The 57671-nt window shown below is 42.9% G+C and carries 44 protein-coding genes and 1 pseudogene (1 of these 45 only partly in view); 22 read left to right on the forward strand and 23 right to left on the reverse strand.

The genetic code is table 11. The features are described 5' to 3' along the window. The 4 genes from B2863_RS05605 to B2863_RS05620 all read right to left on the reverse strand — a co-directional run. Positions 1–781, reverse strand: partial view of an imelysin family protein gene (locus tag B2863_RS05605; protein WP_296208112.1) — the 5' portion only. 371 nt of this gene lie to the left of the window's left edge; only the first 781 of its 1152 coding nucleotides appear in the window; it begins with the start codon at positions 779–781; its stop codon lies off the left edge, out of view. A 69-nt stretch (positions 782–850) separates the two neighbouring features. Then, a complete protein-coding gene (locus tag B2863_RS05610; RefSeq protein ID WP_414706892.1) occupies positions 851–2527 on the reverse strand; it encodes a di-heme oxidoredictase family protein in 1677 nt (558 codons plus the stop codon). Between the two features lie 285 nt (positions 2528–2812). After that, positions 2813–4273, reverse strand: coding sequence for an imelysin family protein (locus tag B2863_RS05615; protein ID WP_296208113.1), 1461 nt, complete (start codon positions 4271–4273; stop codon positions 2813–2815). A 355-nt stretch (positions 4274–4628) separates the two neighbouring features. Then, complete coding sequence (locus B2863_RS05620) at positions 4629–5285, reverse strand: OmpA family protein (RefSeq protein WP_057761553.1); 657 nt, start codon at positions 5283–5285, stop codon at positions 4629–4631. A 375-nt stretch (positions 5286–5660) separates the two neighbouring features. On the opposite strand from B2863_RS05620, the gene B2863_RS05625 reads away from it, so the two are divergent. The 5 genes from B2863_RS05625 (at position 5661) to minE (ending at position 10363) form a co-directional block, all read left to right on the forward strand. Next, complete coding sequence (locus B2863_RS05625) at positions 5661–6623, forward strand: acyltransferase (protein WP_296208116.1); 963 nt, start codon at positions 5661–5663, stop codon at positions 6621–6623. Between the two features lie 351 nt (positions 6624–6974). After that, entirely contained in the window at positions 6975–8072 is a 1098-nt protein-coding gene (locus tag B2863_RS05630) for a hypothetical protein (RefSeq protein WP_296208118.1), read from the forward strand. A 71-nt stretch (positions 8073–8143) separates the two neighbouring features. Continuing rightward, on the forward strand, positions 8144–8968 hold the full coding sequence (gene minC, locus B2863_RS05635; protein ID WP_296208120.1) for a septum site-determining protein MinC: 825 nt from the start codon (positions 8144–8146) through the stop codon (positions 8966–8968). A 289-nt stretch (positions 8969–9257) separates the two neighbouring features. After that, on the forward strand, positions 9258–10070 hold the full coding sequence (gene minD, locus B2863_RS05640) for a septum site-determining protein MinD (RefSeq protein WP_057761560.1): 813 nt from the start codon (positions 9258–9260) through the stop codon (positions 10068–10070). Positions 10071–10072: 2 nt separating this feature from the next. After that, positions 10073–10363: a cell division topological specificity factor MinE gene (gene minE / locus B2863_RS05645; protein ID WP_057762631.1), complete on the forward strand. Its 291-nt coding sequence runs from the start codon at positions 10073–10075 to the stop codon at positions 10361–10363. A gap of 85 nt (positions 10364–10448) precedes the next feature. Here minE and B2863_RS05650 read toward each other — a convergent pair whose 3' ends face one another. From B2863_RS05650 to pilG, 9 genes and pseudogenes are all read right to left on the reverse strand, one after another. Then, the gene (locus B2863_RS05650) at positions 10449–10976 is read right to left on the reverse strand and encodes a cytochrome b (RefSeq protein WP_296208121.1); all 528 of its coding nucleotides are present in this window, start codon (positions 10974–10976) and stop codon (positions 10449–10451) included. Positions 10977–11115: 139 nt separating this feature from the next. Continuing rightward, the gene (locus B2863_RS05655) at positions 11116–11613 is read right to left on the reverse strand and encodes a hypothetical protein (protein WP_296208123.1); all 498 of its coding nucleotides are present in this window, start codon (positions 11611–11613) and stop codon (positions 11116–11118) included. 17 nt (positions 11614–11630) lie between these two features. Then, entirely contained in the window at positions 11631–12626 is a 996-nt protein-coding gene (locus B2863_RS05660; protein ID WP_296208124.1) for a chemotaxis protein CheB, read from the reverse strand. Continuing rightward, entirely contained in the window at positions 12616–19479 is a 6864-nt protein-coding gene (locus tag B2863_RS05665; protein WP_296208126.1) for an Hpt domain-containing protein, read from the reverse strand. Before B2863_RS05665 ends, B2863_RS05660 begins: the two co-directional genes overlap by 11 nt. Positions 19480–19509: 30 nt before the next feature. Continuing rightward, on the reverse strand, positions 19510–20445 hold the full coding sequence (locus tag B2863_RS05670) for a CheR family methyltransferase (protein WP_296208128.1): 936 nt from the start codon (positions 20443–20445) through the stop codon (positions 19510–19512). 70 nt (positions 20446–20515) lie between these two features. Then, positions 20516–21790: pseudogene (locus B2863_RS05675) on the reverse strand (methyl-accepting chemotaxis protein); the annotation flags it as partial. A 315-nt stretch (positions 21791–22105) separates the two neighbouring features. Next, positions 22106–22636: a chemotaxis protein CheW gene (locus tag B2863_RS05680; RefSeq protein WP_296208131.1), complete on the reverse strand. Its 531-nt coding sequence runs from the start codon at positions 22634–22636 to the stop codon at positions 22106–22108. 3 nt (positions 22637–22639) lie between these two features. Next, positions 22640–23002 (reverse strand): response regulator, encoded by a 363-nt coding sequence (locus tag B2863_RS05685; RefSeq protein WP_296208133.1) that lies wholly within the window; start codon positions 23000–23002, stop codon positions 22640–22642. 170 nt (positions 23003–23172) lie between these two features. Then, positions 23173–23550, reverse strand: a complete 378-nt coding sequence (pilG, locus tag B2863_RS05690; protein ID WP_114701589.1) for a twitching motility response regulator PilG — start codon at positions 23548–23550, stop codon at positions 23173–23175. A 678-nt stretch (positions 23551–24228) separates the two neighbouring features. Here pilG and B2863_RS05695 point away from each other — a divergent pair. The 7 genes from B2863_RS05695 to B2863_RS05725 all read left to right on the forward strand — a co-directional run bounded on the left by B2863_RS05695 (position 24229) and on the right by B2863_RS05725 (position 32705). After that, a complete protein-coding gene (locus B2863_RS05695; protein WP_296208136.1) occupies positions 24229–25452 on the forward strand; it encodes an efflux RND transporter periplasmic adaptor subunit in 1224 nt (407 codons plus the stop codon). Positions 25453–25710: 258 nt separating this feature from the next. Further along, on the forward strand, positions 25711–26433 hold the full coding sequence (locus B2863_RS05700) for a response regulator transcription factor (RefSeq protein WP_057761578.1): 723 nt from the start codon (positions 25711–25713) through the stop codon (positions 26431–26433). A gap of 85 nt (positions 26434–26518) precedes the next feature. Then, the gene (locus B2863_RS05705; RefSeq protein WP_296208137.1) at positions 26519–28648 is read left to right on the forward strand and encodes a sensor histidine kinase; all 2130 of its coding nucleotides are present in this window, start codon (positions 26519–26521) and stop codon (positions 28646–28648) included. 256 nt (positions 28649–28904) lie between these two features. After that, positions 28905–29675 carry a methionine ABC transporter ATP-binding protein gene (locus B2863_RS05710; protein WP_057761581.1) on the forward strand — a complete coding sequence of 257 codons (771 nt, stop codon included), beginning with the start codon at positions 28905–28907 and terminating at the stop codon, positions 29673–29675. Between the two features lie 49 nt (positions 29676–29724). Continuing rightward, positions 29725–30381: a methionine ABC transporter permease gene (locus B2863_RS05715; protein WP_413786650.1), complete on the forward strand. Its 657-nt coding sequence runs from the start codon at positions 29725–29727 to the stop codon at positions 30379–30381. A gap of 170 nt (positions 30382–30551) precedes the next feature. Next, positions 30552–31529: a MetQ/NlpA family ABC transporter substrate-binding protein gene (locus tag B2863_RS05720; protein ID WP_201568699.1), complete on the forward strand. Its 978-nt coding sequence runs from the start codon at positions 30552–30554 to the stop codon at positions 31527–31529. A 327-nt stretch (positions 31530–31856) separates the two neighbouring features. Continuing rightward, positions 31857–32705 (forward strand): aldo/keto reductase, encoded by an 849-nt coding sequence (locus B2863_RS05725; RefSeq protein WP_296208142.1) that lies wholly within the window; start codon positions 31857–31859, stop codon positions 32703–32705. A gap of 100 nt (positions 32706–32805) precedes the next feature. Here the strand turns inward: B2863_RS05725 and ccmE are convergent, their stop codons facing one another. The 5 genes from ccmE to ccmA form a co-directional block, all read right to left on the reverse strand. Beyond that, positions 32806–33306 carry a cytochrome c maturation protein CcmE gene (ccmE, locus tag B2863_RS05730; protein WP_201579143.1) on the reverse strand — a complete coding sequence of 167 codons (501 nt, stop codon included), beginning with the start codon at positions 33304–33306 and terminating at the stop codon, positions 32806–32808. A 243-nt stretch (positions 33307–33549) separates the two neighbouring features. Next, the gene (ccmD, locus tag B2863_RS05735; protein ID WP_057761592.1) at positions 33550–33771 is read right to left on the reverse strand and encodes a heme exporter protein CcmD; all 222 of its coding nucleotides are present in this window, start codon (positions 33769–33771) and stop codon (positions 33550–33552) included. A 16-nt stretch (positions 33772–33787) separates the two neighbouring features. Continuing rightward, complete coding sequence (gene ccmC / locus B2863_RS05740; protein WP_057761594.1) at positions 33788–34576, reverse strand: heme ABC transporter permease CcmC; 789 nt, start codon at positions 34574–34576, stop codon at positions 33788–33790. 286 nt (positions 34577–34862) lie between these two features. Then, on the reverse strand, positions 34863–35519 hold the full coding sequence (locus B2863_RS05745) for a heme exporter protein CcmB (RefSeq protein ID WP_179799371.1): 657 nt from the start codon (positions 35517–35519) through the stop codon (positions 34863–34865). Positions 35520–35654: 135 nt separating this feature from the next. Next, positions 35655–36284, reverse strand: coding sequence for a heme ABC exporter ATP-binding protein CcmA (ccmA, locus tag B2863_RS05750; RefSeq protein WP_296208147.1), 630 nt, complete (start codon positions 36282–36284; stop codon positions 35655–35657). Between the two features lie 162 nt (positions 36285–36446). On the opposite strand from ccmA, the gene B2863_RS05755 reads away from it, so the two are divergent. From B2863_RS05755 to B2863_RS05765, 3 genes are all read left to right on the forward strand, one after another. Next, positions 36447–37550 carry a hypothetical protein gene (locus B2863_RS05755; RefSeq protein WP_296208148.1) on the forward strand — a complete coding sequence of 368 codons (1104 nt, stop codon included), beginning with the start codon at positions 36447–36449 and terminating at the stop codon, positions 37548–37550. A gap of 30 nt (positions 37551–37580) precedes the next feature. Beyond that, positions 37581–38402: a YbjN domain-containing protein gene (locus B2863_RS05760; protein ID WP_296208149.1), complete on the forward strand. Its 822-nt coding sequence runs from the start codon at positions 37581–37583 to the stop codon at positions 38400–38402. Between the two features lie 145 nt (positions 38403–38547). Continuing rightward, positions 38548–39462 carry a histone deacetylase family protein gene (locus tag B2863_RS05765; protein ID WP_296208150.1) on the forward strand — a complete coding sequence of 305 codons (915 nt, stop codon included), beginning with the start codon at positions 38548–38550 and terminating at the stop codon, positions 39460–39462. Between the two features lie 58 nt (positions 39463–39520). On the opposite strand, the gene B2863_RS05770 is transcribed toward B2863_RS05765, so the two are convergent. Together B2863_RS05770 and coaBC are read right to left on the reverse strand one after the other, a co-directional pair. After that, complete coding sequence (locus tag B2863_RS05770; protein ID WP_290175930.1) at positions 39521–40303, reverse strand: sulfite exporter TauE/SafE family protein; 783 nt, start codon at positions 40301–40303, stop codon at positions 39521–39523. A 63-nt stretch (positions 40304–40366) separates the two neighbouring features. Further along, positions 40367–41770, reverse strand: a complete 1404-nt coding sequence (gene coaBC, locus B2863_RS05775; RefSeq protein ID WP_296208151.1) for a bifunctional phosphopantothenoylcysteine decarboxylase/phosphopantothenate--cysteine ligase CoaBC — start codon at positions 41768–41770, stop codon at positions 40367–40369. A gap of 128 nt (positions 41771–41898) precedes the next feature. Between coaBC and radC the strand changes: the two genes are divergently transcribed. The 3 genes from radC to B2863_RS05790 all read left to right on the forward strand — a co-directional run bounded on the left by radC (position 41899) and on the right by B2863_RS05790 (position 47753). Beyond that, positions 41899–42582, forward strand: a complete 684-nt coding sequence (gene radC, locus B2863_RS05780) for a RadC family protein (protein ID WP_296208154.1) — start codon at positions 41899–41901, stop codon at positions 42580–42582. 349 nt (positions 42583–42931) lie between these two features. Continuing rightward, positions 42932–45862 (forward strand): acyl-CoA dehydrogenase, encoded by a 2931-nt coding sequence (locus tag B2863_RS05785; protein ID WP_296208156.1) that lies wholly within the window; start codon positions 42932–42934, stop codon positions 45860–45862. 514 nt (positions 45863–46376) lie between these two features. Beyond that, the gene (locus B2863_RS05790) at positions 46377–47753 is read left to right on the forward strand and encodes a dicarboxylate/amino acid:cation symporter (protein WP_296208158.1); all 1377 of its coding nucleotides are present in this window, start codon (positions 46377–46379) and stop codon (positions 47751–47753) included. Between the two features lie 118 nt (positions 47754–47871). Here B2863_RS05790 and B2863_RS05795 read toward each other — a convergent pair whose 3' ends face one another. Next, complete coding sequence (locus tag B2863_RS05795; protein WP_296208159.1) at positions 47872–48627, reverse strand: TSUP family transporter; 756 nt, start codon at positions 48625–48627, stop codon at positions 47872–47874. 464 nt (positions 48628–49091) lie between these two features. Here B2863_RS05795 and nhaA point away from each other — a divergent pair, with 464 nt between their 5' ends. The 3 genes from nhaA (at position 49092) to B2863_RS05810 (ending at position 52562) form a co-directional block, all read left to right on the forward strand. Beyond that, positions 49092–50294 carry a Na+/H+ antiporter NhaA gene (gene nhaA / locus B2863_RS05800; protein ID WP_102091810.1) on the forward strand — a complete coding sequence of 401 codons (1203 nt, stop codon included), beginning with the start codon at positions 49092–49094 and terminating at the stop codon, positions 50292–50294. A gap of 199 nt (positions 50295–50493) precedes the next feature. Further along, complete coding sequence (locus B2863_RS05805) at positions 50494–51096, forward strand: DUF2799 domain-containing protein (RefSeq protein ID WP_296208162.1); 603 nt, start codon at positions 50494–50496, stop codon at positions 51094–51096. A 77-nt stretch (positions 51097–51173) separates the two neighbouring features. Next, positions 51174–52562: an oxygenase MpaB family protein gene (locus B2863_RS05810; protein WP_296208164.1), complete on the forward strand. Its 1389-nt coding sequence runs from the start codon at positions 51174–51176 to the stop codon at positions 52560–52562. Positions 52563–52572: 10 nt separating this feature from the next. On the opposite strand, the gene B2863_RS05815 is transcribed toward B2863_RS05810, so the two are convergent. After that, positions 52573–53307, reverse strand: coding sequence for an NUDIX hydrolase (locus B2863_RS05815; RefSeq protein ID WP_201579132.1), 735 nt, complete (start codon positions 53305–53307; stop codon positions 52573–52575). 543 nt (positions 53308–53850) lie between these two features. Between B2863_RS05815 and B2863_RS05820 the strand changes: the two genes are divergently transcribed. Then, the gene (locus B2863_RS05820) at positions 53851–54414 is read left to right on the forward strand and encodes an NUDIX hydrolase (protein ID WP_296208167.1); all 564 of its coding nucleotides are present in this window, start codon (positions 53851–53853) and stop codon (positions 54412–54414) included. 82 nt (positions 54415–54496) lie between these two features. Here the strand turns inward: B2863_RS05820 and B2863_RS05825 are convergent, their stop codons facing one another. After that, positions 54497–57562 (reverse strand): insulinase family protein, encoded by a 3066-nt coding sequence (locus B2863_RS05825; protein ID WP_296208169.1) that lies wholly within the window; start codon positions 57560–57562, stop codon positions 54497–54499. Positions 57563–57671 lie beyond the last annotated feature (109 nt).

A 57671-nucleotide genomic window follows, 5' to 3' on the forward strand; every position in this document is an offset into this window, starting at 1 on the left:
TCATGGTCTCAATCAATGACAGTAGAGAGTTAATCCACTGATTTAGGCCTCTATCGCTCTCTGCTGTTTTGTCTATCGCCAATAAATCAGTCGCGTTTTGCTGCCAGTTTTTCTCGATGTCTTTTAGACGCGTGCTCAACGCACTACTAGCGCTAATCACGTAAGCACACTGACCAGCGTCTAAACTATCATTGGCGAACAAAGCCTCTTCTAATCCAGGAACGCCCTGTACGATCGCGCTCTCGCCAGCAAGCTGCTCTGGCGTTAGTTTTGGATTGGCAGCGATTAAATCAGCCACGCCACTATGTACGAGTCCGCGCTCGTCAGGATAATAGTTAATGTATAGATTGCTCATGCTAGCAGTCGCAGGACCGAAGTTGACCATCTCAGCACTCGACCATGCTTGTGCCAACACTAGCCACTGTGCACGTAATGCTTGTAGCTCATCGCCACTTACTGGAGCTTGGGTACAATGCTTCTGCGCCAATTCGTTCAACAGATCGCTTTGCTTGGCCGCATCAGCATACGCAGGAATCACGATATCGTCTGCCACATGCGTCAAATACGTTTTTGCAGTCTCAGGGCTGATATCTACTGCAACGATTTGCTCAGTACTTGCTTTGCTGTTCTCTACTGAGCTGTCAGTAGCTGCACTGTCTTGCACAACTTTTTGGCTGTCTACATTTGCAGTTTTGTTGTCATCGGCAGGTTTGACACAACTGATCAACAGTCCAGCACTTAATGCAGATAGCGCCATTGCCAAAGCGTGGTTTATTTTCATAGGTTTCTCGGTAATGTTATAGGTAGTAATTTATAGCGTTTTTATACTAATTTTATAATAGCAACTTTATTACAGCGACTTTAGGAACGCATTAAGCTCTGCGCGACCTTGTTTGTCTAACTTCAATACTTGTTGCTTTTGCTTTTCGGCTTCTCCGCCATGCCATAAAACAGCTTCCATCAACGTACGGGCACGGCCATCATGCAAAAACGTCGCTTGAGGATCAACTGTCTGCGCAAGCCCTACGCCCCAAAGTGCTGGCGTACGCCATTCATAAGAGTTGGCTAAAAATTCAACTTGGGCATCTTTTGGTGGTAGTTTGCCAGCAATCGTACGATCAGCGAGATCATCGCCCATATCGTGCAATAGCAAATCTGTGTAAGGATAAATCACTTGTCCATGCTGCTCAAGGTGATCATCGTCGGTTTTTGGCAACTGATATCTTGGCGTATGACAGCTTTGACAACCCATGTCATAAAAACGCTTTTTGCCAGCCAGCACAAGCTTATCATCTGCATTACGGCGATGCGGTACTGCTAGATTGCGAGTATAAAATTCTACAAACTTAGCGACCTCATCGTTTACTTCCACAGGTGATTTACCATTGCCCTGCTCATCAGCACCTGTCGCTGCATTTAGGCAAGCGGTCTGCGTTGGCATACATGACTCGTTAGGACGGATGTTCGACGTCAGACCCATGTCTTCGTTAAAGGCACTTTGGTTCTGAGTAATAAGTTTGGTTTGACCCGCTTTCCAGCCAAATCGTCCAAGCGCACGCTTGCCGGTTTGTGGATCCATGACCCAGTTAAATTTACCACTGATATCACCATTACTACTGTCGCTGGCTTGTTTTTTAATGTCATCGTCAGGTATTTGCTCTAGTAGCCCAAGCCCAATCATCGGTAGCGCCACACGCGGTGATACCATCATGTCATCGTCAAAAGCACCGTAACCAGGTTTGGTCAAATTAAACATTGGCGCACGCAGCGTCTCGACATATCCGTCAGCAAAGGTAACTGGTTTGTCCGTCCACTGCACTGCGATTCTCGCTTCAGCAGGCACGCCCTGAATACCGCGATCTTGTAGCTGGCCACCATACATAGGATGAGCTACCTTTTCAATCAGCGAATCCTGTAGCTGTTGGCGCTGCTCATCAGTCGTCGCTGGCATAGACAGACGAATCAATAAACTATCAGCATCGTCATCGGCAGTCATCGGCGCATGGCCTCGCCCATCTTTGACATGACAAGACTGACAAGCTGCCACATTGAATAATGCGCCCAGCCCATCGCGACTATCAGTACTAGCAGGTGCAACGACCCATGGCTGCTTGAAAAATGCATTACCAATAAAGAACGATCCTTTTCGAGAAGCTGCTAGGTTTGATGAGGGCTTCGAGTAGCTCTCAGCACTGCTAATGCTAATACCAGAGTCACCGCCCTGCTTGATCTCTTGAGGGTCAAAGCTCACCAGTTGCTGCATCGGCACGCCTGCCAGTGTTTCTATATTTTTGACGTGTTCGGACGACAGCGATTGGCTTTTTTCACTGCTGCTTTCATTACTTGAGGCCTGCTCTGAAGTAACATCAGAAACATCGTCAGAAGTGTCGTCAGAAACGCTATCAGATGGTTGACACGCACTGATAGCCATTGCACTGGCGATAATTAGCGCAATCTTAGAGGGTATATGTCGTAGGATTTGAGTAGCAAGAGGAGAATCAGAGGGGTTAACATAATTGGCGTTCATAGAAATTAATTGCCTTAGCGCTAGAGTAGAACCATGAAAATTTTGTCATACCATTTCATTATATGTCGTCACAATCATTGCTTATCGACATATAATGAGACGGTACACCAGCCAATTGGCTCATTTAATGCTCGTAAAAATGCGTTGCCAACGGTGGCTGACAACGCACGTATTATATCTAATCTAAGTATCTAATAAACAGCGGCTACTGACCTATAACGACTAATAAAACGTCGCAAAGCCAATGAAAGGCTTTTAAATAAGGGCCGCTAGCTTAAATTTTTCTTAAAACTGTGACCCGGCATCTGCATCTAGATTATCGATTCCAACTGCTTTTGCAGCGTTTTCAATACTGGCCGTCAGCTCTTGTAAGCTAGTGATGCCCGCTTCAACCCATCCACGACGGACGTTTTGTTCTTCGGCAGAGATACCTTCTTGGCTGGCTTGACCGACAGTTGCAATCATCTGGTCAATCTTGATGCCGTCTTTTTCGCCTTTTTCAACGATAACGTTGAACGCGCCTTCTACTTTGTTGAACTCAGCAGCCAATTTATCAGCGGCTTCTGTATGTCCATTATCCGTTAGATAGTCTTTGATACCGTAGCCGCCCACTGTCTTACCAGCGACTGTTGTATAGCTACCATTAAAGACGTTTTGGATACCGCGCGCATTATTGGCATAGCTTAAATGAGTCAAATCACTAAAGCATTCGTGCTCATCTTCAGTAGAGCCAGTAACAAAAGCGACCTGCATACGCTCAGAAGCAAGCTCACCTAATGCTAGGCTACCCATTTGATACATAATTTGGCGCAGACCATTGTCATATTTGCGCGCTATCAAATCACTGCGCAAGGTATTCTCAGTATCAGGCTGCCACTGGGCTTTCATCGCGGTCAAATCATCAACCAATAGTTGAGTTGCAGCGGTTAAGAATTCACCACGGCGCTCACAGATACCGGCATCTTCGTTGACGGTCTCACCACTAGTACACTGTCCAGCTTCAGTCGCATAGTCAGTGACTGGGCGATTACCTGCGCCTTCTTTCACGCCATTGTTGTCCTGACCCCACAGCATAAATTCAATCGCATGATAGCCAGTCGTTACATTGGCTTCACTACCGCCGATTTCATTCATTTCTGCTAGTAGCTCAGGTGTAATCGTACTGGTATCTTGCTTGATACTACCAACAGTAATGCTGTCGCTATTGATGATGTTTTCTTGGCTGTTGTATTCGCCTTCGTAGTCGTCACCAACATAATCAATCAATGCTTCATCAAGTGGCCAAGCATTGATCTGCCCTTCCCAGCTATCGATGCTGTTGATCGCACGTTTGTCATTGGCAGTCACAAAGCCTTCATCAAAACGGAAAATCTCAGTTTGTGAGTATGGCTGGCGTGCCGCTTTATAGGCAGCCTTTGCAGCATCAAGGTTTTCTTGTGTTGGAGTGGCTACGTATGTCTCTACCGCAGTTTGCAGCGCTTTGGCCGTGTCCAACGAATCTTCATAAGCGGCGTGTGCCATATTTGCATAACTGATAATCAATCTATCAATATGTGCTTTTTCGGCAGCAGTCATCTCTGTATTATCAGCCGTCTCTGTGTTTGCTACTTCTGTTTGCGTCTCTGTCGCAGCATTGGTGTCTTCATCGGCTTGCTTTGTACAGCCCGACACCATTAACAATCCTGCAAGTGCAACAGCTAAAGTAGTTGGTAAAAGCTTACGGCTCGTTACTGTGGTAATCGTCATACATATCCTCAAGAAATATAGCAAAAAATTCGTTTTGGTTAAGTAGCCTCAATTATTTTGATAATCAAGCCATGTTACAGCAGGCTATCCTAGCCATGCACATTGACTCTCAGTGCGCACGATAAGACGTTTAATATTGCATTGATAGCAAACACTGACAAATTATAGTGTTATTGATAATCATTATCAATATTTAATTTAATATTAACTATATCTATCAATCATCACTGTTTTATTCAAACTTAAAACACAAAAAAAGAGCCAGCATATTGCTGACTCTTTTTGAAATATATGTGCTCAAATATCCAGCACATACTTAATAGCTATATAGCTATTTATTAGTTATAGCTATTGATTAGTTTACGCTCTGTGGTGCGTTAACTGTTAGCTCAACACGGCGGTTTTGACCACGGCCATATTCAGTGTTGTTGTCTGCGATTGGACGTGACTCACCGTAAGCAACAACATTTACACGGTTTGAAGCAACACCGCGAGCTGTTAAGTAGTTAGCAACTGAGTAAGCACGATCACGTGACAGACCCATGTTATAAGATGCTGAACCTTTGCTATCAGTGTGACCAGCGATAGTAATTGTGTTTTGGTTGTACTGGTTCATCGTTGAAGCAAGCTTATCAAGCGTTGGCTTGAATGATGAGCTAAGGGTTGCATCATCAAATGAGAACGTAATGCTACCTGGCATAACCAAATCAATGTTACCAGTGGTTGGGTTCTGCTCAACAGTTACGCCTGTACCAGCCATTTGCTGCTCAAGCTGACGAGCTTGACGCTCCATGTAGTAACCAACGCCTGCACCTAGTGCTGCGCCGATAGCTGCATCACGACCAGTTTTGTCGCCGCCTGTTGCTTTTGAAATAGTTGCACCACCTGCTGCACCAACTAGACCACCTAGAGCAGCTTTATTTAGACGCTGTTGTCCAGTGTTTGGATCTGTTGTACAACCGCTAAGTGCTAGACCTGATGCTACTGCTGCAATCATTAAAGTATTACGCATAATATTTCCTCTTAAGTTTAAAAAATCGTGCTTTTTATAAAGATTGTCCGTTAATCTTTTTTAAGTACTTATCTACATTCCCCATTATTATGGCAACTACAATCTATCTCTGTGTAATATTTTGTCATACCTATGTATGAGAAGTGCAGGTTATATTTCAATGATTTTATAGGTCAAATCTTCGCGCCTTGCTACCACTAGTCACGTTTACAACCGTACACTACAACACGTTTCTGCTAAAATTATATCGCTGAATTTGTCGGCTTTAAATAGTCATGATTTAAAGCTTTACGTTCATAATATTCCTGACTTGACTAGGACAGATTCAGCGACATACGGCTTATTATTAATCAGATAGACTGAAAAGGATTGAGCATGCGATTGACATCTACCATTCGAAAAATGCATAAACGTTCGCCTAAATTGGGTAAAGCTGTGTCGCTTGCAACAGCTACTGGTGTCATCGCCGCCAATAGCTTCGGTGGTAGTATTCCTTTATGGCTAATGGGCGTCGGTAAAGTCATTACTGGCGCCTCTATTGCAGACAAAGCCGTCATAAAAATTGCTACTCACTGGATCAGTAGCAACAGTGCCTTGATCGATAACATGTTGCCTCGCAAAGATTGGCGTATCAACCTACCGGACGATATCCATACCAATGGTAAATACCTGCTAGTGAGCAACCACCAATCATGGGTCGATACTAGCATCGTGCAGTATATTGGCGAAAAACGTTTGCCACTTACGCGATTTTTTACCAAGTTTGAGCTGATTTACATTCCTATCGTTGGTCAAGCTTTTTACTTTTTAGACTTTCCAATGATGCGCCGACACTCAAAAGAAGCCATCGCCAAAAATCCTGCGTTAAAAGGCAAGGACATCGAAGAAGCCAAACGTGCCTGCGCCCTACTAAAAGACAAACCGTTTACCTTATTAAATTATTTGGAAGGTACTCGTTTCACCAAAGCCAAACAAGCTCAGCAAAAATCGCCTTATAAGCACTTATTGAAACCTCGTGCAGGCGGATTATCATTGGCTATCAGCGCGCTAGGTGAAGATATCGATGGCATATTAGACATGACCATCGTATATCCTGATGGTGTGCCAAGCTATGGAGATCTTTGGAAAGGTAATATCAAACGCTTGGGCGTTGACTTGCGCTACATCGACATACCGGATACGTTGTTCGAAAGTATCAAGCAAGGTGGCTACGAAAATGACGAAGAGACAAAAGCTCAAATGTTCGACTGGGTTGAGCAAGTGTGGCGTCAAAAAGATGAACGTATTAGCACTATGTTGACAGATTTTGAAACCAACCCAAAAACGCAAGATACCTAACAATCATGAGCAGCCATATTAAACTGGCTGACTGTTAGACCTTATCAAATACCAAGCACAGTCTATGCAAGCGCACTAAGTAGTAAGTATCGATAACGAGATAAAAAGTTATTGGGCAACAAAGTTACGGGTACAGGTGTCACAATAGTCATATCTTACTTATGATGTTTACTGTTAAAACAGCCATGCATCATAAGTAAATTTTAATCAAAGATGGGTTGTTTTTTAACCTTATTCATTGATAATGTGACTAATCATGAACCCATAGATTTTCGATGTCTACTTTCATAGTAAATGGTAGTAAATATCGAATTCTTACCTATTTTTTGTGCCATTTATTACTTATAAGGTATGACTGTGCCCACCTCTACTACTAGCTCGCCGTTAGCTACCGAATCTGTTTTGAGTCAGCCTCATTATCCAATAAGTGATGAGCCACCAAAACCGAACCATCCAAAGCCGAGTCGCTTTAAGCTCACTTACGATATCGTCATGATTATTGCCATCAGTATTGATCTGCTATTGATCAGTATCGATGCTATTTTGATGAGCAATTTTAGTAGCAATGCTGCAGAATGGCTAACCATTAGTGAAGCGCTCAATTGGTATCAAACAACCCTACATGATCCTCTACGCACTGCTGGAGGTTTTTTTACTATCTTTTTGGTCGTTGAGTTGCTGTTGCGTTGGGCGATTGCCATCAAACAAAAAGTCTATTATCGCTGGTTCTTTTTCCCATTCGTTCATTGGTACGAAGTATTAGGCTGTTTTCCGCAGCTACGTGCTTTGCGACTACTGCGAGCGGTCGTTATTGGACGACGTCTATATCAGCTTGGCTACCAAGTACTGCCCCAGACGTGGATCAATCGAATCAAATTCTACATTGACCTACTGTTAGAAGAGCTCTCCGATCGCGTTATTTTGACAGCGATACAAAACTTTCGACAAGAGCTAACCAGTTCAGACACGCATAAATCATTCATCGAGTCGACGATTGCAAAAAATCGAAATGAGATTGAAGCGGCCGTATTGTCCGTGCTACGTACAGAGCTTGCACCGAAGCTGCAGGAACTGACTGCCTCATCAGGTGGTGGCAGTATATTGGCGAGCGAAATGGGCAATGCTATTGAAGAAGGATTGGCCAACACACCTGAGTTGCGCCGCTATCTACGCATGATACCTATCGCGGGCAGTCTGATTGAATCACAGCTACATCACGTCGGGCACAATATCGGTGAGAACGTCGTAAATGCATTAAACAAGCGACTTTTAGACCCTAAGCGCTTGGATATATTAATGATGGAAATTGCTAGCGGTATTGCGCAAATAGATACCAATAATACAGCGCTAGATACTTTGATTTCTAGTATCATTGATGACAGTTTGACTGCGTTTGAAGCGCAAGTAAAAGTGCAGCAATGGAAGCACCAAGATATGCTAAATCTATAGTTTAGCTATCTAATAGCATGATGTAATAAGAGACATAATACCGTGACAGAATTATTTTTAAGGGTTTGTATATGACAGTTTCAGCTAACGATAACCAGACTGCACCAGCGCTAGCTTTCTATGGCAAGATGCTGACGTTTTCACGCGTACAGTTTAGTACAAGCGATCTAGCAGCTATAGAAGCTCAGCTAACTGAAACGCTCAGTAATAAATCGAGCAATATCCCTATCCTTATTGATAGTGACGTTGAGCAGGATTTATCAGCATTGGTAGAGCTGTTATGGGCATGGGGATTGCAGCCTATTGGCGTGGTGACAGGTATGCTTGATGCGCAAGCACGTGAGCAGCGCTTAGCGATATTTCCAGCAGATGGTAAGCGTATTGAGCGTATATTACCAAGTAAAAAAGCCCCCGTTCCTACCCAACTATCAGCAGAGAATGACAACGCTGAAGCAGTTAGTGCTAACAAAGTCGATAATGCTTCTACCACGAGCGAACCTGCCACTGAAACCACACTATCTAATATGCCCACCGAGACGTTGGTAAGTACTCAGCATATTACTAGCTTAATCTATGATCAAATGCTGCGTTCAGGACAAAGCCTCAATCACGTTGGCGGCGACTTGATTTTGACCAGTAGTATTAATAGCGGCGCTGAAGCGATTACTGACAATAGCTTGCATGTATATGGCCGTGCACAAGGGCGTTTGGTGGCAGGCGCAACAGGTGATAAAGATGCCCGTATATTCTGCCAAGTCTTTAATCCGTCATTGGTGTCAGTAGCAGGGACATATTGCTTACGAGACAATTTACCTGAGCATGTTATCGACAAGTCCGTGCAAGTAAAATTTGTAGAAGGCGAAGGCTTAGTGTTTACCGTGATGGATGAAGCTTAAGACACCATTAAAAATAATACACCGTGAAGTGACTTTATAGAAAACTAAGGTAGTTAAGCTGCTCTATTCGACAAGCCAAAAAGCATAGTTATAACCCTACTAATACCACGCAGAGAGGCTAATTGAGCGATACATAGGTTGTTTTTCTGCTTTAGTATCGAGCTGCTATAAATTTTTGTTTATTTATGCTAGGCTAGCTTCGAAGATAGTATATATATGTTAGGTAAATAACATGTAATTTTGCTATTTATATAAAAGATATCCCATTGATTCATAGGAGTGTGCCATTGTGGCGAAGATAGTTGTAATCACTTCAGGTAAAGGCGGTGTGGGTAAAACCACGACAAGTGCTTCTTTTGCCGCTGGTTTGGCGTTACGTGGCTATAAAACAGTTGTTATCGACTTTGATGTAGGTCTACGTAATCTAGACTTAATCATGGGTTGCGAAAACAGAATTGTTTATGACTTCGTAGATGTCATCACTGGAAACGCGCGCTTGTCGCAAGCACTTGTCAAAGACAAACAGCTTGAAAACCTGTATATCCTGCCCGCCAGTCAAACGCGTGATAAAGACGCATTGACAGACGAAGGGGTATCAGAGGTAATGGCTGAACTCTCAAAGCAGTTTGACTATATTATTTGTGACTCACCTGCCGGTATCGAGCGCGGTGCACAGTTAGCGATGTATCATGCGGATGAAGCTATTATTGTTACTAACCCTGAGATCTCTTCAGTGCGTGACTCAGATAGAATCATCGGTATTCTGCAAAGTCAGACGAAAAAGGTAGAAGAGAACCAAGGTACTGTTCGTGAGCATTTGATTATTACTCGTTATAATCCTGAACGTGCGGCTGCCAATGAAATGATGGATATTGACACTATCTCGAACGATATCCTAAAAGTTCCACTACTTGGTGTTGTGCCTGAGAGCCATTCCGTGCTTGAAGCGTCCAACCATGGCGAACCAGTTATTCATTATACCGACTCTGTTGCTGGTCAATGTTATGAGGACATTGTCGCCCGTTTCTTGGGTGAAGAGCGCCCACTACGTCATATTGACGTGAAGAAAAAGAGTCTATTACAGCGCTGGTTTGGAGGATAATGATGACTAAGAAAAAAGGATTTTGGAGTAGCCTATTCGGTACTGACGACAACAGTAACGCAGGTAGCGCAAATTTAGCAACTGAGCGTTTAAAAGTTATCGTTGCTAGCGAAAACAGATTGAACAATCGCTTAACGGTTGATCGTATCGAGAAAATGAAACGTGAAATCTTAGAAGTTGTGAACAAATACGTTAACGGTGTGCAGATTGATGATGTCAATATTAACCATCGTTCTGAAGACAGCTTAGATGTGTTAGAGATGAATATTAATTTGCCTGAGCATAAGAAATAGCGTTCTAACAGTACGTATTTCTACAATAAATAAAAAAAGCCCCAAGTTTGATACTTGGGGCTTTTTAATGTTTATCGATTACAGATTATTTCATACGGGCAATGAGATTGTCTTTTTTGACAAACTGATGATATAACGCGGCTGCTATATGCAAGACCGTAAAACCAATAATCATTGGCCAGATAATCTCAGTATGCAAATTATTATAAAAACGAGCCAAGCTTCTATCTGGGGTCACGAATACAGGGATCTGAAAAATACCGAAAATATCAACCGGTCGACCGCCATATACTGCCATCAGTAAGCCAACCATTGGCATAGCAATCAGTATGGCATAGAGAGCAAAATGTGACAGCTGAGATATGAGCATTTGCCATTTTGGCATGGCTAACGGTGGTGGTGCCTTAGTAAAAATGCGGTTGATGACTCGGGCAATCATCCAAAATAATAGGCTCACGCCGAACGCTTTATGGTATCCAATAAACATATTGCTATCTAAATTTTCATATAGCAGGATCATTATCCATGTGGCTAACAGTAAAGCTGCACTAATCCAATGAAAAATACGGCTACTAACCGACCACTTTGATACATTCGAGTTGGCATTATTCATGAGTGACTCTACTACCTTTATCAGGAATTATCTCTAATCAGTTTTATAAGCCAGTTAATAACTCTTCAACAGATGAAGTCATTAACATTACTGGCTCACTATTTATAGAATGGAGAATACCTTAAATACAGGTGAGAATCTAGCCATCTAAGTCAACCAGGTGATAGGCAATTTTATCCAAATCTGGCACTAAATAGATTTCGTCATCAATCATCACTGTTTGATATAGGTAGGATGAGACGTCATTTTTATCGAAATACTCTTCCCTATCTTTGCCATTGGTAGTACTAAACTGTTCCGGTGTCTCTACATCTTTCACTTCAGAAATTCGTGCTTGCAGCTGACGCAGATCACCTGCCGTCTGTAAGGCAAAACGGTGATCAGTCGTATTACCTTCCAAAACAATCATTTTTTCTGGAGCTTGATCTTGCAGTAGCAAATGAAATACAGCCAAATCTTGCTGTTGCCAGTCGTATCTAGAAACCTGCTGCTGGGAATCATCCACACTCAAAATTAGGCTGCTTGGAATGATCCAGTCCGGCTGGTTAACGGCTGGAACAATGGTGACGTCAAGCATACCGTTGTTGGTAGTCAACAGACTCACAGCCTCAAACGAATGTTTCAAAATTTGTGTCATACGTCACTCGCAATAAGTTAATGTGAACGGCTAGCTGCCCTTTCACCAATGTAATCGGTTAGTTTTTTTGCTAAATCGGTAGGGCTACCAACAAAATTGCAATACCCTGAGTCAATGATAGCCTGAGGTTGACTTGGACATGCACTCAAGCTCGGATCTTGTGCCCATAATTGACTGTTATTGTCTTGGATTAGGTCCAAGTACTGAGAGCCATCATTACCCATACCTGAAAATATAATATTAATAAGCTCGCTACCATGAACATCACTGGTATTTTTGAGCAGCTGCCCGATTGCAGGCTTATATTCACCATGCCAATCTTGATCCAATAGTATCACGCGACCTGTTGAATCACAGACAACCTGCTTATCAATAGGTACTATCAGACACTCTCCTGCTCGTAATCGCTGTGAAGAAGCGATAATCTTACAGCGCCAGTCATTATGACGATTAAGTATGCGGGGCAACGTACCAATCATAGCCTGATTAAAATGATGTGCCAATAAAATACAGATTGGCAGTGTGGCTGGTACGTTATCTAAGAATTCTTTAACCGCACTAGGGCCACCCATAGAAGCACCCAAAAATACGACATAATGCCAGTCAGTATCAGCACTCTTGTAAACTGGAGCATCTATCAGTGTTGGCAAGTCAAGCAGTTGGGCAAATTTACGCTTTAACTTACGTTGCCACTTTGCATATTCTTGTGATTCGTTTAGGTACGGAGCCTGACTGAAGCCCACCAGTACTGCTGCTGGTTTTGATGCCACCGTCGCTATTGCCACACTGTCATCATAATCACTGTCTATCAGCCAAATATCGATAGCTGAGTTAAAAAGCTCACCTGTTTCCTGCCACTGTGCTCGTGACACACAGCCGACTAGCATAAAGCCGAACCCACGTACCGTATCTGAAAAAGCCATGCGCTGGCGGTGGTCTTCTGCCACCACCATCACTTTAATATCGTTTCTATTTTTTTTTCGCAGCGCTAAAACACGTGCATTATCCTTCATTAGTCAGGCTGACCCCTTCACCTAGTAATTTTTGCATTTTATCAAGCAGCTCTTTTTCTTGGAATGGTTTACCCATATAGTCATTCACACCAATCTCCAAGGCACGCTCACGATGCTTTTCGCCAGTACGTGACGTTATCATAATAATCGGAATTTGCTTTAGACGACTATTATGTCGGACTTGAGTGGCGACCTCGAAGCCGTCCATACGAGGCATTTCGATATCAAGCAATATCATGTCTGGTGTCATATCTTGCAATATCTCAATTGCATCAATACCATCTTTAGCGACTGCCACATTGAACCCTTGGCGTTCTAAGAAGCGTGAGGTTACTTTACGCACTGTCACTGAATCATCGACGACTAGAATGGTAGATTTAGACTCTATACGTCCTCTTTTAGCATCAGCAGCTTTCGTAATATTCTTGACCAATTGCGCATTACGCATAAGAGCAATCAGATCTAAAATGAGCATGACCGAGCCATCACCCATGATAGTAGCAGCTGAAACCCCTGGAATATTTGATAACTGTTGGCCTAAAGGTTTGACAACAACTTCTATGCGCGAACCTGCAATCTGATCCACTTGCAAAGCAATATTCTGTCCGGTACGGTTTTTAATAATGATAAGCGGTAAGCTGGTATTGGTATTTACGACCAACTCATTTAACTTATTGCCTGATAAAATCTCATTTAGATAACGTACTCGATACTCAGTGTCTTCAAAATTCAATGTGGCATCATTTGATTGATAATAGTCATAAAGCTTCTCTGGATTCACTCGAACCACGCGCTCAATCTGTACCAATGGAATCGCATAGTAGCGATCTGCAGCACGAACAACCAACGCGTCAGACACGGCTACCGTCAGTGGTAGACGCATTGTGAAACTTGAGCCTTTACCCAACTCTGAGACGACGGATACCGCCCCACCTAGTTGGCGAATCTCACTAATAACAACGTCCATACCAACGCCACGTCCAGAAATCTGAGTTACTTGCTTACTCGTACTCAATCCAGCGTTGAAAATATATTGCATAATATCAAGGTCTGACAGACTATCATCGTCTGCATCAATTAGACCCTGAGAGATGGCTTTACTACGTACTGCTTCAACATCAATACCTCGCCCATCATCTGTTAATTGAATAACAATTTCACTACCTTCACGACGGACCTCAAGGGTGATACGGCCACTACGCTCTTTGCCTGACTTCAGACGGGTTGACGTAGTTTCAATACCATGGTCGACAGCATTACGTAACATGTGCTCAAGCGGTGACGTAATGCGCTCTAGGATGGTTCTATCCATCTCGTCATCAGCATTGATGATGGTCAGTTCAACAGACTTATTAAGCTCGTTAGCTGTTTGACGTACGATACGTTCCAAACGTGGCGTCAAGCGTGTAAATGGCACCATACGTGAATTCATCAAACCATCTTGCAGTTCAGTCTGGGTACGAGACAACTGTAGCAGTAGGCTTTCACTATCACGTGTCTTTTCTAATAATGTATGGTTAATATCAACCAAATCTGAGGCCGACTCTGTTAAAGATTTAGACAGCTGATTTAAAGATGAGTATTGATCCATCTCTAGAGGGTCAAAGTCTTCATTATCGATGAGCTCCTCATCTATCTGAGACAAAATCTGTGCTTCTAGCTCGATCTCCATACGACGTAGCTGATCTGCCAAACGTTGTACTGTCGTACCCATCTCTTCAATACTGTTTGTTAAACTACTGATACCCATATCGATACGAGCACGGTTAATCGCTGACTCACCAGATAAATTAATCATGTGCTCAATCAAACCACCTGAGATACGAATCATCTCATTACTACTAGCGCTCTGATCTTCCTCATGAGTATCTCTAAGCATAGACGGCATTTCACTGATATCTTTTGCAAGATACTGTGAATCTTGGTTTTCTTTGGCAATTAAAATGGCTTCACGCTGGGCTTGTAAAGACTCTTTGGGTATCGTTTTTAGGCTATCAGGGTTTCTACCAAACTGCTCCAATGCTTCAATCAACAGCGTAGGCGTTGGTGGATTAACATGTTGTTGAAGAATAAATACTGCATCAGCTAGCCAGTCATGACTTGCAACCAGCAACTCTAATACTTTTTTGGTGGCTGGACGTCGATTACTGACAAAATCCGTATAAACTGACTCCATTTCATGAGCCAAATCAGCAATACCAGAGGCAGTGACCATTCGTGCGCCACCTTTTATGGTATGCAAGTCACGTTGGAGCGCTTGTAACGCTGTGGTATTATTCGTGTCTTTTAAGAACAAGTGCAGATACTTATTACGATTGGTAAGCTCTTCTGCCTCTTCCAAAAATACTGCTAATATATCAGGATCAGGGAGTCCGTTAGCCCATGATTGTTTAATCATGCTATCCAGACTTAGGGTACTCAATACCTCATTATCACTGTCAACAACATTGGCAGCAATGCTACGCTCTGTAGGTTCAAAATAATTTTTTGGTACTGGTATAACTAGATCGACTACCTCTGGTAACGTTTTTGCTTTTTCAAGCTGGCGCAACTGTTCAATCAGCTCTGGGGTAAAGAAAGATTTCTTATGACTCACAATATGCATCACTTGCAGTGACATCGTGTCTTGCACCATTTGCATAATTTCAAGCCACTGCGCTGTTGGCGCTCTTCGGTTCTCTACAAATGACTCGTAGACGCTTTCTGCTTCATGGGTCAAATCACCAATACTACGGATACCAGCCATCCGTGCACCGCCTTTGATCGTGTGCAAATGGCGCTGTAGAACCTTTAGAGCATTGGTATTTGTGATATCGGCACGCCACTTATTAAAGCTTTCATCTAGTGCAGTATCAAGCTCTTGTGCTTCTTCTAAAAATATTTCTAACAGCTCGATATCAGTATCAATAGTCTCAAACTGTAGCTCAGGTGCTGGAACGGCTCTAACGATAAAACCAACGTCTTCGTTTTCATCCCTTTCTTGATAAATACTTCGTAGCTCATCAATGACTTGTTTATCTATTTTTAAGGAGGTACTTCCGGCTAAAGCATCGAACAAGCCTATCAGTTGAGCGTGACCTGCATGTAATACTGCTTGAATGTCTTTATCTTGAGCCTTATCGATATAATTACTCAAATAACGGTATGTGTTGCCAAGTTCATCAAGGATTGTGACAAATTTTGGAAATGCTTGCGCCTTTTCCATGAGAGCAGCTATTTGTGAAACTTGCTGCTCTACATAGCTCTGGACATGCTCTATTTCAGTATGGTTAAGTGCATCTTCCAATTCCCATTCAGCATCTAACAAGGCATCAATATTACTATCTAATAGCTCTTCTATCGACGGCTTCCTATCTGTCATCACGGTAGTATCACTGACAACATATTGTTCGTCTAGCATTGCTTGTAATGATGCTATATCTTGTTGACTTTGCGAATCCTTGTTCTCTACTGATACATCATGCTGTTCTGTATTTTGTTTATAATTATTTAAATAGCCATCTATTAGTTTCGCTGACTGAGCCAACGCCTCTAGGTGTTGAGCATTCATCCCAGTATCCTGCTGCTGTAATAACTCTAGGCTATGTTCAATAGTTGCACTGACTTCGCTGATAGCGGCCAAAGCACTAGAACCAGAGGCGCCACGCAAAGTATGGAATGCGCGTACGATTTCATCTGTGATTTCTATACAATGTTGCTCTCTGTTGTCTTTGACAAACTGTTCGATACGATCAAGCAACTCTTCTGCTTCATCAATAAATATCTTACAAAATACTTTCTCTTCCTCGCTTTGAGGAGTAAGAACAACCGCTGCCTCAGCCATTCTTTCGTTAACTGAATGAAAGGTCTGTAAGGTAGAATCTATTGCTTCATTACTGTTGTCATCGTAAGCATTGCCAGTATTAGCCGTATCAGGCCATGGCTTCGTTTCTTCCATCTCATCTATAGAACTATCTACTGATTGTGCAAACAAAGTAGAATAGCTAAATCCATTACCCTGCTGTTTGCTATATGCATCAGCACACGCAATCCACACTGGAACTACAGCTGGATAGTCTTGAGTACCCTGTTCAAATGCTACAAGCATCTTGGGGTAAGCTGCCAGTACATCTATAATCAACTGACGCATATCAGCTGAGATAGCGACACTGTTATCCAAAACACGGTTAAGCATGTTTTCTATAGACCATGCTAGTTCAGCTGTATAGTTAGCGCCTACCATGCGACCCGAACCTTTTAAGGTATGGAAACCACGGCGAATATCCTTTAAGCCCTCTAGATCGCTCGGTGTTTTCTGCCAGCTTTCATACAATGGCACAATTTCTGCCAATACTTCACTGGCTTCCTCTATAAATATCTCTTTGATATCAAGATCTGCATCGTTGGCATCAGCTGGTAGTTGATTGGTTTCTTTAATAAAAGGTGTAAGAACTTCTGGAATTTCCAATGTAGATAGATGCTCGTTGATATTCGCTTCTTTGTTATTCGAGTCGGTAACCAACTCGGTAATATCGTTATTAGAATCGCTATCAGCATCATCGATCTCTAGTAATGCCTTTTCTAATTCTGCATCATCCGACATAATCTCTTTAGGAGCAAGTTCAGCTATCACCAGTCCAGTATTAAGAGGCTGTTGGCGCATTAGATTGCTACTTTGTAAGATAGTAATCGCAGGATCAAAGCTTGGTAAGCGCTGCGCTTCAAAATCTGTTACCAGTGTTGGTAAGCTTTTTGTCGTATCAATCACTAGGCTCACAATTTCATCTGTTACAGGCAGCGTCTTATCCAATAACCGATTGAGTAAATTTTCGATTGACCATGCTATTTCACTGATACTAAAAGCACCAACCATACGACCTGAGCCTTTTAGAGTATGAAACCCTCTTCGCACTTCGGTCAGTGGTGTCAAATCTTGTGAGTCTTGCTGCCAAATTGGTAAAAAGTCTCTGAGATCCGCAATTACTTCTGTCACTTCTTCAATGAAAATATTATGAATTTCTACATCAGTCTCAAAACTGTCAGGTTTGACTTGCTGACGAGCCTGTTTCAACAAATCACTTTCGATATTATTAGATAAATGCACACTATTTTGACTAGCCACCTGCTCCGCATCTCCATTGACAATAGGTTCAACCTCACCACTATCGTCATAACGCACAACATCGTTCGCTGACAGTTTTTGAGTAGGCACTGTCTGATCAAGCATCTCTGGTGTTTCAATATAAGTATTTAGAAGCTGTGTTGCTTTGGCTGTATGTTCATTTGCCAGTGTAAGTAACTGCTGATCGAAAACCTGCTGTGCGAGGTAATCAAGTAATAGCTCAATAGAGGTTAAGCTCTCAGCCAATGCTTGAACCAAACTCCAACTTGGTGTCGTAATTTGATGAGTGTTCAATCGTTCAAATATGCTACCTATGTCTTCTATTGTTTTACGAATTACTGGCAGCCCCATATCATCAAAAGCTTGACCAATACTAATAAAATCATTATTAGCTGGTATTAATAGAATGTCTTGACGCTGTATATACTCATTAAAACTTTGCTTTATTTCTTCTACTGCGATTCGCAGCTCACGTATGCCATCATCGGTTGGAATAATTTCACTCTTACCTATCGAATTGCTCTCTTCGCCATCCGTTATATCTGGCAAAGTAGTAAAAGAAGTCGCCCCCCCAATTTTGAGTGAAATTGTTTTTTCAGTACTATAAATAGCGTTATATAACTCTTGCAGCTTGCGTTCAATTTGCCATTGCTCTTGCGCAAAGCCCATTTCGGATGAAAAAGCCTGTTCTAAATCTGCAAGAATTGATTCCACTTGAGACACGTAATAAGTCCAGCCTCGGTTTTTAAGTTGGCTCTTGATGCGTTCTAGAGGTATTACCAAAGTATCTGGCTCATCTAGCTTGAAGATAAGTTCTTCAAGTTCATTCAATAATCTTGGTAAAAAACGTGGGGCTGTCGTTGCATTTCGTGTTACTTCATCCAAAATAGATTGAGTGCGTTTGCTACTATAAGTTAGATAGCTTAGTTCTATATATATTTCCGTAGTCAATCTGAAAATCGTACCTGAAGGCAACACATCTGAATAGATATAGGACTCTATAATTTGATCAAGCTGACTCAATAATGGTGAGTAATGCTCAGGTATCGGTGTTTCATTGTGAGTAAGATCACTTAGCAACAGTTCAGTTAAGTACCAAAGTCTCTGTAGTCCCTTATCATGTGTAGTCTGCCATAAGTATTGACTAACTTTTTCTAGAGTACTTAGTAAAGATGATTGGTTTGTATTAGTGATCAATAACTCTTGTACTTGTTGACGCCATACGAGTAGCAACTGCTGATACTGTTCATTGGTTAAAGTAGAAGTAGCTGGACCCGTTGGTACGACCACTTCAATACTATTGATAATATTTTCGTTATTAGCATATTCATGCTCAATATCATTAACTTTTATAGATAAGTTAGTTTCTATATCTCGTTGAGACAAAGCTCGAGTCAGTTCATGAGTAGCTTTAGTGACTAAGCCAGTATGGTAACTTCCTGTACGTGCATATTGGTTGATCTCACGTTGCAATAACCGGTGAGAAAACTGGCCTACACGACGCTCTTTGATAGAAAAGTCATCGTTACTTGCTAGTGTTGCAAGTTGACTCAAATTGCTAGCGATACTTGCCAACAAAGGAAGGTTAAGTATGATTAGCGCACCACTAATCTGGTGATAATGTGATGTCAGTTGCTTATGATCAATATTGGACTCACCCAATTGCCAACCATCAGATACCTGTGATAATTGCTGATTAAATAATGGTAGTAACCATTCAAGTGTCACTATGTCATTGGGCTGTTTCTTCATAGGGTTATCCTAACTCGTCTATGCACTAATTTAGGCACTAATTTTTTGCCACACATTAACCTGTGGGTGCGCAATACGGCGCATATTTGAAGGACGCCAGAACAACGCCTCACCTGGAGCCAATATAATATATCCCCCTAACGTACACTGCTCTGCTAGCCGAGTCAAAATATCACGCTGATCGAATTTTCGAAAATATAGCAGCATATTTTGACAAATAATCACATGTTGAGGGTGAGCGGTAGGTGGGGTTTTTTCAATAATATTATGTACAGAAAAACTGACGTGTGGGCGTAATTTAGGCTCTACTTGCCAGTTTGGCTGTATACTATCATTCACTTCTGGCGTAGGAGACAAACTATCATTCGTATTATTTGTCTCACTTTTAGTTAGAAGCGGTTGAATAAATTGCTGACACAGTTGCGGAATTAAGCACTGTTGGCGTTTGTCATACTGTCCAAGACGTGCATTTTTAATTGCCTCTTCACTAACGTCCGTTCCTAGTATTGAATAATTTGAAAATTGCTGTGCTGATAGACTCATAGCTAATGACCAAGCTTCCTGTCCACTTGCACAACCCACACTCCAAATACGGAACAAGGCTTTATTATTGTCTACTGTTCGATACTGCGATGCACATTTTATGACAAAATCTATAGAAGGCTTATGACGAAAAAAACGACTTTCATGAATCAGTACCTTATCTAATAGTCGCTGACGTAACTCATTGTCCTTCGGTAGGTTATACCATAGCTGCTCAGCAGTTGATCCATTCGATTTTGCCACACACTCAATTGCATTAATGAACCACTGTAGCTGTATATCTGGAAGCACAAAACCGATTTCTTTCTCTATGTACTTTTGCCACTTTTGTACGTCAAAATGATCGTATTGCATTAAGGCATTGCTCGATGCAAATTCGACTGTACTCAGTGGCTTTTTATCTGCTTTAGTAAGTTTATTCACGTTACCTACTATAATTTGTGCTGCACATAATTAAACTTCTCACAGCATTACTTTATGGTAAAAGCTAGCATTAGACACTTTCTGATAACTCATGCTCAGTATTTAGCATTTCATCATCTAACAGCTCGTCATCATTCGTTACTTTAAAACCAGTCACTGACTCCTGTAGCGCTGCTGCCATTTCACTTAGCTCACCAATAGAGCGGGCTGTCGCCATGGTACCAGATGAGGTTTGTGAAGTAATATCTTGAATGATATTCATGGTGTGAGAAATATGACCAGCAGACTCAGCTTGTTGTAATGCAGCGTTTGAGATGTTTTGAATCAAGTCAGCCAAAGTATTAGAAACGCTCTGTACTTCTTCTAGTGCTTCACCCGCATCTTTCGCTAAGCGTGCACCGCGCACAACTTCAGAAGTTGTTGATTCCATTGACATAACTGCTTCATTGGTATCGGCCTGAATGGTTTTTACCAATGTTTCAATCTGCTTAGTAGCGTTCGCTGAACGCTCAGCCAGACGCTGAACCTCATCAGCAACAACCGCGAAGCCTCGGCCCGCTTCCCCTGCCATCGATGCCTGAATAGCGGCGTTCAATGCCAAAACGTTAGTCTGATCGGCAATATCATTAATTAGTCCAACGATATCACCAATTTCTTGCGAAGACTCACCGAGACGTTTGATACGTTTTGACGTTTCTTGAATCTGATCACGAATAACGTTCATACCTTCAATAGAGCGCTGTACAACTTCTGCTCCATTATGGGAGATAGCAACTGAGCGCTGGGCAACCGTTGCAGATTCTGCAGCATTGTTCGAAACCTGATCAATTGAAACAGTCATCTCATTAATAGCAGCCGATACACCAGCAATTTCTTGTGCTTGGTGTTCAGAAGCTTCAGCCAATTCAACAGCATTCATCTGCGTTTGATCTGAAGATTGCGATACGCGATCAGCAGTGCTGTTAATAACCAAAACCAACTGACGTAATTGGTCAATTGCAAAGTTGACCGAGTCGGCAATCGCCCCTGTAAAGTCTTCTGATACAGTTGCATTAACGGTCAAATCACCTTCTGCCAAATCACCCAACTCATCAAGCAGACGTAGAATAGCGATCTGATTACGTTCGTTCTCTTCTTGAATTTGGCGAGCTCGTTCAGACTCAGCTTCTGCTTCTTGACGACGACGCAGCGTTTCTTTCTCAATAAGCAATCGCTCTGAACCACCTCGCTGCTTCAATAGCTGATACGAAGCAAATAAAATACCTAACGCCCCAAGGGCAAATATAGCCGCTGGTATGATAACCGACTGATTAAAGCTACTAAAATACTGACTTACTGATGATAGAGAGTTAATCAACCAAATCAGACAGGCCAAACTTAATAAAACAAAAAATCCTAATAATAGTTTCCACGTACCATCAGCATCTTTGCTGTCTGCTGTTGTGTTAGCCATACCAGCTACAGGTTTCTTTATAACATCACTCATCTTGCATATTCCTTTCAAACAATCGTCAAAGTCTAATCGTGACCGACTTTGAAAATCTTGTTGTTATCTAAACAATGATTAGCAAAGCCTGTATAAATGCTGACATCAAACTGTATCTTGTCAGTTGCTATTATTCTGTCGTTACTTAAAAGACAGGTATTCTATTATCGACAATTATATTGCAGCATCTGAATACTGAGTATCCTGCGCAAGCAAGCTTGGCATAAAAACATACCAGTCTTGGTCATTTTTAAAAAACTTACCATGATTATAAGGCGCAAATGGCGAGTCATGATCGATGGCTTCTGGACGGTATTGGTCATGAGTAAACTGTTCAATACCAAGTACTTGATCAACCAGCAGTCCTGAAAAAATATTGTCATAATCGATAACAATAACCTTTCGTTGGCTCATTTGTGTCAAGCGACTAGGTACTTGCAAAAAATGTGATAAGTCCGTTAGAGGCAGTAGGCGTCCACGAATATTAGCTATACCTAGCATCCATGGCTTGACTAGAGGTAAGCTAGTATATTCTGGCATAGTTAATACCTCTGATACTTGACCCATAGGAGCAACTAAGCGCTGACCCCCTATTTCAAATACCACACCTTGCCAGTCAAACTCTTGTCCACCACGGCGGCCACTTTTACGTGCACGTGCCAAGTCTGCTAGACGCAGAAGCTCAATAAACCCTCTAGAAGCCACAAGTTACTCCATCACTTTGCGAATCATATTGACCAATCCACTTTCATCAACTGGCTTGTTCATATACTCTTTAGCGCCTTGACGCTTGCCCCAAACTCTATCTGTCTCTTGATTTTTGGTGCTAATCATAATGACAGGAATATGAGCAGTAGTTTTACCACGAGTAATCTTACGTGTGGCTTGAAAACCATTCATTTCAGGCATTACCACGTCCATCAAAATAACATCTGGTAAATGATCAGCTGCCATTTGGCAGCCTTGCTCACCGTTTGTCGCTTCCAGTACTTGGAAGTTATTTTTGGCAAGCATATCGCGAAATTTCGCCATTTCTGATGGCGAGTCGTCAATGACTAAAACGGTAGCCATAGGAGTTTCCTTTATTTTCTAAGATACCACGAGGATATATTGTTCAATTAAAACGATTAAAACGATTACCTAAAATTTTATTGTTAGCAATTTCTTAATCATGATTCCTCAGTATTGAGCAATCTATGTCAATAATAACAACCAACGTATTTAAGTCTATATTTAATCGATTAGCGGTATTGATTAATGGCATCAAAAAGCTCATCTTTGCTGAACGGCTTAGTTAAGTATTCATCAGAGCCAACAATACGGCCACGTGCTTTGTCAAACAATCCATCTTTGGATGAAAGCATAATCACTGGCTTATTTGCGTAATCAGGGTTGTTTTTTATTAGTGCACAAGTCTGATAACCATCTAAACGTGGCATCATGATGTCAACAAAAATGATATCTGGATTGTTATCTACAATCTTTGCTAATGCATCGAAACCATCTATAGCGGTTACTACTTCACAGCCCGCTTTTTGTAATAAGGTTTCTGCAGTACGGCGGATGGTTTTTGAATCATCAATCACCATTACTTTCAAACCATCAAAATTATTTTCCATTCTCATTGTCCTATAAACGGCTATTTATTCGTAACGCTATCTACTAATATAAATTTTAAATAACTATCCTAAACTGCTATATCACATATTATTAGACAAATATGAGTGATTGGATTTACATTAAAATTCACCACAACAGCGAGTATTTGCTTTTAGTATCTGCCTACTAAGCACAGTGTAAACATGAGCTACTATACGCACTTTATTATTTGTAAACTCAAAAAATCAGGTTTTGAGCTTATAGTTTTGGACATAATACTCTACATTCATAAACCTCAAGTGAAATAATATTGACGTTAAGCATATACAAAGTACTTTCAAAACAACCTTCGTTAAAGATAAAAGGTTCAATTAACGAGACAAACAACTATATGATATTTCTGCATTATATATAAACGATGAAAACATTGCAGGATAATTTTCATTTGTAATAAAAATGTATCAAGATATTCTATAGTGTTTGTTTTAGCACAGTTACTTTCACTTTGCCAGTGATTAGTGAAATTATGTTCGAACTCGCTAGTATCATAAATAGCTATTCTTATTTATAAAGGTGTAACTGCAACTCTGCCTATTGTTTGGATCATCAACTTTCTTAAGTTTAGTAAATATTTTACAGTCGTTCCACCACATTGCAATTCACTATATAATGATATGACGATTATAATGGTGACTGCTATGACAGCTTCTAGATATTTAAGAAAAAGCCTCTATTTATTCAGCGTGCTATTTATCGCTGCTTGTCAGCCGTCACCTATAAATGAATCAGCTGTTACTGACACTGAAGAAGAGACCGCAGACACGCCACTTATCATCACAAGCGACAGTGTCACAATGACACCAGAACATATCTTGAGTATTAAACCTTCAAGGTATCAGCCGAGTCTCGGATTACAAGGTAATATCGAACCTATCAAGCAGACCACATTTGTTGCGGTACATCCGATTCGTATAGAAAAGACACTGGTTAGTGAAGGTCAATGGGTTGAAAAAGGCACGCCATTGCTTGTCTTTAGGCGTGTGGGTACGGCTAGCAAAGCTGAAGATTTGAAAAAGCCTGAACAAGGTAATGTAGAATCAAACGATGTTAACAAAGCCAATCCAGAAGATACGCAAAACTCTGATGCTAAATCTGCACAAGCTGCGCCAGACACAGATATCGCTGTTGTAAGAAAAACTGACAGTAATAAAACGTTAGAAGCAAACTCTGCGATAGATGCTGATAGCAAGAACTCTATTAATCAAGATGCAGACATTAATACTGCCAAACAAGATGCACCGTATAATTCGATTACCATTCATGCCAGCTTTTCGGGGCGGGTAGAAAACTTATCTGCTAGTGCAGGACAACAGCTAGCGGCGCGCGCGTCTCTACTACAGATCAGTGACGAAACCAAGCTACATTTTATGGCTACCCTGCCCATACAAGCAAAACCGCAGCTTTCAGTGGGACAAACGGTCAATTTTACCGCCGAAGGTATCTCAGACAAGTTTACGGGACAGGTCAGCAAACTGGTATCGACCAGTCAGCCCAAAAAGCTCTTGGTCTATGTTAATGTCATCGACAACGAAGTAAGTCGTGATAAGTTACTGCCAAATATGAAAGTCACAGGGCGCGTCAATTATGGTCAAATAGATGTTGGCACTATCGTACCTAAGCGCGCGCTACACGATGTCGACCTAACAGAGTTGCAAACTCCTCCTTATATGCCGCTACAACCATTGACTGCGAATGTTTGGATTATAGGCCAAGATCAGCGTCTAACGCGTCAACCTATTGAGGTAGTGGAATACGATCCTACTACGCAGCAGTATTTGATAGCAGGTGTGAGCAATGATAGCTTGATTTGTTTGGCGGACTTACCTGTTGATTCTAAAGGTAAAAAAGTCATTGTGTCATAATAGCTTATGCTGACAGTTACATTGCGTAGAAACATTAACAAAGCTTCTCTTGTTTTGTAACAGCATAATTAGGCAATATGGCCCTATTATATATAGCATTATCCGAGTATTAAAATACGATTACATTTAATTATGCGCTATTCTGTATATTTGAAAACATAGAGGCTTAATAGTTTAATTATTTATTATTTCCAACAGCTCATCATTACCGAAAACGTTATATTTTTATAAATCACAATAACAATTAGAGGACATCCCATGAGTAAGCAGATTTTATTGATTGAAGACGATCCAGATTTGGCTGAGCTGATCAGCGATTATTTGACCATGAACTATTATGACGTGCATCATGCTGGTCTTGGTCAAGAAGGTCTCGACTTATTAGACACCAAAGAGCGCGATATTGACTTGGTTGTATTGGATCTTATGCTACCTGATATGGACGGTATGCAAGTATGTCAAAAGATTCGTGGCAACAAGAACAACATGACCAATAAAGTGCCTATTATTATGCTAACCGCAAAAGGCGATACAACCGATCGCGTATTGGGGCTGGAGATGGGTGCTGACGATTATATCGCCAAGCCTTTTGAGCCACGTGAGCTTTTAGCTCGTATTCGTGCGGTTATTCGTCGTCATGAGCAACCAAATCAAGCCGATAGCCAATCAGACAGCTTAACCTTTGGCCGTTTGAGTGTGTTCCCTGATAGTCATGAAGTCACTATCGATGACCAACCGGTACGTCTAACCACGCATCAGTTTCAGTTGTTACATTACTTCGCCACTCATTCTGGCAAGGTCTTAAATCGTGAACAGCTCTGGCAAGCGATGCCAAATGATGACAGTTCAGACAACATTGACCGTGCAATTGATGTACATATTTCGCGTCTACGTGCTTTAATTGAAGACAATCCACGCCAACCAAAACGTATTATTACCGTACGTGGCGTCGGCTATCAATTTGCCACTGATCAAGTGTAATCACAAAGGATGCCTAATTAGCTGACTCATGGTGTAAACTCTATATCATGAGTCGGTACAAGCGTTTAATAATAGAGATCGTTTAATGCAGCAATTGGGTTTTCGTTCCGTATTTGCCAAACTATTTGCCAGCGTTATGCTGGCACTTACTTTATTTGCTGTGGCAATGGTGCTGTTGACCCAACTTGTTCATGACAAAGACGCTGGTATTCGCTCAGAGATATTAGCCACGCAGATTTTGGGGCAAATCGATCCATTCTTGCACGAATTGAATATTTCCATCAGCAAAGACAATCGTTTGCAGTCGCGTTTCATGCTGGCTGTCGTTAAGAAAAGCTTTGATATTTTTGATGAATCACTGCAAGCAAAAATGGGATTGTATGACAGTGAAGGTCGACTGCTCATGCAAACTGACAACAGTGACTTACCCCTAGAGCTTCCCCCTACTCCGTCTTTATTTTCACGCGTTTTTCCGTCACTTGCAGATACATCACCTATCAAACAAGCCCAAGTGTATAGCAGTACGGGTTATACCTTATTATACGAATCACGTCTAACGCCTAAAAAACCTGTCCTTTCTGCAGCCTTGAACTTGTTCACTGGTACGCTACTACTCTTGCTCATTATGGCAGGTGTACTATGGTTGATTGCACGGACGATGACATGGCGTATTGACCAGTTAAGCCAGCAAATGACTCAATTGGGTGATGGTGATTTTACGGTGCGAGTGAATGCGCGTGGTAATGATGAAATCGCTGCACTAGCACGCGGATTCAACCAAGCGGCGCAAAAAATTGAACACTTAATTGATGCCAATAATTTGCTGCTGGCACATGCCTCTCATGAGCTGCGTACACCGATTACACGTATTCGTCTACAGATTGAGATGATGGATATGTTGGCTGGTGCGCTGCCAACTGATACCAAAGCAAAGTTCGATAAACGTGCACAAGCAATCAATAGAGACTTGTCAGGTCTTAATGACTTAGTAGAAAGCATATTATTGGTTAGCCGTTTGGATGCAGGTCATGCCTTACAGCAAGTTGAAAACTTAGATTTATACGATTTGGTAAATCAAGAACGTCAGCACTATCCTGAAGCCACGCTCATTGGTGAGCACATCGTGATAGATGGTCAATCATCAATGTTGACTCATTTGATTCGTAATTTACTTACCAACGCTATGCTACATGGCAAGCCACCTGTTACGGTATTGTTATATGGTGTTCAGAGCATAGAAGAAGCTGGAACTGTGCCTGACTATCTATTACAAACCGTGCTATGCAGTAGCTTTGTCGATTACAACAGTTTAGATTTTGACGATTATGAAGAAAACGCTGATGCCAAGGTAATTGAAAACCATACTACTAAACATGAAGCTACTAGTTCGGTTGATAAAAATAAATCCGAAACGACTGACTCAATAGCAGAGCTACCGACGCCTATCATCTACAAAAACGGTGAAGACATAGCTGCTCGCAACGAAAACAACGAGAGCAACGATGACGCTAGTATTGATAACGACCTTTCAGATGGCAGCTTAATAGACAGTGCTAGCAAACCCCAACCTACTACTGGCGAAACATCACTACTTGCTGACTATTACAGCTTTACCAGTGAGTTGACTGACAGAATTAAGAAAGTTATTTGGAGAGCTGTTCCAGATTCTACTGAACCTACTAACGACGCCGATAATACCAACAATGCTAATGTGACTGAAGTAACACCAATAAGCTCTATAAGCAACGTAGAAAGCGAGAATACTGGCACTCTTGTCGATAATAGCGCTCAAAAATCAGATAAATCTATTACTGATACCGCTATTAAAAACAACGGCTCAAATAATACGAAAGATGACGCTAAATCTAATAGCTCAAATAATGAGAACTCAGGCGCAATCGTGCGTAAAGAAGGCTTATTTGCTAAGCATATGAAGAAAGCCAAAACTGAACCTGAACGTCCTTTGCCAAAATATGCCGTGCTGGCTGTAATCGATGAAGGCACTGGTATCCCTGAAGGTAAGCGAGAAGAAGTCTTTAGCCCATTTGTACGTTTGCAGCAGAAAAACAAAGGCTCTGGATTAGGGTTATCGTTAGTCTCACAAATCGTTACCGCTCATCAAGGACGAATTATTACAGATACGTTAAATGGTCATACTAGATTTTTGGTGACCATCCCCATTCATCATGACCCTCATTACAACTATCACGAGTAATCAATCCCTATCGTTATATAGATAGCTATCACGCTGTCACCTTCACACTTGCCATTTTAACTGCTTATTCTTAATAGCTATTAATCATAAGCCGGACACGTATGTGCATATCCAAAGTGCCTGATAATATGCTATATTACCGCCCCTTATTATACGGTTATTGACTGTTGTCGTTTTGACGAGCTTCTTACATATTGAAAGAGGCCTGATGACGCGTTTTTAACCATTAAAAAATTTATTAAATTTTGAGCCCTCCATGAATGACATGATTGTCTTAAACGATGTGACCAAAAGTTTTTTAAGCGACCGATCAATCAAAGACAAAGACGGCAAACCACATTGGTTTACCGCTGTTGAGCCGACATCTCTGACTATCAAACAAGGCGAAATCTTTGGTCTAATGGGTTATTCAGGTGCAGGTAAATCTACCTTATTGCGCCTAATCAACATGCTTGAACGTCCAGATTCGGGTCAAGTCGTGATAGACGGTACTGACCTAACCACGCTGTCTGCCAGTGAGCTACGCATTGCCCGTCATAATATCGGTATGATTTTTCAGCAGTTTAATCTGATGTCTAATCAAACGGTTTTTGACAACGTGGCATTTAACTTAAAAATCTCTGGTTATCCAAGTCGTGACATTCATAAACGCGTCATGGATTGTCTTGCGATTGTTGATTTGACCGATCGTGCTGGCCACTACCCTGCGCAGTTATCAGGTGGACAAAAACAGCGTGTGGGTATTGCTCGCGCGATTGCCCCTAGCCCAAAAGTATTGTTGGCCGATGAGCCAACCAGTGCGCTTGACCCTGCCACGACCCGTAGTTTGCTGACTTGTCTGCGCGATATTAATGAGCAACTTGGCGTGACTATCGTCATCGTGACCCATGAGATGAGTGTTATTCGTAGACTTTGTGATCGCGCAGCGTTATTGCATCAAGGACAACTATTAGAAGTTGCGGATGTGCGAGACGGTCTGATTCAAGCAACCACCCCGATTGGCAAAGGCCTAGTCGTCGAGGACTAATGAGGCAGGAGAAATAGATATGTTAACTGGTACTGAATTATCCGCCTCTATAGACAAGCTACTTGTGTTACGCAAAGAGATCGTGAGCGCGTTTATTGATACATTTGTGATGCTTGGTATTTCGACCACGGTCGCAATCGTCATCGGTGGACTGTTTGGCGTATTCTTGTTTTTGTCTAGTGATCGACAGTTTTTGCAAAACAAGACGTTGTACGGCGTGCTTGGCGGTATTACCAACTTTATGCGTGCTTTCCCTTTCGTGATTTTGATGATTGCGATGAGTCCGTTTACCAAGGCCATCGTTGGTACGGGTATCGGACCGATCGCTGCATCACTGGTACTTGCTATCGCTGGTTCGTTTTATTTTGCGCGTTTGGTCGAGCAAAATTTGCGTGAAGTGCCGCGCGGTATTATCGAAGCAACTGAATCGATGGGGGCACGACCTTTTACCATTATTAAAGTACTACTTAATGAAGCGCGCTCAGGTTTAGTATTGTCAGTCACTATTCTTTGTATCAGCTTGCTCTCTTATTCAGCAGCCGCTGGTATGATCGGTGGTGGCGGTTTGGGTGATCTAGCCATTCGTTATGGCTATTATCGCTATCAAACCGAGGTAATGATTTTTATCGTGATTGTATTATCAATCATGGTCATCTCGATTCAAGCCTCTGGTAACTGGCTCGCTAATCGTTTAGACAAACGTTAAACCGCTTTAGAGAATACTTGACTTTACGAGCGACTAGGTTTATTTTTGGCAACACTCAACCCTTATCTCAGCTCTTACAACAAAAGCAGCATTACTATTTATAATGTTGCTTTTTTAATGTTCAGACGATAAACGCTTTACTCAACCCCATTCATTATTAAGGACATATTATGAAATTAACAGATATCAGCCGTCAGTTAGCTACCGCATTTGCCGCTGTTGGTGTATCAGGTCTAGTCTTAGTTGGTTGCAGCAATTCATCAGCGCCAGAAGCGACTAAAGAGCCAGTAACCGAAGGTGCCACTGCAGAAACTGCCGCTAGCGATATCGATCCTGATCATACCAAAATCGTTATTGGTACGACTGAAGGCGATTTTGCTGATATGGTTCGTAACCAAGTAAAGAGCACGCTTGAAGCTCAAGGTTATGAAGTTGAGTTGATTGCTTTTACTGACTATGTCCGTCCTAACCTTGCATTGGCTGAAGGCGATTTGGATATCAACATCTTCCAGCACAAACCTTATCTTGATAATTTCAAAAAAGAAAACAATCTTGATCTAGTAGAAGCATTCCAAGTACCAACGGCTCCGCTTGGTATCTACTCAGGTAAAAAGACTAGCCTTGATGATGCATTTAAAGGTATGAGTGTCTCTGCACCAAACGATCCAAGTAACTTTGCACGTGCTTTGGTTATGATGAACGATCTTGGCTGGATCAAATTGAAAGACAACATCGATCCATTGACAGCATCAAAAGCAGATATCGCTGATAACAGCAAATACGATATCGAAATCGTTGAACTAGAAGCTGCTCAATTACCACGCGCGCGTGATGAAGTTGACTTTGCAGTTATCAACGGTAACTATGCTACTGACTCTGGTATCAAATTGACCGAAGCATTGTTCCAAGAGCCAAGCTTTGCTTATGTAAACTGGTCAGCAATCAAATCTGCTGATACTGGTAAAAAATGGGTTGAAGATGTGACCAACGCTTATAACTCAGAAGCTTTCAAAAAGTATGCTCATGAAACGTTCCCTGGCTACAAGTACCCAAAAATCTGGGGTACTGATCATAGCGCACATACGGACACTGCTGCTAAAACTGAAAGCGCTGACGCTCCAGAAACTGCAGAAGCAGCTGCTCAATAAGACTTTAAATCAAAAGTACCTAGTTTTTTAGGTGTTATGATTAATAGAAACGCCCATTGCTTAGAGTGATGGGCGTTTTTTTGTCTTTAATTTTGGGAGTGCTGTCTTCCAATACCGTTATCAAAAGACTAACTGTGCATTAAATAACTATCAAAAATCACGTTACAGCCTGTTTGCCCTTTGTAGGAAACCGTCACTCACTCTTCCACTTGTCTTTGGTTTTTCTTATAGTGGACATGCTTAATAGTAATTTACTCGTTAAACCATACTATTGATGACATTTAAAACTAATGAAAATTATAAGATACATATAACAAGGATAATAATATGAGCGCTGAAAACTATAATATTCGTACCGCTGGACAAGCAAATATCCCTATCCTAGGGCTAGGTACTTGGCAGTCAACTGGCCAAGATTGCGTAGATGTGGTCAAAAAAGCATTAGAAATGGGTTATGAGCATATCGATACCGCTCAAGCTTATGGTAACGAAAAAGAAGTTGGCGAAGGCATCAGACAATCAGGCGTGGCTCGTGATAAGTTCTTTTTGACTACCAAGATTTTTCCAGATGATATGAAGTTTGAACCGGAAAAACTGGTCGCAGCAGCCAAGCGTTCTTTGGAAGATTTGGGTACAGATTATGTCGATCTGTTGCTGTTGCACTGGCCTGATGACCGCGTGCCGTTATCTGAGACCATTCCTGCGCTGTGTGAACTCCAAAAGCAAGGTTTGACGCGTCATATTGGTGTTTCAAACTTCAATATTGCTAATATCATTGAAGCCAAGAAATATGCTGATGTGCCTATCGTCGTCAACCAAGTAGAGTTTCATCCGTTCATTAAACAAAACACATTGCAGACCTTCTTAAATAATCATCATATTCTACTAGAAGCCTACTCGCCATTAGCGCGTGGTGATGTATTTGATAACGCAGTAATTAAAGAGATTGCAGATAAGCACAACGTAACGCCAGCACAAATCTCACTAGCATGGATCTTATCAGACAAGCATCGTGTGGCTATTCCGAAAACGTCTAACCCTGATCACTTGCAAGGCAATCTAGATGCCATTAAAGTTGAGTTAAGTGCAGATGAGTTAGAAAAAATCGGTAACCTAGCCAGCTCTGACGGTCGTAAAATTGAACATCCTGACTATAGTCCAGTATGGGATGACTAACAGGGTTAATAATTACGATTAGCTGATTAGCTAAACAAAGCTCAATAAAAAGCCACCGATTATCGGTGGCTTTTTTATGTGGTATAAAAACTCACAATCATTACTGTTGCAGCGTTTCAGTCTCATGTATTTTTTCAGCAGGATTATACTGTTCAGAAGTAGGTATCGCTCCACTGCGATTGTTTTCTTTCATAGATTTGGCGACTTCTGGTGGCATATAGTTTTCGTCATGTTTAGCCAGTACTTCACCAGCGACGAAAGTATCGCCCTGCATTTTACCCGTAGCCACGACACCTGAATTTTCAGCAAATAAGTCTGGCAGGATACCTTGGTAAGTTACTGGCACGGTTGACTGAAAATCAGTAATCGCAAACTCAACATTTAATGGATTGTCTGCTGCACGCTGCACACTACCTGCAACCACCATACCTCCAGCACGAATACGTTTGTCTTGAGGCGCTTCACCTTGGGCAATAGCGGTTGCATCAAAGTAGTAGTCAGTTTGCTGTCCAATAGCATAGATAACCAACATAACTGCTACTGCCGCACCTACCAGCGTAAACATAACCCACGTCAGTTTTTTCCGACGAACTGCATTCATACCACTACCCCATTAATGAGTCACTGTTTTATAAACCATAATCAATCTATAAAACAGAAAAATTTGAAGAAACTACCATTAGAAAAACGTTCTGAAAATGTCTTTCTAATCGTACTCTTCTAATCGCTATATGGTAGCATTTTTCGGCCGAATCAATAAGCCTCATCACTGCCTATAAGGTCATATTTTTGTCAGTGTAAAGATACGGTTTCTTACGCTAAAACCCTGATATTAAGATGATTTTTATTCAGCTTGTTTGGTTACAGGCGTTGAGGTTTTGGTGGTTCGTTGTGCTTGACGCGCTTGCTGAATAGTCAGCTGTTTGATAAGTGACTGTCGTTGTTTGCGGCTATAGATAATAAACGCCAGCATCACGCCGATCGTTATCGCCCAGCACGACCACACAAAAACCCCATGCTTACCCATGGCGAAAAACTCAGATACGCTATAAAAGTAAGGCTGCATAGTATTTTCCTAGCCGTTATTTGTGTTGACCACGAATGTATTCTTTGACCCACGCTTTGCCTTGATCACGGTATAAAATCAGCGTGTTGGTACGATAAATCGCTAATGTCGCAACCAGTAAATAGCTGCCGATAATCATCAGTAGCAAGGGCATCCACATATCTGCCGACATCTTCGGTGCGGCGGTCAAACTAAAGGTCGCGCCTTGATGCAAGGTATTCCACCACTCTACTGAGTACTTGATAATAGGCAGGTTCACTGCGCCCACAATAGATAAAATAGCGGCCGCTTTACCACGATTGGCCGTATGCTCAAAAGCGGCAAACAGTGCCATCACGCCAGCGTATAAAAACGCCAATATCAACATTGACGTAAGGCGTGCATCCCATACCCAGTAAGTACCCCACGTTGGTTTCGCCCAGATAGAGCCTGTAAGCAAACTGATGACACACAGCAAAAACCCCATCGGGGCAAGTGCCTGCGCGACCAAACTGGCCGTCTTAATCTTCCACACCAAATAAATCACCCCTAGAACTGCAAGGGAAAAATAGATAGAAATGGCAAGACTGGCCGCTGGAACATGGATAAATATAATGCGATAGCTATTGCCCTGAAGATAATCAGGCGGCGCAAAAGCAAGGCCCCATACGCTACCTATGAGCAAACAGAGACTGGCTAATATCGCTAACCACTTAACCCAAGGGCTAAAGATACGAAAAAACTGCTTGGTACCCACAGTGGTCAAGAAACCCTGCCAAATGCGCTGCCACAAGCTAGGGGATGAGACGTTATTCAGGTTGGGCATGGGAAGAAACCTATTACACAGCTTACTGGCGATAAAGGATGCGGTCTATAAAGGCACCACTATCAACTCACCTGCTGGCGTTAAACACTGGATAGAATCTACAAAGAGCTGTTTACGTATTCAATTGACTATTATAGCAAAATTGCCAGTTTTCACCACGATGTTAATACATGTGATGCAGATAACTAGATTTCGATGACTGGATTTAGATGGCCAGGTTTAGATAACTGGGCTTAAATAATCAAATTTCGACAACTGGACTTTAGGATTGCAACAAGCAAATCGTTTAATTGAGCCATGACATTTTTAAAGTTGTAGCAATCACCCATGGCATAACTAGGACAGAAACAATACTTCCTGCTAGTAATAAGGCTAGAATAGGCAAACCGTTCAGCCCAGAGGCAAATAAATCAACCGCACCTGTAGCAAAAATCAATACTGGCAACTGCATCGGTAAAGCAATCAAAGGCACTAATACTGCCCCATTCTTTAACGATAGCGTCAAGCTACTGGCAATCGCGGATAGCATCAAAAGCATTGGGCTACCTGTCACGATAGACGCCATCAATATCCACGCTTCAAACCAACTGAGCTGAAATAATGGCACGGCAAGCAAGCTAAGCGCTGCCACAATACCACTGCTAAAAATCCAATGAATGACCAGTCTAATCAATACCCATAGCGGTAATGACGCTTTGGCCACGACCAATTGCGCAAGCGTACCATTATCAAGCGCAGGCTTGAATAATCCATCAACGCCCATTACCAGTGACAGCAACGCAGCAATCCATACTGCTGATACGCCCAGACGCTGCAATAGCGCAGGCTCACTACCGACTGCCAACGGAAACAAAGTAATAATCACTAAGAACAGTACTAACGGATACAACCATTGTACCGCTCCTTGCTGCTTGACTTGCCATTCACGGCGCCACAGCTGCATAAACCCAATACTGCGAGGCGCTGCAACAATAGCATTTGGACTTTTATTCATGGCTGCTACTGATCCTACTTGTATTGGACGGTCTGTCATTATTTGTCCTTTCACATATGCTGATGGTACTGATAGCAATCGAACTTATACCATGTAATCTGACAAATCGAGCACTTGATTGGCGACACCGACTGCCTGATGACTGGTCATTAGTATCGACCCGCCAGCCTGTGCAAATTCGCATAACCGCTCTTCCATACGTGCCACCATATCAACATCCAGCGCCGTGAAAGGCTCATCAAGTAACCAGAGCGGTGTCACATCAGGAGTTAACAAGTACAATCTGGCCAGTGTGATGCGGCGCGTTTGCCCAGCGGACAGGTGACTTGAGCTGATCGTTTCAAACCCTTGTAGACCAACCCATGTGAGCGCATGATCAATATCAGTAGCGCTTGGCGTAATGCCATATAAGTTCAGTAGAAACGTTAGGTTTTGTGCCACTGTCAAATTCGGATGAATGCCCAACTGGTGCGAGACATATAAAGGCTGGATGGGCAGGCACGATTGGCCTTGATAAGTAACTTCACCTGACAAAACAGGTAACAATCCAGCCAACTGCATGAGTAACGTGGTCTTGCCCGTCCCGTTTGCCCCGATGAGATGGCAAATACTACCCGCAGATAGCTGCAACGCAACTCCTTCGCACAGCGGTATCTCACCGCGCTGAACTGTCAGCTCCTCAAGTGCAAGCAAAGGCGTATCCAAAACCGTCATCAAAACCCCTGGTTATTTATCAAGCAGCAATCAATATTCATCACAAACAAAGGCAATGTTCATGGCATAATACCCTATGCTCGCTACAAACACACAGTATAACAAATTGTCGATTACTCTGACTTCAAAAAGTACGACCTCAAAAAAATATGACTTTAAAATATGACTTCAAAACCTATGCCGACTTCACAAGATAGCCAAACACAAATGCCTGATACAGAGACTGACAACGCAGACACTAACTTGTCAAAAGAGCAATCAGTCAGCCACTTGACAGTAGATAGCTTGATCGATGCTCAAGTCAACTTTATGCAACGGTGGTTGCACAATCAAGCTGAGCCACTAGCGATAGAAGCTTGGCAATGGTTTGGTGCGCAGCCTTTAAGCAAATATATTACCTGTGACCATTTACAGCAGCTGATGAAAGACTGGCTGTTAAATCAGCCGATGACTGAGGTGATGCGTACCGATATCCGTGATATTTTACACACCATTATTTATCACCCAGTCAATGACAACGTGCCTTTGTCTGAGCTGATCGATGATGCCCAAGTTGAAACGCTGGCCAACTATATCGGTAGCCATGAGCAGCAGCGCAACATATTGATTCATACGCTGGTCGGTAACGAAACCTTCGCAGATTTATTGACCCAAACACTTTATCACGCTATCAATGACTTTATGGAAAGCACGCTCGATAAAGCAGGTGGCGTTGGTAAATTGATGAAGCTTGGGCGTAGCTCTTTTGAAAAGGCGACCAACAGAAACCTCGATGAAAAACTGCAAACCTACCTGCATCGCAATATCAAAGATTTGACGCGCAAAGCCGAAGCCAATGCGCAGGAACACTTATCAAATGAAGAAGTGGCGCGTCTGATGGTTATGGGCTGGGATCGTATCAAAGACCAACCCATTAGTGAGCTACAAACCTATTTAAGCGATGAGCCCGGTAATAGTAGCATTGACCATATCGAAGCCAGTATCCAACAAAGCTATGACCGCCTGCGACTGTCACCATATCTGCACAGCTTAGTTTCGGCAAGCATCGATACTTGGTATGCCAATCATCAGACTGACACGATGGCGACCATTGCAGCGAGTTTGCATATTGACGAAGCGGCCATGAAGCAATGTAGTACGGCTCTACTGCCTATCGTGTACGATGCTCTTGAGACGCCTTGGTTGACGGCTCATATTCGTGAAATGCTAGAAGCGTTCTATGCACAGCCTGCTATCAAAGAAGGTTTGGCATTTAATCACGATTAATTTATAACTCTTACTTGTCAGCATACTATTATGAGTCAACGCAATAAACTCAGCTTGTGGCAAAAAATCAAACGGTTACTGACTGCTTCCGCACCGCAGTCAGTCGTCGATGCTGCAAGCGAGCAAGGGCGTGCATCACTTGCTGACAGCGAGATTAATAATACAAAAAATATATCGGCTGATATCTCTCTTGAATTAGAGGCGAATCAAGGCAGCGAACAGGATAACCCTCAAGCACAAGCACAAGCACAAGCAAATACATCTCAACTCAAAACCGATAACTTAAAAACCGATAGCGCAAATACAGAACCTCAAAACCAAAGTGACACGCCTATCGTCGACTGCTTAAAGCAATATTTCAATGACAAACAATGGCACTACACGCATTATCGACCCAAAACCAACGACAGCCAAAAATCGCATCATTTATCCTTGAGAATGCGTCATAAGCAAATAAACTGTGGCTATCTGTTTCGGGTGCAAGAAAAAAACAAACTACTGGCCATCTACGGCATCTTGCCATTTTTGATACCAGAAACTCATCAAAGTGCCGCGATGCTACTCATCACCCAAATCAACTATGACATGCTAGTCGGTAATCTAGAGATGGATGTCAACGATGGTGAGATACGCTACAAAAATGCTATCGATGTCGAAGCGGTTGGTCTAGATAATGAGATCATTGAGCATTTACTACAAAGCGTGGTTGCGATGACCACGGTCGCTAACGAGCTATTTGGCAACTTGGTTAATAATCAAAACCCTACCGAAGACATGCAAACGCTACTTGTCGAGCTACGTCAACAGTCAGACGCGCGTACGTTCTTTTTGCCGACTCAGTTTGTTCAATAGTTCAGTCCGTTCGATAGTTAAGTTCATTCGATAGTTAAATTCATTCGATAAACTGGTTGTTCAGTCAAGCCATCATCGACGATAGCTGATACTTATCTCTTTATTTTTCTATCCAAAAAACCATCAATATTAAGCTAGAAATCTTATGCTAAAAATTGCCTACTCTGACATCTTTCGCTATTCCGTGCCCGAAAAGCACCGCTTCCCCATGCAAAAGTACATTATGATTCCTGAACGTCTACTGGCAGAAGGAACGATCAGCCAAGATAACTTCTTTGCCCCTGCTCGCTTAAGCGAAGATGAGATTTTGACCACACATACCGCAGAGTACTGGTATCAGCTTAAAACCCAAACACTGCCGCGCAAGGCTGCTCGTGCTATCGGATTTGAGATGACCCCGCAGTTGGTAGAGCGTGGTCGTTATATTGCCCATGCAACGTATGAGTGCGCTCTATATGCTCAGCAATATGGCGTGGCTATGAATGTTGCAGGCGGCACCCATCACTCTTTTGCTGGTCATGGAGAAGGCTTTTGCGTATTTAATGATGTTTGTATCGCTAGCAACTTACTACTAAATCGTGGACAGGCAAAGAAGATTTTAGTTATCGATTTGGACGTTCATCAAGGCAATGGCAATGCCAGTATCATGACAAATGAACCACGCGTTTTTGTCTTTAGCATGCATGGCGCAAAGAACTACCCGTTTCGTAAGCAAGTATCAGACTTAGATATTGAGCTAGACAATGATACCGGTGATGCTGAGTATTTACAGATATTAGAAGATACGCTGCCACGCTTAATCACTGAGGTTGCGCCAGATATGATTTTTTATCAGTCTGCTGTCGACGTGCTCGCTACCGATAAGCTCGGCAAACTTGGTTTGACACAAGCAGGATGCAAGGCGCGTGACGAATATGTTCTGCAGCAAGCAAAAGCCGCCAATATCCCTGTCGCTATCGTGATGGGTGGCGGCTACTCAGAAGATATCGAAGATGTGGTTGAAGCGCACTGCAATACCTTTCGTTTGGCACAGCAGATATTTTTTGAGGAATTGGTCTAATAACATATCGCTGAAAGGTGGAGACGATTCCAGAGTTGGAATGGCTCATATGCTCTAGCTATAACAATGCCGTAATGCCTTGCCAGCCAACGCGTATTCCAAGCACGATTAAGATTAGTAAAATAAGCTGACGAAAACGCGCTTGCGGTAAATAGCGACGCAAACGGATTCCAACTAGAAGTGTCACTATAGACAGCACACTCAAAAAAGTAATTAGCTGCCACTCACCACTGCTCAGTGCCATGATAGGCTCACGCAACACGATAATTTGAGCAATCTTTCCTAAGAAATAGCACATGTTACCGACTTTGGCGATGGTGTTTTTATCGTCACTGGCAGACAATAAATACATCATCAGTATGGTCGACATCGCATTGGTCGAGCCGCCGATGACGCCTGCACCAAAGCCAACGGTAATTAACATAGGCTTGGTGTTTGGGAGACGGATTTGTTTGCCGAGTAAGCTACTCACAACGTAGAAAGCAATGACCGCGGCCAACAATAAAAGAATATAAGCGCTATCGACCCATAGCAAGAGTTTCGCACCTAAAATACTACCTAGTAAGCTGGTAAGCGCAAGCAACCAATAGCGTCTGCCGTAGTAGATAAAGTTTTGCCAAATGGTGCGCTCACCGCCTACTAGCCAGGTCATCACATTAACGACTAGCGAGGGGAAAATCACTAACACAATGGCGTGTTGCAATGGGTACATACTAGCAAGCGCAGTGGTCGTCACTAGCGTTGCGCCAAGTCCGCTAATACCATGCAGTAGTGAGGCAAGCGCAAAAATGACCGTCAGCACTAGCATCTGAGTGCTATCGTTACCAGCTATATTCATCATATCGGTCACACCATTTGAGGCTCAGCATCTATATCTATATCTATATGCTTTGAGCCTGTAGCTCTAACTATCTTTACGTTGACCAACTGCTTGACCGATGATGCTAGCTAGTTGCTCAGCAATTTTATCTTTACTGGTCTTCTCAAGTGTTACCGCGTCACGCTCATAGCGCTCAGAGAAAAACACCTGCATCGCATTGTCATCACTGGCAAAACCGATATCTGCACGTGAGACATCATTACAAGCAATCATATCCAAATCTTTTGCGACCAACTTACCACGGGCATAACGCTCAACATCTTGCGTCTCTGCTGCAAAACCAACGACAAATAGCTCTGGATGCGCAAGAGAAATCGTCGCTAGAATGTCAGGGTTTTTAACCAGACTGAGCGTCATGGCATCTTGTGTCTTTTTGATTTTTTGCGGTGCGGCTTCTTCCGTACGATAATCCGCCACTGCTGCGGTCGCGATAAAGATATCTGCTTTTACCAATTGGTTGTCATCATGAGAATGTAGCAAGTCATGATTGTCGTTATGGTCGCTTAAATCATCATCACCGCAACCACAGTCGCCATGATGATGCTCGTGAGAATGGTTATGAGAGTGATCGTGCTCATGAGAATGGTCATGCTCATCTTCAAAATCTAGTTGAAACTCGCTATGCGTACCTTCCACACATTGCTGCGCGGCTATCAGCATATCTTCGGCAGACAGCACATCGATTCGTGTGACATTAAGCGGCGTGGGCAATGCCACTTTACCACCAGCAATTAAGACAACGTCTGCACCAGCAGCCACACAGGCACGGGCCAATGCAAAGCCCATTTTTCCTGAAGAGTGATTAGACAAATAACGCACAGGGTCAATCGCCTCTACCGTTGGACCTGCGGTAATGACTACTCTTTTTCCTGCCAGTAATTGCGGCGTTGTATTCATCGCTATAAACAGTAACACCTCATCCAATAACTGCTCAGGCTCAGGCAATCGCCCTGCTCCGACATCACCGCACGCTTGCTCACCGCTAGCTGGCTGGATAATTTGATAATTCATATCGCGCAATGTTTGCACATTTAGATTGACTACTGGATGCGCCCACATCTGCTGATTCATGGCAGGAGCAATAATGACAGGCGCTGTAGTAGCAAGGCACACTGTGGTCAATAGATCATCAGCCATACCCATGGCCAAACGCGCGAGCGTATTGGCTGAAGCAGGTGCAATCACGATTAAGTCGGCCCACTTAGCCAGCTCAATATGCCCCATGCCTGCCTCTGCTTGCTCATCGAGCAACGAGACATGCACTTCGTTACCCGTCAACGCTTGTAGCGTCAGCGGTGTGATAAATGCTTGTGCGCCTGTCGTCATGATAACGCGCACATCAAAGCCTGCCTTAACTAATAAGCGGGCAAATATAGCAGATTTATAAGCGGCGATACCGCCAGTAATAGCAAGCACAATATTGGACATAAGCGTGGCATCAACAAAAAAGTGAAAAGATAAAATTGCGCTTATAGTAACAATTATGAGATAAATTGGGTAAGATTTTCCGTATCTATCTCAGATAACGAGTATCAACCCATTTTCAAGGAGTGACAATGGCGATCAAAGACTGGCATGAGGATGACAGGCCACGCGAAAAACTTTTAAAATTTGGTGCAGCTCATTTGTCTGATGCCGAGATACTGGCCATATTTTTGCGTACGGGTACTCAGTCTCAATCAGCGATTGAATTAGCGCGGCATTTGATTGATCAGTTTGGTAGCTTAGCCGAGCTATTGGCCGCCCCTCAGAAGACGGTTCTTGCTTGTCATGGTATGGGTCCTGCAAAGTACGCCCAAATATTAGCTTCACTTGAGATGGGTACGCGCTATCTGGACAGCCAACTCAAAACTGGGCAAGCACTCGACCGCTCACAAGCAGTCAAAGACTATATCAGCACCCAGTTGCGCGGCGAGCACCGTGAAGTCTTTGCGGTACTCTGTCTGGATAATGCCCTCAACCTTTTAAACTTTGAGATATTATTCACTGGTGGTATCTCATCATGCTCGGTCTGTATCAAGCACGTACTGCGACATGCACTAAGCCATGCTGCTAGCCAACTTATCATCGCGCACAACCATCCTCATACCGATGCCAAGCCATCGACGGCAGATAACTTACTGACCTATGAGCTAAAAAAAGCCTGCGACCTATTAGATATCTCGCTTGTCGATCACATTATAGTTGGACGAAACGATACTTTGTCTTATGCCGAGAGCTGCCTTGCCCCTTTTAGTTAGCCCTTTGGCTAGTTCTCGATAATAGCTAGCTACGTGTTTCGACTAGACATATGACTAACCTGCAAACAATTATGTTTGATACATATCATCGACAGAGCGTAGCATTTTGGCTCTTGATAGTTATCGACAACTGTTTCATATTAGTAGCCATTCTTGTCATTTATTTGTCAATTACTTACTAGACCGTTAATACTAGTACTTAAGAGACATAGAACCAAGGATTTAGTAATTAAAGAATCATTCGACATATTTATAAGACAGTAAGTGGCAAGACGAAAAATAATTATAGTTAGCTCTTTCATTTACGTACTTTTCGCATTTTTTATTCAGCGCTTTAAAGGAGATAGTCATGGCAATTGGCTTGTTTATTTTGGCAGTCATCATTCAGTCAGCCGTGGTCTTGGCCATCTTTTTGTTGTCCTTATCGCGGGTCACCGGTAGCATCGTCGCCCTGATTACGGTTATCGTCACCGCAATTATCAGCCCATGGTCGCTCATTTTGGGTATACCAATGGCACTACTGTGCTTGGTCTTACTCGTTGCACCGCTTCGCCAATCGTTAATCACTAAGCCTGTCTATAAGGCGTTGGGCGGTGCGATGCCGAGTATGAGTGATACGGAACGTGAGGCGCTTGATGCGGGTACTAGTTGGTGGGAAAAAGAGTTGTTTATGGGTGCGCCGAACTGGGATACCTTTGCCAATTATCCTTATCCGCAGCTTTCAGAAGAAGAGCAGAGTTTCATCGATAATGAAGTAGAAACCTTATGTGCCATGCTTGATGAATGGCAAATTCAGCATAAAGATAAAGATTTATCACCTGAGGCATGGCAATTTATCAAAAGTAATGGCTTCTTAGGTTTAATCATTCCAAGAGAATTTGGCGGCTTAGAATTTAGCTCTTATGCGCAAAGTCGTGTAATGAGCAAGATTGCGTCGCGCTCGCCGACTGCTGCTGTGACCTGTATGGTTCCCAACTCGCTCGGTCCTGGTGAGCTATTGATGCACTATGGTACGGACGAGCAAAAGCAACGCTGGTTGCCAGGTCTTGCCAAAGGTGATGAAGTGCCTTGCTTTGGTTTAACTGGGCCCGAAGCAGGATCTGATGCAGGTGCCATTCCTGATACAGGTGTGGTCTGTTACGGTATGCATGAAGGCGACCAAGTGCTTGGCTTACGCATGAACTTCTCTAAACGTTGGATTACCCTAGCACCTGTCGCCACTGTCGTTGGTTTAGCATTTAAAATGCATGATCCAGAAGGTCTGCTTGGCAATCCTAAAAAGACCGATTACGGTATTACTTGTGCCCTCGTTCCAGCTAATCACGAAGGTGTCGTAACAGGGCCACGTCACAATCCAATCGGCTCGCCATTTATGAATGGTACGGTCGATGGCAAAGATGTTTTTATCCCATTAGATTATATCATCGGTGGCGTCGAGAACGCTGGTCGCGGCTGGCGTATGCTGATGGAATGCTTGGGTGTTGGTCGAGGTATTTCTCTACCAGCTCTATCGACATCAGCCAGTGAAATGACTTACCTATCTGTCGGCGCGTTCGCAAAAGTTCGCGAACAGTTCAAGATATCAGTAGGTAAGTTTGAAGGTGTACAAGACGCTACTAGCCGTATGGCGAGTAACACTTATATGTTAGAAGCATTCCGTCACTTAGTTACTTGCGGATTAAACCAAGGTGGCACGCCATCAGTCATGACTGCCATGGCCAAATACTATGCGACTGAAACCATGCGTAGCGTCGTCAACGACGGTATGGATGTGGTCGGTGGTCGTGCTGTACAGATGGGTCCGCGCAACTTCTTAGCGACACCTTATCAGGCGATTCCTGTCTCTATCACTGTCGAAGGCGCCAACATTTTGACCCGCTCGCTCATGATCTTTGGTCAAGGTGCGATGCGTTGTCATCCTTATTTATTTGATGAGCTTCAGTTACTACAAAGCGAAGACAAAGCGGCTGCCACTGAAAAATTTGATACCCTTTTCTTCAAACATTTAGGCTACACGTTTAACCGTGGCGCAAAAGCCTTTGTCGCAGGTTACATCGGTGGTAGCGATAAGGCCCCGAGTTTCGCCGATAGCTTTACCCGTCCCTACTACAAACATATCAACCGTTTAAGTGCGAGCTTTGCCCTAACTGCTGATATGGCATTAGGACTACTAGCAGGGGATTTAAAGCGTAAAGAGATGCTCTCTGGTCGTTTAGCAGATATCCATAGTCATCTATTTATTGCGACTGCTATTTTGCAATTCTATGAGCATGGTAGTAAGTCAGAGTCTGAGCGCTTACATGCTGAAGTTGCGCTACAAAACAGCTTGTACACGATTCAAGAAGCCTTTGTGTCATTCTTTGCCAACTCCCCGAATCGTATGGCAGCCAATGTGGTTAGTTTTGTGACTTTCCCAAGTGGACGTATTTTTACCCCAGCAAGCGATGAGCTAAAACGCCAGTTGGGCGATACTTTCATGGATGATTTTGCAGCCAACCCGTTCCGCGATTATCTGAAAACCATGGTTTATTACAATACCGATGCAGACGATGTAACTGGTCGTATGGAGCATGCTTATCAGACCTTAGTCGAAATCGAACCATTATGGCAGAAGTTCAAAAAGGCAGAGCATCAAGACAGCTTTGAAGGTCTAACCTTTGAAGACCATGTGGTACACGCCAGTCAAAATGGCGGCATTACTGAAGAAGAGGCAGAAGTTCTGATTCAATATAACGCCATGCGTTTTGATTCATTATTGACTGATACGTTTGACGAGCATCTATCGGAAGCGCTAGAACGTGACAATCCGCATGCCCTTGAAAATGCAGTTCATCAACTGACTGATTATGCACAGCTAAAAAGACAAGCTCAGAGTAAAAACGGTATCGCTGTGGATACCGATGCATCTGCCATTGATGAGCTAGCCACTAACGAACCAACTATTAACGATCTAGACAGTCCTGCAAACACAGACAATCATACTGGTGATGCTAATCCTAATCATGGTTATGAAAGTGATGGCGATGTAGAGTTGGTCAGTGAGCAAGATACTGTCAAAGAAGTAAATTCGCAGACAGATTTTGAAGAGTCAGAGCCTGAGATAGAGGCACTCGATCATCGACATCGTGATGCTGAATCACATCTTAACGAGCGTATGGGCAATAATCACAATCGTCATATTGCACCACCTGATGAGATAAACACGGAAGCAAGTGATAATGATATCAAACCTTTAGAACGCCAATCACCCTCATCACGCGAAGAAGACGATAAGGCTTAATAGTCTATTCTGTTTTTAATATTGCTATTAGAAACTGAGTATTATTAGATTTTATAGTAAAACTTTTACTTTTATTAGCCAGACTATCTATAAACGATAGTCTGGCTTTTTTAGGTATATTGAAAATTTTAAGCTTAATTAATCATATTCTTTCCTTTGCATTTGAATAATTTAAAATCAATGGTTCAATATCAATAGTTTGACATATTTGCTTACCCTAAAAACTCTTTCATGAATATTTTGTTTCATATGGGAAACAAACCGTTTAGAATAAATATTGACTATATTATGGGCACATAGTTGTAACGAGGAATGTACATTTAGAATAAAATCAGAAAAAAATCTTGCAGTGCCCTTAGCTATTCTTTTATATTGTCCACGAAAATGTGACATCGAGCGACAATCACGGGAACTTAATAGTCATAACAAGCTTTGTAGTAAGGCTGATAAGTACAATCATGTTGGCTAATGAACACTTACTATAAAGCTGTTATGCACACAAAGGATATGAATTATGTGGAAGAATTTGGGACTGACGGGCAAGATTATTGTTGCCATGGTGCTCGGTATTGGACTGGGCCTATTTCTAAACTACTCAGGATTGAACGGCGAAGGTAGCTTTGTTAACACTTACATCACCAATGGCTTCCTTGCCATTGTTGGTAAACTATTTGTCAACTCGCTAAAAATGTTGGTCGTACCTTTGGTGCTTATCTCACTGATTTGCGGTGTATGCGGTATCGGTGATATTCGCCTACTTGGACGTATTGGTACCAAAACGTTCATTATTTATATGATAACCACTGCACTCGCTATTGCGACTGCGATTGGTCTTGGCTCGCTATTCGGTATCGGTAAAGGCATGAATATCGGAACGGAAGCCGAGTTTGAAGCTGCGTCAGCGCCGCCTCTACTTGATGTATTCTCTAACATTATCCCATCGAACCCCATCAGCGCGATGGCAAATGGCGATATGTTATCGATCATCTTCTTTGCTATTTTGATCGGTGTCAGTATCTTGATGGTAGGTAAACCTGCCAAAGGCTTAGTGCAGAGCCTAGAGCTGATCAACGAAGTTATCTTAAAGATGGTCACGATCATCATGAACCTTGCACCATATGGTGTATTTGCGCTATTGACCAAAGCAATGGCAGAGCTAGGTTTAGACTTGATTTGGTCACTACTGGGTTATGTCGCGGTATTGGTCGGTTCATTGGCCTTCCACTTCTTTGTCACCATGATGATTGTACTTAAAGTATCTTCAGGCTTATCTATCAAGACGTTCTTGGCAAAAATGCGTGAAGTACAAATCTTTGCTTTTAGTACCTCAAGCTCGAACGCGACGATTCCTATTACCTTGCGTACGGTTACCAAACGTATGGGTGTAAACAACTCAGTTGCGTCGTTCACTGTTCCTTTTGGTGCTACTATCAATATGGATGGTACGGCTATCATGCAGGGTACTGCGACCATCTTTATTGCCAACATTTACGGCATTGATTTGGGCGTGACTGAATACTTAACCGTCATCTTGATGTCAGTACTGGCGTCTGTTGGTACGGCTGGCGTGCCTGGTGTTGGTTTGATCATGCTGTCGATGGTATTTGCTCAAGTGGGTCTACCAATCGAAGGCATCGGCCTAATCTTGGGTGTGGATCGTATCCTTGATATGCTACGTACTGCTGTAAACGTTGGTGGCGATGCTGCTGTTACTACTATCGTGGCAAAATCAGAAGGCAAAATGGATCTGGCTATTTACAACGATCCTAACGCTGGTGCAAAAGATGTATTTGATGGTCATATCGATGAAGACAATGAGCGTGAGTTCTCTGAAGTCTTTAGCGATGGCATCATGGGTAGTGAATACGATGATGTTGATCGTCGCCGCTAACCCACGCTTGCTAGATAGAAGTGCATAAAATAAAAAACCTCAGTCAAATTGGCTGAGGTTTTTTTATGATCAATAATCAGTAAATAATAATGGTTGATACGGTTCTATCAACAACTAATTAGCCAAACACGTACTTGGTCAACATTGCCAGACAGACCAATACAATTACTGGACGAATCAATTTGCTACCGCCTTTAACCACCATATGCGAGCCAAAATAGGCACCGATGGTTTGTCCAACCATCATCGCTAGCCCCACTTTCCACAGTACGTTACCACCCAAAATAAAGAAAATTAACGAACCAATATTGGTCGATAAGTTCAATACTTTTGCCGCGCCTGTTGCTTCGATAATTTGACGACCACGTAATGCCACATTGCCAAGCGCAAAAAACATACCCGTACCTGGACCGATATAACCATCATAAAAACCGATCAACGGTGCCACGACTTTTTGCCATTTGCCCTCTGAGATACGCGGTGCAGCCTCTACTTCGCCAAGCCTAGGGGCAAATAATGTATAGATACCGATAGCCGCGATCAAAAATGGAATGATCTTTTCAAGCAAGTCAGGTGGTGACATCTGTACAGCAATGGTGCCGATAACGGAACCAATAAAAGCGGCGATGATAGCTACTTTGATACGTTGCGGTTTGACGACTCCTTTCCTAATCATAGTAATAGACGCCGCTAGTGCGCCTGATGCCGCTTGCAGTTTATTGGTACCGAGCGTTAATACTGGTGGGATGTTGGCCAGTAACATGGCAGGGATGGTCAACAACCCGCCACCGCCAGCGATAGCATCAATAAATCCTGCCAATGCGGCCACCGCAGTAAGCATTAAAATAATCTCTAACGAGAAAGTTAAGTCCATGACACTGACCTGCAAAATATGATAAGAAGAGAAAAGGAGTTCTGAGATAAGGCTAAAATATCGTTATCGATAAGCTGATAGCTTACCAGTGCTAGCAAAAGAAATAATGACATGTTGCCCAGCGCTGCTCATTATAAAGATAAAACCGTAAAAAAAGCCAAAAACGTAACAAAGTCTGCTAAATTTGTCTAATAACATTCCGAATATGCTCAACCGAATAGCGACTTATTAAAAAGATGTAACGACTTACAACTATTGTGCTCGTCAAATCCTCTTTATAATATTGCTATTGTGAATATAAAAAAGTAGACCGTTGGCACTGGCTCAACGTATTTTGTTGTCTATATTGATAAGAGTATGAGAAACTGTTTCTGTCTATTTGCTACCTCAAAATTATAGGTAGCGCAGACATTGATGGATATTTGAGGTTATTTAGTAAATTGTATTTAGCGAATGAGGATGATATGGCAATACGAAGGATTAAAGCATTTTTTGAATTTGAGGCAGCAGGCGGTATCGTCTTAGCATTGGCTGCCATTGCTGCAATGATCATTGCCAACTCCCCTCTTAATGTTTGGTATGAAGGTTTTATTCATGCACCAGTCGCCATTCAGATTGGTGAGTTTGCGATTGCAAAAGATGCTCATCACTGGATCAACGATGGTCTGATGGCAGTTTTCTTTTTCTTAGTTGGATTAGAGCTTAAGCGTGAAGTACTCATCGGTGAGCTGTCCAACGTCAAGCAGATAATACTGCCAGCAGGTGCCGCATTGGGTGGCATGATTATGCCAGCGATTGTCTATCTGCTCTTTAACTACAATGAGCCTGAGTTTTGGAAAGGCTGGGCCATTCCTGCTGCGACAGATATTGCCTTTGCACTCGGTATTTTGAGTCTCTTAGGTAATCGTGTACCTAACTCCCTAAAGGTCTTTTTGGTCTCTATTGCTATCTTTGATGACATTGGTGCAATTCTGATTATCGCTTTGTTTTATACCAGTGAGTTGTCATTAGAGTCATTGGCAGTAGCTGGTTTATGTTTGCCGTTCTTATATGTTCTTAATCGCCGTAACGTCACCAATATCACACCATATCTACTCATTGGTCTGATCATGTGGATTGCCGTACTCAAGTCTGGTATCCATGCAACATTGGCAGGTGTGGTATTAGCCCTGTTTATCCCGATGTTCGACCGCACTGATCCTGAGCACTCTCCGCTTGAAGAGCTAGAGCATGATCTGCACAATACCGTCGCCTTTGGTATTTTGCCAATCTTTGCTTTTGCCAACTCAGGCATCTCGCTCGAAGGCGCAGGTTTTGCTGAGCTATTCCACTCAGTGCCGCTAGGTATTGCCGCTGGTTTGTTTATTGGTAAGCAGTTAGGCGTCATGTTCATGTGCTGGTTAATCTTTAAACTTGGTATCTCAACCATGCCAAAAGGTATGGACTATAAGCAAATCTACGGCGCAGCCCTATTGTGCGGTGTTGGTTTTACCATGAGTTTGTTCATCGGTGGCTTGGCGTTTGCTGGCGACACCACTATGTTTGATGAGCGTTTGGGTATTATCATGGGTTCAATCGTCTCTGGTATCGCAGGTTACATCATGCTGAAAATGAGCTTGAAAGATAATGCTAGCGGTACATCGGTCGATTTGACTCGCCCGCATTAATGAAACGTAGAGTAGCTTATAGTGGTACTGATTAATATTGATGCCACTTATAAGCTGCTCTATTTTATTTATATATGCGTTATTAAGATATTTACAAATGATTTAGCAATCAACGCCAAAGCTGCATAATGTAGTTGATTGCTAAATCATTTATTTGTGTTCATAGTTATTATCGTTATCACAGCTATCGGAGCTAACCATGTACCGACCTATACACCGCGTTGTACGTCAACTGGCATTAGGGTTGTCTGTGTTCGGTAGTATCTATCTGCTAGCAGGCTGTGCAACACTCTCCAAGCAAGAATGTCTCGTCGGTGACTGGCAAGCTATCGGCTATAACGATGGCGTGGCAGGTTATCATTCAGACCGCTTAGCATCTCATACTAAAGCCTGTGCCAAAGCCAGCGTCGCCCCTGACTATCAAGCATGGGAGCGCGGTCGTAAACTTGGTCTGCAACAATACTGCACCATCAATAATGCCTATAACATTGGCAGACGTGGTCGTCAGTTGAACAATGTTTGCCCGATCACTATGGCCAACACATTGCAAGCGGCTAATCAAAAAGGGCTAGATTATTACGCCTTAGACAGTCAGTTAGACAAAGACAATCGCCTCCTAGATACTTATCAATCAGAATTCAATAAGCTAGAAAACGGTGAAATGCTAGATTTTGCTAATGAAAAAAAAGCCCGTGCACGGCTACTATCTCTATCTGATGAGATTCGCGATACCAAACGCCGTATCCGAACAACACAGCAGCAATTAGATTCATTGAACCAATCCAGTAATTTTTACGAATGATTGTGATGCGAAGCTATCGCAATGCAAGTTTTACGTTCTAAGGCATGTCCTCACTCTGAAAATGGTACTTGATAACTATGGATAAGAAAATCATCAATACGGCAAGTACTCCAACTGACAAACCTGACTTTCAGTCATCGAATGCTCAATCATCGAACGCTTATCAGCGTCATGGACGTACCACTGCTATCGATGACCATAGCGATTTGCAGGTTCTAAAACGCATTAAACGTTATTTATTACCAAAAGACTTTACGATCTCGCCTGCTCTACTTGATGAGATCGTGGCAGGTTACGATATTGGCGATCCACTCGCAGACGCGTTAGCTGCACAGAGCATAAAGTTTGCAAAGCCTTTACAGCATACTATTCTTAGCAATAGTCCAAACAATAATCCTGCAAGCAATTATCTTGTAAACAAGGACCTTGTAAAAAATCCATCATTTAACGCGCTCACTGAGCAATTTAGCAGCCATCCTGACTGGTTCGACCCAAAGCTTGCCCAAATAGGTGCGATTGCCTATCGGCGATATCCGTTGATGCTCATTTGGCTATTGCGTAACGTTGCTCTAATGGCAGGCTATAGCATTCCTGCCCTCTCGCTACCACTCATTCAGACGGGCGCACTGATGCACGATGCGCTACCGCGATTGATGCGTACTTATGCCTATATCTTGGCTGTGTCTGAACATCCCTCATCTAATATGAGTGCAGTTAATCAAAATAAACCCATCGAGCAAGTACTAGCTATTGGCTCTGAGGGCTGGCGACAATCGAGCCAAGTACGTCAGATACATACCTTGGTACGGCAAAACTTACTCAAAGGGAAAGGCAATGCTGCTACAGGCGTGGTACCAAACGCCGAGCAACATCATAACCCTGATGGTAGTTGGAATACTGACTATTGGGGCATCCCTATCAATCAAACCGATATGATTGCCACCCACTTACAGTTCTCGTTACTGATTATGCGCGGTCTAAGATTACTAGGCGCACGTATTAGTACAGAAGAAGCTGAAGGTATCTTACATCTATGGAACCTTGCCAGTTATTGGATGGGTGTTGATTTAGATCGTCTGCCAAAAGATGAGGCCGCATGTTGGGAATGGCTCTATACCTATCTATCGATACAGCAGCTAGACTTTAAGATGGGTCAGCCATTGGCAAAAGCATTGCATGATTTACCGCGTCAGCTCATGGGTGAAGACAATCGCCGTGGACGTTTTGTGGAAATGGTCAACGCAAGTGTCACTCGCACTTTGGTCGGTGATGATATTGGTGATGGGCTAGACTTACCAAAATCAAAGATACGCTTTGGCGTGTTGTCTTCAGTACCGATTCTTTTTGCGCTCGATACTGCACGGCAGCATAATGCTTCCGTAGCCCACAAGCTAGAAGCATTCCGTGCCAAGCGCCAAGACAATATGAACTGGTGGCTGAAAAAGAACGATGATTATTATAAGTAGATGACATTTATCAGCGTTTGTTTTCTACGCGGTAATACCATTCTAGCTGTCGATCAAACCCTGTTTCTAATAGGTTAGCAATTACCCGTCCTGTTAGTCCCCATACTGTCTCACCATCGACCTGCCAGCTCGGCGTCAGTATGGTAGCCATTTGCTCCTGCATCTTATACTCAATTTCATACTCTACCGTTGGTTGAGTGACTAATGACTCTAAATCTGCCCAAAAGATACGTGATATTTCTCCCGCTTCAGGTACGAGTACCAGGCCTGGGGCGATGAGTGCCACGATTGGACGTACGCTCATACCACTTTTTGAAGTTTGGATCGGTAGCTGACCAAGTAATTGGACTTTATTGGGCGGTAGCGCTGTTTCTTCACAGGCTTCACGCAATGCGGTAACGACATTATTGCCATCGCCTCGATCATGTTTACCACCCACACAAGACACCTCACCCGCATGACTGTTCATATGGGCGGCGCGGCGTGTTAATAATAATTTAGGCCTGCGCTCATGAGTAATAGCGACCAGTATTGATGCATCGGCAATCGGTGTCTGATATAAGCTGTCTAACACACGGCTACTATGAGAGGCGTTATGTGCCTCGTACATTGCCGGACTTGTCAGCGCATTTAAAGTCTCATGTTGCACTCGTTCGGCTAATTGACGAAGCGTCGGATGACGAATAAAAGTAGGTACAGCAACTGACAGGTTATCGAAGCTTACAGCCTCCGGTGGGAATAACATTATAATTGCCCTATATTTTTATCGTTATTAAGCGGTATCACCAGCATCTTTCTTGTTTTCTATTATTAAAATCGCGACTAGTAAATAAAACCAACAATCTATTTATTGTTCTCGGCCACGCGACTTGTCAGCGGCTTTGATATCAATAATTACTGAATACTCACTAGACTAGCGCAATATAATAGTGGCTGCATGCTATTTATGTGACTGATTCATTGCTTATCAATGCTCAATAACGGCCCTGTTAACCGATAATAGTCAGCCTATCTGCGAAATGATGCGTTACTGTTATCGTGATTCTGTCCGTCGATAATATGTGCTATCTTAAGACGATAGCTGCTCTTTAGAATAATATCTTATATAAGTCAGGTACGTTTAAGTTAGGTTTATCGTCAGGTTCACTCAGTTTACTGCTTGTGGTACTTGTCTCACCGTCCTTGTATCTAAATTATCTCGAAACGATGACAGCAGCACTTCAGAATATAGGTCTTATAACCTATAAAAAACATCATACACAATAACTTTTATAACAAGGTAGTTGATATGCGCTATTGCCTCCAATGCGGTCATGAAGCAGAACGAAAAATCCCACCTACGGACAATATGCCGCGTTTGGTATGCCCCAATTGCCACTATATCCACTACGAAAACCCAAAAGTTATCTGTGGCTCGCTGGTGGTACATGAAGATAGAGTACTACTCTGCCGCCGAGCCATTGAGCCACAATATGGCCTATGGACGATACCTGCAGGTTTTATGGAAAATGGCGAGACCATGGCTGAAGGCGCAGCACGCGAGAGCTACGAAGAAGCTGATGCCATCGTACTGAATCCGCATCTATACTGCATTTATGACTTACCAGATATTGGGCAGATCTACTCTATCTATCTAGCCGATCTAAAAGATGGCGCGTATGGTATTGGCTCAGAAAGTCTCGACTGTGCACTGTTTAGCGAAGAAGACATCCCATGGGATACACTGGCGTTTGAAGCCATTCGCCGTACTTTAAAAAGCTACTTTGCTGATCGTAAGCAGTTCAGTGAATTGTCAGAATTTCCGATTCATCAAGACAAAATTGGCAAAGATTTGAGTATCAAACGATATTAGTCAATTACCTAACCGCAAAAAGCCAAGCATGATGCTTGGCTTTTTTGTGCTTAACTTTTAATCAAGAACAAACCTAATTGTCTTAGCTCTTTATTCTACAAACCTCGAAACCAAGACCTTTTACCGTCTCTTCTTTGTCGTAAGGCGCTAGTACTGCACGTACATGCTTTTGACCTTGTAGATATTGCTTGGCAACGCGCTGCAAATCAGCGACCGTGACGGCCAATATTGACGCACGCATTTTACGCTGCCAGTCGACACCGCGATGATGTAGATCTGCAAAACACGCTTTGATTGCTTCGCCTGCAGGAGAGCCCGGCTTATCCATGCCTGAAATAATACCCAAAATGGCTTCTTCTAATTGCTCATCGGTTTGTGGCTCGTTTAAGATCCACTCGATACTGGCCTCAAAATGCTCAAAGGTTTCAGCGCACTGCGGGTCGCGGTAACTAAAGAACTTAAAGGCACAAGCGTTGGCATCGTAACCTGCACCGCCACCATAGGCACCGCCGCGCTCACGAATCGCACTGTGCAAATAGCCGTTACGTAAGTAAGGCGCTAATACCATGAGTGCAGCGGTATCAGGATGGTCAGCAGCAGGTACAGTATAGGCACTGGCGTTATGATAGACATTGGTTGGTACTAGCCATGCTAGATCTGCAACATCAAGCGCTACCCCGTTTTCTAATGCTTTGACTTTATCAGTCGCACCATTTAACGCAGTATCTAATTGCAGGTTTGCAAACTCGCTTGGGATATTTGCTGCTTCGTTCGTTAGATCATTAGAAGCGGTCGTCGCTTGGCTGTCTTTCCAGCTATCAACGATTAAGCTACTCAAGCGTTCGGTTTGCTCTGCTTCACAGATAATAACGGCATGCTTAGGCAAGCTGATCAGACGTTGATGTAAATCCATCAAGCTCGTAGCCAATTGATCCCACTGGGTATCATCTGTACTAGCATGTGCCAAGAAGTCTTTAAGTGCGTTCAATGCTGGTAAGCCGCTGCGCACATATTCCAACTGCGCTTGGCGACTCATACCGCGACTGGCTGTTTGCATTGCATAAGAGTGCCCTGAGCCCGCTAAGTTTGACTGCCAACCTGCTTGACGCTGCTGCAAAATTTCTTTGATACGGTCATGCTCAGAAAAGATACTGTGCTCCATGACTTCTTTAAGCAAATCAATCGCTTCAGGCTTACGATTTAGCGCACGCGTTGCCACGACAAAATAGCTGCTAATCGCTTGGCTGTCATCGACGTTGGTACGTTGGCTAATACGAGCGGTCACACCAGAAGAATGCGCTGCTTGCTTGGCTTGCATCTCATGAGCGCTAAGCGTATCCGTACCTAGCTCAGACAGTAGGCTTAAATAAATAGGCAACAGTGGATGATTAATCACATCATTGACTGGTAGCTCATCTGCGCTCGCATTACCAATTGCTTCAGTGAGTGGGACAATCACTTGATAGTAGTAAATGCCATTAGTGCCAGCTTCATACTCAAATAGCGTGCTGTCTTGCCCGCTCAAACGCACCTGCTTTTGCGTGCCTTCTTTAAAGCTGATATCCGTTGGTACGTCTTCTAGACCCACTTTTGGTAATAAGCTTAAATCATCTGGCGCAGCTTGACGTGCAGCCAAATCTAAGGCTTGTTGCTTCAAGATAGTCTTATCATCAGCAGTCAAATCCATCGCGATAGTATCTAAACGTGTCTGCTCAGCTGCTGCCAAACGGGCTGTTTTTTCACTATCAGGGGTCATCGTTACGCGTACGCGATGCTGATTGTCCAATAAATGCGTTTTAATCAAGTTCGGTAGCCACTGTGGATCGACGACTTGCTCACGTAGCCACTGTAGATGCTCATCTACTTCCCAAACGTCGATAGGATTACCATCATGAATGGCGGTACTAAAGCCCTCTAGCATAAGGTTTAGACCATAAGGAATGCTATCGCCGCCGATGTGACGCTGATCAATTTCAATCTGATGCAGAATGGTTTCGATTGTCTCATCATCAACTGGTGAATTGGCTACTTCGGTCAGTAAGTCAATAATGCCCTGCTCGACCGCTTCGGCATGTTCAGGGTTAGAGCCGCGCAGACCCGTATAAAAGACCATCTCATAATGGCTGTCATCAAGACCCAATAGCGGACTTGGCGCTTTGCCTAGTGGATGACTGTCAAGATAAGCACGCAATGGCGAGCCTGCATGCTCAATCAATACGCCCTCTAATAGACGCAATGCTAAGCGCTGCTTAGGATCGGTGATCGATGGTAGCAACCAAGCAACCACATGATGCGTCTGATCTGGGCCCGCTTCGTCAGCAGTATAAGTATCCATCGCACTGATTGGTGCAGACAAACGTTGTTCTGGACGCGATACATGCTTTTTGCCTGCTTCAAACTGAATCAAGGCATCTTCGTGTATTTTCGCTTGCGTCTCAGCAACAGGAATATTACCGAAGCTCATGATGACACTGTTTGACGGATGATAATGGCTTTGATGGAACTCGGTCAGCTCAGTGTGCGTCAAGTCAGGAATATCGGCAGGATCGCCGCCTGAATTATAATGATAGGTCGTCGTTGGGAACAGATGATGAGCAACCGTATGATATAGCTGATCAATCTCGCCACTCATCGCGCCTTTCATTTCATTAAAAACGATACCCTTAAACTGCGGCTTATCATTTTCATCAAGCTCCACACGGATGCCTTCTTGGGCAAAATCGAGCGGATGTATATTGGGGAAAAACGACGAGTCTAGATAGACAGCGAGCAAGTTAAAATAGTCATTTTTGTTTTGCGTTGCATACGGATAGGCAGTCCAATCAGCGGCGGTCATCGCATTCATAAACGTATTTAACGAGCGTTTAATCATTGAAAAGAACGGATCACGTACTGGGAACTTATTCGAACCACACAATGCCACGTGCTCTAAGATATGCGCCTCGCCTTTTGAATCCATCGGCTGGGTGCGAAAACCGACCAAAAACGCATTTTCATCACTTGGGTGTGCCAGATGATAATGCATCGCTCCTGTTTTTACATGCTGACTGATCAGCACATCCATCGATAGCGCCTCAATATGGCGATGCTCAATCAGCTCAAATGCTGGATGCAAGGTTAAATCAGCAGTAAATGGCGTGTCCGTCATAGTTATCCTTATCGCTTATCATGCGTATAGTGCCCTGAATGCCAGGGAAAATAGAGTAATAAATTGGCTAAAAAAGAGTTGGCTTAGCGCTATTAGTGGGGCTGCGACA

The organism is Psychrobacter sp. UBA3480 (genome assembly GCF_002377945.1).
Taxonomy (GTDB): Bacteria; Pseudomonadota; Gammaproteobacteria; order Pseudomonadales; family Moraxellaceae; genus Psychrobacter.

What these genes read in the sequence shown, in the direction of transcription:
- B2863_RS05795 (WP_296208159.1), bottom strand. Translation starts at nt 48,627, where the DNA reads ATGGACTTAACTTTCTCGTTAGAGATTATTTTAATGCTTACTGCGGTG.
- B2863_RS05790 (WP_296208158.1), top strand. Translation starts at nt 46,377, where the DNA reads ATGTGGAAGAATTTGGGACTGACGGGCAAGATTATTGTTGCCATGGTG.
- B2863_RS05820 (WP_296208167.1), top strand. Translation starts at nt 53,851, where the DNA reads ATGCGCTATTGCCTCCAATGCGGTCATGAAGCAGAACGAAAAATCCCA.
- B2863_RS05720 (WP_201568699.1), top strand. Translation starts at nt 30,552, where the DNA reads ATGAAATTAACAGATATCAGCCGTCAGTTAGCTACCGCATTTGCCGCT.
- B2863_RS05625 (WP_296208116.1), top strand. Translation starts at nt 5,661, where the DNA reads ATGCGATTGACATCTACCATTCGAAAAATGCATAAACGTTCGCCTAAA.
- B2863_RS05705 (WP_296208137.1), top strand. Translation starts at nt 26,519, where the DNA reads ATGCAGCAATTGGGTTTTCGTTCCGTATTTGCCAAACTATTTGCCAGC.
- B2863_RS05810 (WP_296208164.1), top strand. Translation starts at nt 51,174, where the DNA reads ATGGATAAGAAAATCATCAATACGGCAAGTACTCCAACTGACAAACCT.
- B2863_RS05760 (WP_296208149.1), top strand. Translation starts at nt 37,581, where the DNA reads ATGAGTCAACGCAATAAACTCAGCTTGTGGCAAAAAATCAAACGGTTA.
- B2863_RS05785 (WP_296208156.1), top strand. Translation starts at nt 42,932, where the DNA reads ATGGCAATTGGCTTGTTTATTTTGGCAGTCATCATTCAGTCAGCCGTG.
- coaBC (WP_296208151.1), bottom strand. Translation starts at nt 41,770, where the DNA reads ATGTCCAATATTGTGCTTGCTATTACTGGCGGTATCGCCGCTTATAAA.
- B2863_RS05630 (WP_296208118.1), top strand. Translation starts at nt 6,975, where the DNA reads ATGACTGTGCCCACCTCTACTACTAGCTCGCCGTTAGCTACCGAATCT.
- B2863_RS05770 (WP_290175930.1), bottom strand. Translation starts at nt 40,303, where the DNA reads ATGATGAATATAGCTGGTAACGATAGCACTCAGATGCTAGTGCTGACG.
- B2863_RS05650 (WP_296208121.1), bottom strand. Translation starts at nt 10,976, where the DNA reads ATGAATAATGCCAACTCGAATGTATCAAAGTGGTCGGTTAGTAGCCGT.
- B2863_RS05615 (WP_296208113.1), bottom strand. Translation starts at nt 4,273, where the DNA reads ATGACGATTACCACAGTAACGAGCCGTAAGCTTTTACCAACTACTTTA.
- B2863_RS05725 (WP_296208142.1), top strand. Translation starts at nt 31,857, where the DNA reads ATGAGCGCTGAAAACTATAATATTCGTACCGCTGGACAAGCAAATATC.
- minC (WP_296208120.1), top strand. Translation starts at nt 8,144, where the DNA reads ATGACAGTTTCAGCTAACGATAACCAGACTGCACCAGCGCTAGCTTTC.
- B2863_RS05745 (WP_179799371.1), bottom strand. Translation starts at nt 35,519, where the DNA reads ATGCAGCTGTGGCGCCGTGAATGGCAAGTCAAGCAGCAAGGAGCGGTA.
- B2863_RS05825 (WP_296208169.1), bottom strand. Translation starts at nt 57,562, where the DNA reads ATGACGGACACGCCATTTACTGCTGATTTAACCTTGCATCCAGCATTT.
- B2863_RS05610 (WP_414706892.1), bottom strand. Translation starts at nt 2,527, where the DNA reads ATGAACGCCAATTATGTTAACCCCTCTGATTCTCCTCTTGCTACTCAA.
- B2863_RS05805 (WP_296208162.1), top strand. Translation starts at nt 50,494, where the DNA reads ATGTACCGACCTATACACCGCGTTGTACGTCAACTGGCATTAGGGTTG.
- B2863_RS05655 (WP_296208123.1), bottom strand. Translation starts at nt 11,613, where the DNA reads ATGACACAAATTTTGAAACATTCGTTTGAGGCTGTGAGTCTGTTGACT.
- B2863_RS05660 (WP_296208124.1), bottom strand. Translation starts at nt 12,626, where the DNA reads ATGAAGGATAATGCACGTGTTTTAGCGCTGCGAAAAAAAAATAGAAAC.
- B2863_RS05665 (WP_296208126.1), bottom strand. Translation starts at nt 19,479, where the DNA reads ATGAAGAAACAGCCCAATGACATAGTGACACTTGAATGGTTACTACCA.
- B2863_RS05695 (WP_296208136.1), top strand. Translation starts at nt 24,229, where the DNA reads ATGACAGCTTCTAGATATTTAAGAAAAAGCCTCTATTTATTCAGCGTG.
- ccmC (WP_057761594.1), bottom strand. Translation starts at nt 34,576, where the DNA reads ATGCCCAACCTGAATAACGTCTCATCCCCTAGCTTGTGGCAGCGCATT.
- ccmE (WP_201579143.1), bottom strand. Translation starts at nt 33,306, where the DNA reads ATGAATGCAGTTCGTCGGAAAAAACTGACGTGGGTTATGTTTACGCTG.
- nhaA (WP_102091810.1), top strand. Translation starts at nt 49,092, where the DNA reads ATGGCAATACGAAGGATTAAAGCATTTTTTGAATTTGAGGCAGCAGGC.
- pilG (WP_114701589.1), bottom strand. Translation starts at nt 23,550, where the DNA reads ATGGAAAATAATTTTGATGGTTTGAAAGTAATGGTGATTGATGATTCA.
- B2863_RS05685 (WP_296208133.1), bottom strand. Translation starts at nt 23,002, where the DNA reads ATGGCTACCGTTTTAGTCATTGACGACTCGCCATCAGAAATGGCGAAA.
- B2863_RS05815 (WP_201579132.1), bottom strand. Translation starts at nt 53,307, where the DNA reads ATGTTATTCCCACCGGAGGCTGTAAGCTTCGATAACCTGTCAGTTGCT.
- minE (WP_057762631.1), top strand. Translation starts at nt 10,073, where the DNA reads ATGACTAAGAAAAAAGGATTTTGGAGTAGCCTATTCGGTACTGACGAC.
- B2863_RS05765 (WP_296208150.1), top strand. Translation starts at nt 38,548, where the DNA reads ATGCTAAAAATTGCCTACTCTGACATCTTTCGCTATTCCGTGCCCGAA.
- radC (WP_296208154.1), top strand. Translation starts at nt 41,899, where the DNA reads ATGGCGATCAAAGACTGGCATGAGGATGACAGGCCACGCGAAAAACTT.
- ccmA (WP_296208147.1), bottom strand. Translation starts at nt 36,284, where the DNA reads ATGACGGTTTTGGATACGCCTTTGCTTGCACTTGAGGAGCTGACAGTT.
- B2863_RS05620 (WP_057761553.1), bottom strand. Translation starts at nt 5,285, where the DNA reads ATGCGTAATACTTTAATGATTGCAGCAGTAGCATCAGGTCTAGCACTT.
- B2863_RS05710 (WP_057761581.1), top strand. Translation starts at nt 28,905, where the DNA reads ATGAATGACATGATTGTCTTAAACGATGTGACCAAAAGTTTTTTAAGC.
- ccmD (WP_057761592.1), bottom strand. Translation starts at nt 33,771, where the DNA reads ATGCAGCCTTACTTTTATAGCGTATCTGAGTTTTTCGCCATGGGTAAG.
- B2863_RS05700 (WP_057761578.1), top strand. Translation starts at nt 25,711, where the DNA reads ATGAGTAAGCAGATTTTATTGATTGAAGACGATCCAGATTTGGCTGAG.
- B2863_RS05755 (WP_296208148.1), top strand. Translation starts at nt 36,447, where the DNA reads ATGACTTCAAAACCTATGCCGACTTCACAAGATAGCCAAACACAAATG.